Source organism: Pseudomonas sp. S1(2024), from assembly GCF_046557535.1.
The window spans coordinates 1-41,643 of the sequence record NZ_JBKGFP010000059.1 but is presented as its reverse complement, the minus strand read 5'-3'; the positions used below and the strand labels follow the sequence as shown (position 1 = coordinate 41,643).

Annotated in this window: 38 protein-coding genes; 17 read left to right on the top strand and 21 right to left on the bottom strand. The window is 63.3% G+C overall.

The window, feature by feature from the left end; all coding sequences use genetic code 11:
* The 6 genes from ACLCGK_RS15870 to ACLCGK_RS15845 form a co-directional block, all read left to right on the top strand.
* The coding region (locus tag ACLCGK_RS15870; protein ID WP_410952372.1) for a PoNe immunity protein domain-containing protein at window positions 1–427 on the top strand (427 nt) is incomplete at its 5' end.
* Window positions 428–442: 15 nt separating this feature from the next.
* Window positions 443–565 (top strand): hypothetical protein, encoded by a 123-nt coding sequence (locus tag ACLCGK_RS15865; protein WP_350012560.1) that lies wholly within the window; start codon window positions 443–445, stop codon window positions 563–565.
* A 53-nt stretch (window positions 566–618) separates the two neighbouring features.
* Window positions 619–789, top strand: coding sequence for a hypothetical protein (locus ACLCGK_RS15860; protein WP_410952371.1), 171 nt, complete (start codon window positions 619–621; stop codon window positions 787–789).
* A 9-nt stretch (window positions 790–798) separates the two neighbouring features.
* Window positions 799–1,755, top strand: coding sequence for a PoNi-like cognate immunity protein (locus ACLCGK_RS15855; protein ID WP_410952370.1), 957 nt, complete (start codon window positions 799–801; stop codon window positions 1,753–1,755).
* A 15-nt stretch (window positions 1,756–1,770) separates the two neighbouring features.
* Complete coding sequence (locus tag ACLCGK_RS15850; RefSeq protein WP_410952369.1) at window positions 1,771–2,733, top strand: PoNe immunity protein domain-containing protein; 963 nt, start codon at window positions 1,771–1,773, stop codon at window positions 2,731–2,733.
* A 54-nt stretch (window positions 2,734–2,787) separates the two neighbouring features.
* Window positions 2,788–3,045, top strand: a complete 258-nt coding sequence (locus ACLCGK_RS15845) for a PAAR domain-containing protein (protein WP_410952368.1) — start codon at window positions 2,788–2,790, stop codon at window positions 3,043–3,045.
* A gap of 42 nt (window positions 3,046–3,087) precedes the next feature.
* On the opposite strand, the gene ACLCGK_RS15840 is transcribed toward ACLCGK_RS15845, so the two are convergent.
* The gene (locus ACLCGK_RS15840; protein WP_003258397.1) at window positions 3,088–3,255 is read right to left on the bottom strand and encodes a DUF6026 family protein; all 168 of its coding nucleotides are present in this window, start codon (window positions 3,253–3,255) and stop codon (window positions 3,088–3,090) included.
* A 152-nt stretch (window positions 3,256–3,407) separates the two neighbouring features.
* Here ACLCGK_RS15840 and gnd point away from each other — a divergent pair, with 152 nt between their 5' ends.
* The 4 genes from gnd (at window position 3,408) to ACLCGK_RS15820 (ending at window position 8,723) form a co-directional block, all read left to right on the top strand.
* Window positions 3,408–4,442 (top strand): phosphogluconate dehydrogenase (NAD(+)-dependent, decarboxylating), encoded by a 1,035-nt coding sequence (gene gnd, locus ACLCGK_RS15835; protein WP_137109124.1) that lies wholly within the window; start codon window positions 3,408–3,410, stop codon window positions 4,440–4,442.
* On the top strand, window positions 4,439–5,944 hold the full coding sequence (gene zwf / locus ACLCGK_RS15830) for a glucose-6-phosphate dehydrogenase (protein ID WP_410952367.1): 1,506 nt from the start codon (window positions 4,439–4,441) through the stop codon (window positions 5,942–5,944). The genes gnd and zwf overlap by 4 nt, the downstream gene beginning before the upstream one ends.
* Before the next feature lie 62 nt (window positions 5,945–6,006).
* A complete protein-coding gene (locus ACLCGK_RS15825) occupies window positions 6,007–7,803 on the top strand; it encodes a glycoside hydrolase family 15 protein (RefSeq protein ID WP_410952366.1) in 1,797 nt (598 codons plus the stop codon).
* 299 nt (window positions 7,804–8,102) lie between these two features.
* On the top strand, window positions 8,103–8,723 hold the full coding sequence (locus ACLCGK_RS15820) for a TetR/AcrR family transcriptional regulator (protein ID WP_015270992.1): 621 nt from the start codon (window positions 8,103–8,105) through the stop codon (window positions 8,721–8,723).
* Window positions 8,724–8,870: 147 nt separating this feature from the next.
* Here ACLCGK_RS15820 and preA read toward each other — a convergent pair whose 3' ends face one another.
* The 3 genes from preA to hydA all read right to left on the bottom strand — a co-directional run bounded on the left by preA (window position 8,871) and on the right by hydA (window position 13,118).
* Entirely contained in the window at window positions 8,871–10,145 is a 1,275-nt protein-coding gene (gene preA / locus ACLCGK_RS15815; protein ID WP_054573015.1) for an NAD-dependent dihydropyrimidine dehydrogenase subunit PreA, read from the bottom strand.
* Window positions 10,146–11,513: an NAD(P)-dependent oxidoreductase gene (locus ACLCGK_RS15810; RefSeq protein ID WP_410952365.1), complete on the bottom strand. Its 1,368-nt coding sequence runs from the start codon at window positions 11,511–11,513 to the stop codon at window positions 10,146–10,148.
* A 165-nt stretch (window positions 11,514–11,678) separates the two neighbouring features.
* Entirely contained in the window at window positions 11,679–13,118 is a 1,440-nt protein-coding gene (gene hydA / locus ACLCGK_RS15805) for a dihydropyrimidinase (RefSeq protein WP_013973312.1), read from the bottom strand.
* Window positions 13,119–13,457: 339 nt separating this feature from the next.
* Here hydA and ACLCGK_RS15800 point away from each other — a divergent pair, with 339 nt between their 5' ends.
* Window positions 13,458–14,948, top strand: coding sequence for an NCS1 family nucleobase:cation symporter-1 (locus ACLCGK_RS15800; protein WP_410952364.1), 1,491 nt, complete (start codon window positions 13,458–13,460; stop codon window positions 14,946–14,948).
* A gap of 137 nt (window positions 14,949–15,085) precedes the next feature.
* On the top strand, window positions 15,086–16,369 hold the full coding sequence (locus ACLCGK_RS15795; protein WP_410952363.1) for a Zn-dependent hydrolase: 1,284 nt from the start codon (window positions 15,086–15,088) through the stop codon (window positions 16,367–16,369).
* A 141-nt stretch (window positions 16,370–16,510) separates the two neighbouring features.
* On the opposite strand, the gene ACLCGK_RS15790 is transcribed toward ACLCGK_RS15795, so the two are convergent.
* The 5 genes from ACLCGK_RS15790 to nhaB all read right to left on the bottom strand — a co-directional run bounded on the left by ACLCGK_RS15790 (window position 16,511) and on the right by nhaB (window position 21,168).
* Window positions 16,511–17,050, bottom strand: coding sequence for an AAA family ATPase (locus ACLCGK_RS15790; RefSeq protein WP_085720536.1), 540 nt, complete (start codon window positions 17,048–17,050; stop codon window positions 16,511–16,513).
* Window positions 17,051–17,084: 34 nt separating this feature from the next.
* Window positions 17,085–18,044: a ribonuclease Z gene (locus ACLCGK_RS15785; RefSeq protein ID WP_410952362.1), complete on the bottom strand. Its 960-nt coding sequence runs from the start codon at window positions 18,042–18,044 to the stop codon at window positions 17,085–17,087.
* A 178-nt stretch (window positions 18,045–18,222) separates the two neighbouring features.
* On the bottom strand, window positions 18,223–18,768 hold the full coding sequence (locus ACLCGK_RS15780) for a lipocalin family protein (protein WP_013973308.1): 546 nt from the start codon (window positions 18,766–18,768) through the stop codon (window positions 18,223–18,225).
* An 80-nt stretch (window positions 18,769–18,848) separates the two neighbouring features.
* Entirely contained in the window at window positions 18,849–19,463 is a 615-nt protein-coding gene (locus ACLCGK_RS15775) for a dihydrofolate reductase family protein (protein ID WP_410952361.1), read from the bottom strand.
* Between the two features lie 202 nt (window positions 19,464–19,665).
* Window positions 19,666–21,168 (bottom strand): sodium/proton antiporter NhaB, encoded by a 1,503-nt coding sequence (gene nhaB, locus ACLCGK_RS15770; protein ID WP_410952360.1) that lies wholly within the window; start codon window positions 21,166–21,168, stop codon window positions 19,666–19,668.
* Between the two features lie 150 nt (window positions 21,169–21,318).
* Here nhaB and ACLCGK_RS15765 point away from each other — a divergent pair, with 150 nt between their 5' ends.
* Both ACLCGK_RS15765 and nudC read left to right on the top strand, forming a co-directional pair.
* The gene (locus tag ACLCGK_RS15765; protein WP_410952359.1) at window positions 21,319–22,131 is read left to right on the top strand and encodes a crotonase/enoyl-CoA hydratase family protein; all 813 of its coding nucleotides are present in this window, start codon (window positions 21,319–21,321) and stop codon (window positions 22,129–22,131) included.
* A 36-nt stretch (window positions 22,132–22,167) separates the two neighbouring features.
* Window positions 22,168–22,998, top strand: a complete 831-nt coding sequence (nudC, locus tag ACLCGK_RS15760) for an NAD(+) diphosphatase (protein ID WP_410952358.1) — start codon at window positions 22,168–22,170, stop codon at window positions 22,996–22,998.
* Here the strand turns inward: nudC and ACLCGK_RS15755 are convergent.
* The 11 genes from ACLCGK_RS15755 to ACLCGK_RS15705 form a co-directional block, all read right to left on the bottom strand.
* Window positions 22,966–23,745 carry a TSUP family transporter gene (locus ACLCGK_RS15755; protein ID WP_410952357.1) on the bottom strand — a complete coding sequence of 260 codons (780 nt, stop codon included), beginning with the start codon at window positions 23,743–23,745 and terminating at the stop codon, window positions 22,966–22,968. The two genes, nudC and ACLCGK_RS15755, sit on opposite strands and share 33 nt — an antisense overlap.
* 201 nt (window positions 23,746–23,946) lie before the next feature.
* Complete coding sequence (locus ACLCGK_RS15750; RefSeq protein ID WP_410952356.1) at window positions 23,947–24,777, bottom strand: alpha/beta fold hydrolase; 831 nt, start codon at window positions 24,775–24,777, stop codon at window positions 23,947–23,949.
* A gap of 202 nt (window positions 24,778–24,979) precedes the next feature.
* Complete coding sequence (locus tag ACLCGK_RS15745) at window positions 24,980–26,269, bottom strand: NAD(P)/FAD-dependent oxidoreductase (protein WP_410952355.1); 1,290 nt, start codon at window positions 26,267–26,269, stop codon at window positions 24,980–24,982.
* 233 nt (window positions 26,270–26,502) lie between these two features.
* Complete coding sequence (locus tag ACLCGK_RS15740) at window positions 26,503–28,458, bottom strand: DNA topoisomerase III (protein WP_410952354.1); 1,956 nt, start codon at window positions 28,456–28,458, stop codon at window positions 26,503–26,505.
* Window positions 28,459–28,681: 223 nt separating this feature from the next.
* A complete protein-coding gene (locus ACLCGK_RS15735) occupies window positions 28,682–29,110 on the bottom strand; it encodes a GNAT family N-acetyltransferase (RefSeq protein WP_003258855.1) in 429 nt (142 codons plus the stop codon).
* Window positions 29,103–30,269, bottom strand: coding sequence for a cupin domain-containing protein (locus ACLCGK_RS15730; protein ID WP_013973298.1), 1,167 nt, complete (start codon window positions 30,267–30,269; stop codon window positions 29,103–29,105). The genes ACLCGK_RS15735 and ACLCGK_RS15730 overlap by 8 nt, the downstream gene beginning before the upstream one ends.
* Before the next feature lie 81 nt (window positions 30,270–30,350).
* Complete coding sequence (gene purB / locus ACLCGK_RS15725; protein ID WP_013973297.1) at window positions 30,351–31,721, bottom strand: adenylosuccinate lyase; 1,371 nt, start codon at window positions 31,719–31,721, stop codon at window positions 30,351–30,353.
* Between the two features lie 236 nt (window positions 31,722–31,957).
* The gene (hflD, locus tag ACLCGK_RS15720; protein WP_015270973.1) at window positions 31,958–32,584 is read right to left on the bottom strand and encodes a high frequency lysogenization protein HflD; all 627 of its coding nucleotides are present in this window, start codon (window positions 32,582–32,584) and stop codon (window positions 31,958–31,960) included.
* Window positions 32,581–33,705, bottom strand: coding sequence for a tRNA 2-thiouridine(34) synthase MnmA (gene mnmA / locus ACLCGK_RS15715; RefSeq protein WP_410952353.1), 1,125 nt, complete (start codon window positions 33,703–33,705; stop codon window positions 32,581–32,583). The genes hflD and mnmA overlap by 4 nt, the downstream gene beginning before the upstream one ends.
* A gap of 59 nt (window positions 33,706–33,764) precedes the next feature.
* Window positions 33,765–34,205: an NUDIX hydrolase gene (locus tag ACLCGK_RS15710; protein WP_023662388.1), complete on the bottom strand. Its 441-nt coding sequence runs from the start codon at window positions 34,203–34,205 to the stop codon at window positions 33,765–33,767.
* A 209-nt stretch (window positions 34,206–34,414) separates the two neighbouring features.
* Window positions 34,415–36,640 (bottom strand): NADP-dependent isocitrate dehydrogenase, encoded by a 2,226-nt coding sequence (locus ACLCGK_RS15705; protein ID WP_013973293.1) that lies wholly within the window; start codon window positions 36,638–36,640, stop codon window positions 34,415–34,417.
* A 427-nt stretch (window positions 36,641–37,067) separates the two neighbouring features.
* Between ACLCGK_RS15705 and icd the strand changes: the two genes are divergently transcribed.
* On the top strand, window positions 37,068–38,324 hold the full coding sequence (icd, locus tag ACLCGK_RS15700) for an NADP-dependent isocitrate dehydrogenase (RefSeq protein WP_013973292.1): 1,257 nt from the start codon (window positions 37,068–37,070) through the stop codon (window positions 38,322–38,324).
* 74 nt (window positions 38,325–38,398) lie between these two features.
* Here icd and cspD read toward each other — a convergent pair whose 3' ends face one another.
* Window positions 38,399–38,659 carry a cold shock domain-containing protein CspD gene (cspD, locus tag ACLCGK_RS15695; protein WP_013973291.1) on the bottom strand — a complete coding sequence of 87 codons (261 nt, stop codon included), beginning with the start codon at window positions 38,657–38,659 and terminating at the stop codon, window positions 38,399–38,401.
* A gap of 229 nt (window positions 38,660–38,888) precedes the next feature.
* Between cspD and clpS the strand changes: the two genes are divergently transcribed.
* Both clpS and clpA read left to right on the top strand, forming a co-directional pair.
* Window positions 38,889–39,251, top strand: coding sequence for an ATP-dependent Clp protease adapter ClpS (gene clpS / locus ACLCGK_RS15690; RefSeq protein ID WP_013973290.1), 363 nt, complete (start codon window positions 38,889–38,891; stop codon window positions 39,249–39,251).
* Between the two features lie 30 nt (window positions 39,252–39,281).
* Window positions 39,282–41,552 (top strand): ATP-dependent Clp protease ATP-binding subunit ClpA, encoded by a 2,271-nt coding sequence (gene clpA / locus ACLCGK_RS15685; protein ID WP_013973289.1) that lies wholly within the window; start codon window positions 39,282–39,284, stop codon window positions 41,550–41,552.
* The last annotated feature ends 91 nt before the right edge of the window (window positions 41,553–41,643 follow it).

Genomic DNA, 41,643 nt, shown 5'->3' with positions numbered 1-41,643 from the left:
GAAGGATGAGCAGCAACAGGCAGTGCGTAGTTACCTGAAGCAGTGGTATCGCGGCATGCGCAACTGTTATTGGCATGACCGGCACAAGGCACGAAGCGATGCGGGTTTCTTTGGCTATTGGGCCTTTGAGGCAGGATTGGTCACTGTGTTGTGGGGCGTCGACGATACGCCCTATAGAGATCTTCCTTTCTACCCGAAGGATTTGGTAGACGATGCTCGCAAGCGTCAAGTTATCAAAAGCTTCCCTGAACAACTGCAAAGCGCGCCGTATTCGGATGCGCTTGCCAGGTCGGGCGAAATTTGCCCGCGCACGGGGGTCTGGGTATGCGATGAGTGGGCGGTCGGGCCTCAGACATTCATGCAAGGCGTAGAGATGCCGAGCGAAAATGGGCGCTCTCTGGTTTGGCGCTTGGTGAAAGGCTTATAGCGTGCGGGAGGGCCAATGGGCCAGTTCGACAGCATCAAGCGCGACCCGTGGATGGACGAGCAGCGTTACCTAGCCTCGATCTGTGAAAAAGAGCGGGAGTTCGCCAACCCTGAACGGGGGCGCGTTTTCGCCGGGTAGTTTGCCGGTTACAAAGGGGAGTAAGGGGTTTCCGAGTGCCAGGCAGATGAGTGATGCGTGGATTGAGCCGAGACTTGACTTGGAACTTGGGAAAAAAACAGGCGGAAGAAGTTGCATTCGCCGGATATGACCGTTGGTTAATGATCGTAGATGAAGGTGGCGTGGTAACGAAAATAGTCAAGCTCGACGAAAATGCTAAATTTATCTGTGATGTGATCCAATAGGGGTGTGTAATGACTGGATTTGATCGGGTCAAGCGTGAGCCTTTCTTGCAAGAGGCAGCCTATCTCGATAGTGTTTCTTTTTGGAAGGAGAATTATGTAGAGCGCCAGACTGAGTCTTTTCTCGAAATTGAGCGTCCCGAGTATGTAAATGTCAAGATGTTGAGCTGGAGGTGGTGCTTTCAGTCTATGGAGTTGCTCATTGCTCTATATTCGGGAGGGGAACCCATTGAAGCGCTTGAGTTTTACGCGGATCACATGTTTTCCCAATTTCAACGTCACAAGCAAGCTTATCCGGCTTTCAGCTTGAAACTGTGGGAGCCGGATGCCTATCAGTACACACTCTGGCTTCTGTCGTTTGCAGTGCTGTTCAACAAGCCCGGTCGCATCAGGCAAATCGCAGGTTTTTTGAGTCAAGACCCAGATGACGGTGAGGACATCCTGTTGCGGCAACTGTTTTCCCGTGTGGGGGTGACGATCCCCGGGAGTACGTTGATTCATGAGTGCCCCTACCATGAATTGCTCAATGCCGTAACTACTGTGAAGGATGAGCAGCAACAGGCAGTGCGTAGTTACCTGAAGCAGTGGTATCGCGGCATGCGCAACTGTTATTGGCATGACCGGCACAAGGCACGAAGCGATGCGGGTTTCTTTGGCTATTGGGCCTTTGAGGCAGGATTGGTCACTGTGTTGTGGGGCGTCGACGATACGCCCTATAGAGATCTTCCTTTCTACCCGAAGGATTTGGTAGACGATGCTCGCAAGCGTCAAGTTATCAAAAGCTTCCCTGAACAACTGCAAAGCGCGCCGTATTCGGATGCGCTTGCCAGGTCGGGCGAAATTTGCCCGCGCACGGGGGTCTGGGTATGCGATGAGTGGGCGGTCGGGCCTCAGACATTCATGCAAGGCGTAGAGATGCCGAGCGAAAATGGGCGCTCTCTGGTTTGGCGCTTGGTGAAAGGCTTATAGCGTGCGGGAGGGCCAATGGGCCAGTTCGACAGCATCAAGCGCGACCCGTGGATGGTCGAGCAGCATTACCTGGCCTCGACCCGTGAAAAAGAGCAGGAATTCGCCGACCCTGACGCCCAGGCATTGCTGATCGGGCCAGCCGAGCACAGGCATCACTACCGTGGCCTTAGCCGCGACTGGGCACACATGGCACTGGAGCTGGCAGTGCAGCGGTATTCCGGTGGCGAGCCGATGGAGTTGGTGGAGGCCTATGCAGACTATGCGTTCGCCCAGTTCGCCCGGCATTTTTCGGCGTACCCGGCAACCAGCGAGCAGTTGCGCCCGTGGGTGTCGGATGAATACCGGCTTGCCTTGTGGCTGCTGTCGCTGGCGGTGCTGTGCGGTTACCCCGAGCGTGTCGACCAGGTACTGGGCTGGCTGAACCAGGACGACGAGCGCAGCCCCGACCTGCTGCTGCATCGCCTGTTCCAGCGGCTGGGCAAGGCCTACCCAGGCACCTCATTGCTTCACCCCGAACCTTACGGCGCCTTGTCGGAGTGCCTCGACCTGAAAGGCCCCGCGCAGCATGACGCGCTCATGCACTATCTCGGGCAGTGGTACGCCAATGCGCACGGTTGCTACTGGCACGAGCGCCACACCCGGGCACGGAGTGACCACTTGGGTTATTGGGCCTTCGAGGCGGCACTGGTGGCGTTTTTATGGTCTGTGCAGGGTGATGCCCTGGAAAGCGCTCCCCGCTTTTACCCGCAGGCACTCGTCGAAAGGGCGTATTACCGACGCCTGGGCAAGCAGTTCCGCGACCCGGAAACCGCCAGGCGCGAGGATGCCCCAGGCTGGCCTTCCGGCACGCCTTGCCCATGGCCCGGTTACTACGTCTGCGTCGAGCGCATGGTGGGCGAACAAGTGTTCATGCACCAGGTACCTTTCCCTGAGATCGATGGCCAGGTCGTGCACTGGCGGCTGTCGAGAACGTTCTGATTGGCGCTGCCGGCATGCGTGCCTGGCGCCTCACATGATTCGGGAGTGGCAACAATGCCTGCCATCGTTCTGCTGGGTCACACTCACCACTGCCCATTGTGCGGCCCGACCAGCATCAGCAGCGGCTCCAGTCTGTTCTTCGTCAACGGCAGGGCAGCCACCAGGGTTGGCGACAGGCTTGGGTGTGGGGCGGTGATTACCAGCGGCTCGGCACTGATGATGGATGATGGGCAGCCGCTTGCCAGGGTCGGCGATGCCACCAGTCATGGCGGTACCTTGGAAAATGGGGATAATAGCTGGCTGCTCGATTGAGCGATGTGGGAGCAGTTCGGCTCCCACAGGGGAGGGGCAAACTCAGAGGGTAACGGCCTTGCCGTCTGTGCGCGCCTGCGCCAGCAGCAGGTTCAGTTGGGCGACCTGCTGGCGCAGCTGGTCACGTTCATCCTTCAGTTTACGCAGCTCATCACGGCGCACGGAGACATAGAGGGTCTGGGTTGGGGTTGCAGGCATCAAAGTACCCATGGACACACCTCGCGGTTTTGGCTGGTGACAAGTTAAAGCGTAGACGCTTCACGCGGGCGCATTCTGAATTCTTTCGCAGGTCTTGGGAACTTTTTTGTTTATCGTGGTCCCGCCGTTCGTCGCTGAACCCTCGAGCGGTACGCTGGACTAATCTGAAAAGCTGGATTGTGTTGTCATTTATTTCGAAAGGGGAGCATCGGCTCATGCAACTGGGAATCATCGGGCTGGGCCGCATGGGCGGCAATATCGCAAGGCGCCTGATGCGCGCCGGCCACCGTACTGTGGTGCATGACCGCAACCGTGAGGCCATCACCGGTCTGGAGGGCGAGGGCGCCCAGGGTGCGCACGACCTCGGTGCGCTGGTACAGAAGCTGAAAGCGCCGCGCGCGGTGTGGGTCATGTTGCCCGCCGGCGAGCCCACCGAGCAGACCATCGCCCAACTGGCCGAACTGCTGGAGCCGGGCGATGCGATCATCGACGGCGGCAACACCTTCTACAAGGACGACATGCGCCGCGCCGCCGAACTGGCCAAGCGCGGGCTGCATTACCTGGATGTCGGCACCTCGGGCGGTGTGTGGGGCCTGGACCGTGGCTACTGCATGATGATCGGTGGCGAAAAGGAAGTGTTCGAGCGCCTGGAGCCGCTGTTCAAGGCGCTGGCCCCGGGCGTGGGTGACATCCCGCGTACCCATGGCCGCAGCGGCGAGCACCAGCGTGCCGAGCACGGCTACATCCATGCCGGCCCACCCGGTGCCGGGCACTACGTGAAAATGGTGCACAACGGCATCGAATACGGCCTGATGCAGGCATACGCCGAAGGCTTCGACCTGCTGCGCAGCAAGGGCGGCAACGAACTGCCGGAAGACCAGCGTTTCGACCTGAACGTGGCCGAAATCGCCGAAGTGTGGCGGCGTGGCAGCGTGGTTACCTCGTGGCTGCTCGACCTCACTGCCGATGCGCTGGTGGCCGACCCGCAGCTGTCGCAATTCAGTGGCTCGGTGTCCGACAGTGGTGAGGGCCGTTGGACCATCGACGCCGCCGTCGAGCAGGCGGTGCCGGTGCCGGTGCTGTCCAGCGCGTTGTTCGCCCGCTTCCGCTCGCGCCAGCAGCAAGGCACCTATGGTGACAAGATTCTCTCGGCCATGCGCCTGGGCTTCGGTGGCCACGTCGAGAAAAAAGCCGAATGACCAAACAGAGCATTCCGGCTGCTCCGCCATGCACCCTGTTCCTGTTCGGCGCCAATGGCGACCTGGTAAAGCGCCTGCTGATGCCGGCGCTTTACAACCTCAGCCGTGACGGTCTGCTGGACCGCAACCTGCGCATTGTTGGCGTCGACCATAACCCGGCCACTGCCGAGGAATTCGCCGAACGCCTGCACGCGTTCATGGTCGAGCGTGACAAAGGCGGCGAGGGCACGGCCAAGTGCCTGGATGAGAAGCTCTGGGCACGCCTGGCCAAGCGCCTGGATTACCAGACCGGCGATTTCCTCGACCCGGCCACCTACCAGACCCTCGCCAAGCGCATCGACACGACCCGCCATGGCAACGCCATCTTCTACCTGGCGACCTCGCCGCGCTTCTTCCCCGAAGTGGCGCAGCGCCTGGGCCAGGCCGGGCTGCTCGACGAATCGGCCGGTGGCTTTCGCCGGGTCGTGGTGGAAAAGCCCTTTGGCACCGACCTGGCCAGCGCCGAGGCGCTCAACGCCTGCCTGCTGAAGGTGATGGGTGAGCGGCAGATCTACCGCATCGACCATTACCTGGGCAAAGAGACGGTGCAGAACATCCTGGTCAGCCGGTTCTCCAACGGCTTGTTCGAATCGTTCTGGAACAACCACTACATCGACCATGTGCAGATCACCGCCGCGGAAACCGTCGGCGTCGAGACCCGTGGTGCGTTCTATGACAGCACCGGTGCGCTGCGCGACATGGTGCCCAACCACCTGTTCCAGTTGCTGGCGATGGTGGCCATGGAGCCCCCGGCCGCGTTCGCCGCCGATGCCGTGCGCAGCGAAAAGGCCAAGGTGGTCGGCGCCATCCGCCCATGGTCGGCGAAGATGGCCCTGAAAAATTCCGTGCGTGGCCAGTACGGCGCCGGCAAACAGGGGCGCAAGCAGTTGCCTGGCTACCGCCACGAGCCCAACGTCGCGGCGGATAGCCAGACCGAGACCTATGTGGCGCTCAAGGTGATGATCGACAACTGGCGCTGGGCCGGCGTGCCGTTCTACCTGCGTACTGGCAAGCGCATGAGCGTGCGTGATACCGAAATCGCCATCTGCTTCAAGCCTGCGCCCTATGCGCAGTTCCGCGAGTCGGAGCTGGAGCGGCCCAAGCCCAATTACCTGAAGATCCAGATCCAGCCCAACGAAGGCATGTGGTTCGACCTGCAGGCCAAGCGCCCCGGGCCGGAGCTGGTAATGGAGAATGTCGAGCTGGGCTTTGCCTACAAGGACTTCTTCAAGATGACCCCGGCGACCGGCTACGAAACGCTGATCTACGATTGCCTGACCGGTGACCAGACCTTGTTCCAGCGGGCTGACAACATCGAGAACGGCTGGCGCGCGGTGCAGCCGTTCCTCGATGCCTGGGCCCAGGGCGGCGAGGTGCATGAGTACCCGGCCGGTGAAGACGGGCCCGAGGCCGGCAATGAATTGCTGGCGCGGGACAAGCGCGAGTGGCATCGGTTGGGGTGAGTTTTTTGTAGAGCCTGTGCCCGCGAAGAGGCCGTCACAGGCAAACACACAAAGGAGCCCCAATGCCTGCCCACATCGAAGACTATGCCCTGCTGGGCAACTGCCGCAGCGCCGCCCTGGTCAGCCGCGATGGCTCGCTCGACTGGCTGTGCCTGCCACGCTTCGACGCCCCCGCGGTATTCGCCGCCCTGCTGGGCAACGAAGAAAACGGCCGCTGGCGCCTGGCCCCCTGCGACCCGGTCGAACACAGCAGCCGCCAATATGTGGACGACACCTTGGTGCTGGAAACCACCTGGGTGACCGCCACCGGCCGCGCCCGTGTGCTCGACTTCATGCCGCTGGGCGAGGTTAACGCGCTGGTGCGCATCGTCGAGGGCCTCGCTGGCGAAACCAACTTCGAAATGGACCTGGTGATGCGCTTCGACTATGGCCGCAGCGTGCCCTGGGTGGAACGGCTCGACCCGCGGACCCTCAGCGCCGTCGCCGGCCCCGACCGGCTGATCCTGTGCAGCACCGTCCCCCCGCATGCCCGCGACCAGCACACGGTCGCCCGCTTTCGCGTTGGCGCGGGCGAACGCCAGGTGTTCAGCCTGCGCCACCAGCCTTCGCACCTGCCGGTGCAGCCCGGCTGTGATATCGACCAAGCGCTGGCGCAGACCATCGACCAATGGCAGGCCTTCGCCGCCCGCTGCCCACAGGTGGGCCCATATTCCGCCCTGGTGCGCCGTTCGCTGCTGACCCTCAAGGCCATGACCTACGCGCCCACCGGCGGCATCGTTGCCGCCGTCACCACATCGCTGCCCGAGCGCATCGGCCACGAGCGCAACTGGGACTACCGCTTCTGTTGGCTGCGCGACGCGACCATGACCCTGCTGGCCTTCATGAACCTCGGCTACTTCGACGAAGCCCAGGCCTGGCGGGAATGGCTGTTGCGCTCGGTGGCCGGCAACCCCGAGCAGATGCAGATCATGTACGGCCTGGCCGGTGAGCGCGACCTGCAGGAATACACCTTGCCGTGGCTGGCCGGCTACGAGCACTCGCAACCGGTGCGGGTGGGCAATGCAGCGTCAGGGCAGATGCAACTGGACATCTACGGCGAACTCGCCGATGCCATGACCCAGGCAATAAAGGGTGGCTTGCCCCGCCATCCACGTAGCGCCGCCATCTCACGACTGATCCTGCCTTACGTCGAGCGCATCTGGCGCCAGCCGGACGAGGGCATCTGGGAAGTGCGCGGCGGCCGGCAGCAGTTCGTGCACTCCAAGGTCATGGCCTGGGTTGCCTTCGACCGCGCCGCAGGGCTGGCCGACACCACCGAGGAAGGCCGCGAGCGTGGGCAGCACTACCGCCAGGTGGCTGACGAGATTCGTCGTGAAGTATGCGCGCGGGGCCTGGACCCCAGCGGCCGTTTTTTCGTCCAGGCCTATGGCTCGACCGAGATGGACGCCAGTTTGTTGCACATCGCCCTTACCGGCTTCCTGCCGGCGGATGACCCACGCTTTTTGCGCACGCTTGAACAGGTCGAACAGCGCCTGATGAAAAACGGTCTTCTGCTGCGCTATGACAGCGACAGCTGCAGCGATGGCCTGACTCCAGGGGAGGGCACCTTCCTGGTGTGTTCGTTCTGGCTGGCCGACGTATATGTTCTGCTAGGTCGCCAGGCAGAAGCGCAGGCACTGTACGAACGCCTGACCGGCCTGTGCAACGACCTTGGCTTGCTGGCCGAACAGTACGACCCGGCGGGCCAGCGCATGCTTGGCAACTTCCCCCAGGCGTTCAGCCATATCGGCATCATCAACACCGCACTGAACCTGCACCGCGCACAGTGCCCAGTGCGTGATCGGGCGAGCTGTAGCTAAGTCAGATGGCGGTCTCCCCCTGTAGGAGCGGCCTTGTGTCGCGATCGGGCTGCAAAGCAGCCCCGGCAATTCATGCAGTGAGGCTGAAATCCCGGGGGCGCTACGCACCCCTTTCGCGACACAAGGCCGCTCCTACAGGGATTGCGCTGGCTTGGAGTAAGCGGAGTAGACTAGGGCAAACCCCTTTGGCACGGAGCACACATGGGCATTCGCGGTACTGATCGGCAGATCGACAACATCGAGTTCAATTTCATCTACCCAGACGGTTATGAGCTGGCGGTGTGGACGGCCCAAGCCTGATGGCCAATCACAAGATCGAAATCCGCCGGCGCAATATCGAGAAGATCCTGCAGGCGGCGGAAAAGGTGTTCGCCGAGAAGGGCTACGGCGCCACGTCGATGGGTGATATCGCCGAGCAGGCCGAGCTGCCGCGTTCCAACCTGCATTATTACTTCAGCACCAAGGACGATCTGTTCCGCGCAGTGCTGCAGGACCTGCTGGATGTGTGGAAGCAGGACGCGCTGTGCTTCGAGAACTTCGACGACCCGCGCGTGGTGCTGACCAGTTACATCCGGGCGAAGATGGGCCACTCGCGCTCGCGGCCGCTGGGGTCGAAGATCTGGGCCGAAGAGATGCTGCACGGGGCGCCGGTGTTGGGGGTGAACCTGGATGAAAGCCTGGTGCCCTGGGCCAAGCTGAAGGAAGCCAAGATCCGTCGCTGGGTGGAGGAGGGGCGCATCCTGCCCGTGGAGCCCTCGGCGCTTTTGTACATGATCTGGGCCTCGACCCAGCACTATGCCGACTTTGGTTACCAGGTGACGTTGCTCAATGGCGGGGAGGCGTTGTCGGACATGGCCTTTGAAAATGCCGTGCAGACGGTGACCAGCGTGATCTTGCGGGGGATCGGGCTGGAGCCTTGAGGTCGGTGTACGCTGAGCGATTGGTGCCGCTTTGCGGCCCTTCGCGGGCACGCCCGCTCCCACAGGTGTTTCGCTGCCCTCCCAAGCGGCGCGATCCATGTGGGAGCGGGCGTGCCCGCGAAGGGCTGCAAGGCAGCCCCAATTACCTCAACTGGCCTCGCGGTAGGGATTACGCGGGTCCTGCGTCCAGTTCAGGTACGGCTTGCCGGTATCCTGAGCCACCATCTCGATGCAGCTCTCCACCGGGCAGGTGATCTGGCACAGGTTGCAGCCCACGCATTCCTCCTCGATCACGCTGTAGGCATGCGTGCCATCGGCCTTCAGCGTACTGGCAATCGCCTGGTGCGAAGTGTCCTCACAGGCAATGTGGCAGCGCCCGCAGCCTATGCATGCTTGCTGGTCGATGTGCGCCACCGACTTGTAGTTCATGTCCAGGTACTTCCAGTCGGTGGTATGCCCCACCGCCTGGCCGCGGAACGCTTCGATGTTGGGGTGCCCGTGCTGGTCCATCCAGCGCGCCAGGCCGTCCTTCATGTCCTCGACGATGCGGAAGCCGTGCAGCATCGCTGCCGTGCACACCTGTACAGCGCCACTGCCCAGGGCCATGAACTCGGCTGCGTCACGCCAACTGCCGATGCCGCCAATACCACAGATGGGCAAGCCGAGCGTTTGCGGGTCGCGGGCGATTTCCGCCACCATGTTCAGGGCAATCGGCTTGACCGCTGAACCGCAGTAACCACCATGGGTGCTCTGGTCGCCAACGATGGGGTGGGCGACCATACGGTCCAGATCGACGCTGGTGATCGAGTTGATGGTATTGATCAACGACACTGCATCGGCCCCACCACGGTGCGCGGCGCGGGCCGACTGGCGGATATCGGTGATGTTCGGCGTGAGTTTGACGATCACCGGCAGCGAGCAGTACGTCTTGCACCAGCGGGTGACCATTTCCACGTAATCCGGCACCTGGCCGACCGCCGCGCCCATGCCGCGCTCCGGCATGCCGTGCGGGCAGCCGAAATTCAGTTCGATGCCATCGGCCCCGGTGGCTTCCACCAGCGGCAGTATGAACTTCCACGAGTCTTCCACGCAGGGCACCATCAGCGACACGATCAGTGCGCGGTCGGGCCAGTCCTTCTTCACCTGGGTGATTTCGCGCAGGTTGATGTCCAGTGAGCGGTCGGTGATGAGCTCGATGTTGTTGATGCCCTGCACCTGGCGGTTGGGGCCGTAATGCGCCGAGTAGCGCGACGACACGTTGACTGCCGCCGGGTCTTCACCGAGTGTTTTCCACACTACGCCACCCCAGCCGGCCTCGAAGGCGCGGACCACGTTGTAGGCCTTGTCGGTTGGCGGAGCGGAGGCCAGCCAGAAGGGGTTGGGTGCCTTGATGCCGGCAAATTCGATGGACAGGTCGGCCATTTACGCAGCCTCCACGTTGAGCATGAGTTGGGCATGGATGGCTTCGGCGGCCAGCTTGCCGTGTTGCACGGCCTGGACGGTAAGGTCCTGGCCCAGGGCGGTGCAGTCGCCGCCGGCATAGACGCCCGGCAGGCTGGTCTGCATCGTTTCGTCGACGCGGATGCGCTCGCCGTCGCGCGCCAGTTGTGCGGCCACCGGGTCGACGAGGCTGGCGTCGTCGAAGCGTTGGCCGATGGCCTTGAAGATGGCATCGGCAGCCAGTTCGAAGGTTTCGCCGGTGTCGCGCAGGCGGCCGTCTACCAGCTCGGTGCGGGCAAAGCGCATACCGCGCACCTTGCCGCTGTCGTCCAGCAACACGGCATCGGGGCGGGCCCAGGTATGCAGGCGCACCTGGTTGGCCTTGGCGATGTCCTGCTCGTGGCCGGTGGCGCCCATGTCGGCATGGCCACGGCGGTACACCAGGTTGACGTCGCGGGCACCCAAGCGGCTCATCTGCACGGCCATGTCGATCGCGGTGTTGCCGGCGCCGATCACCAGGCAGCGGTCGGCCAGGGGCAACTGGCTCAGGTCGTCGGCCTGGCGCAGTTCGCGGATGTATGCGGTGGCGGCGAGCAGGCCGGGGGCTTCTTCATCAGGCAGGCCGAGCTGGCGCACGGCATTCAGGCCCAGGCCGAGGAACACTGCGTCGAACTGGTCGCGCAGCTCGCCCAGGCCAAAGTTGCTGCCCAGGCGCTGGCCATGGCGGATCTCGATGCCGCCGATGCCGAGCAGGAATTCCACTTCACGCTGGGCATAGTCGTCCACCAGCTTGTAGCGGGCGATGCCGTACTCGTTGAGGCCACCGGCCTTGTCGCTGGCCTCGAACACCACCACATCATGCCCGTGCATGGCCAGGCGGTGGGCACACGACAGCCCGGCAGGGCCGGCACCGACCACGGCGATGCGCTTGCCGGTGGCCGGCGAGCGCTGGAACGGGTGCTCGGTGAAGTGGGCGTTGTCCAGAGCATAGCGCTGCAGCTGGCCGATCAGCACCGGTGCGCATTCCTGCGCGTTGTTGCGCACGCAGGCTTGCTGGCAAAGGATTTCGGTGGGGCAGACGCGGGCGCAACTGCCGCCGAGGATGTTGGCCGAGAGGATGCGCTCGGCGGCGCCTTGCAGGTTTTCGTCGCTGATGCGGTGGATGAACGACGGGATGTCGATGTCACTGGGGCAAGCGTTGACGCAGGGGGCGTCATAGCAATACAGGCAGCGTGCGCTTTCGACGGCGGCCTGGCGGGCGGTGAGGGGTGGGGCCAGGTCGCTGAAGCGCTCGGCCAGCTGGTCGGCGCCGGCCCGTGGGCGCGGCAAGTGGTTCAGGGCGTCGATCACGGTTGTAGCCTCTCTATTTTTTATGGATGCAGGCGACAAGCATTGCGGTGGTTTCTGGGGCCGCTGCGCGCCCCATCGCGACCCAAGGCCGCTCCTACAAGGAACCGCGCACTCCTGTAGGAGCGGCCTTGTGTCGCGATGGGCTGCGCAGCAGCCCCAATGGCTTCAGCGCTGGACGGGCGTCGGCCGCTGCACTTCGGCCCTGCGCCCCAGCACTTCATACACCGACGGATACGCCGGCCGTTCCACATACCGCCCCGCGCCTTTTTCCGCACGCAGGTCGCCATCGGCCCAGAGCACTTTGCCCTGGCTGATGGTATGGCTGGGGATGCCGCGCACGGTACGGCCTTCGAAGATGTTGAAGTCCACCTGCTGGTGGTGGGTCTTGGCCGAGATGGTGCGCGTGCCTTGCGGGTCCCACAGCACCAGGTCGGCGTCGGCACCAACACGAATGGCACCCTTGCGAGGGAAAAGGTTGAAGATTTTCGCGGTGTTGGTGGAGGTCAGCGCAACGAACTCATGCATCGACAGGCGCCCGCTGTTGACCCCTGCATCCCACAGCACTGCCATGCGGTCCTCGATGCCGGCAGTGCCGTTGGGGATGCGGCTGAAATCGTCGCGCCCCATGGCTTTCTGCTCGGCGCAGAAGCAGCAGTGGTCGGTGGCGGTGGTGTGCAGGTTGCCCGATTGCAGCCCACGCCACAGCGCCTCCTGGTGTTCACGCGGACGGAACGGGGGACTCATCACGTAGCCTGCGGCGGTGGCCCAGTCAGGGTCACGGTAGACGCTGTCATCCAGCAGCAGATGGCCGGGCAGGACTTCGCCGTAGACCGGCTGGCCCTTGCCTCTGGCATAGGCGATTTCATCCAGCGCTTCGCGGCTGGAAACGTGCACCAGATACAGTGGTGTGCCCAGCGTCTCGGCAATGCGGATGGCTCGGCTGGCCGCTTCACCCTCGACCTGGGATGGGCGTGACAGCGGGTGGGCTTCCGGCCCGGTCAGGCCCTGGGCCAGCAGTTTTTTTTGCAGGTGGTACACCAGCTCGCCGTTCTCGGCATGCACGGTGGGTACTGCACCCAGTTGCAGGCAGCGCTCGAAGCTGGCCACCAGGGTGTCGTCGGCGGCCATGATCGCATTCTTGTAGGCCATGAAGTGCTTGAAGCTGTTCACCCCATGTTTGGCCACCAGTTCGCCCATCTCTTCGGCTACCTGCTCGCTCCACCAGGTAATGGCGACATGGAAGCCGTAGTCGCTGGCGCTTTTCTGCGCCCAGCCGCGCCAGGTGTGAAAGGCCTCAAGCAACGACTGCTGCGGGTTGGGGATGACGAAGTCGATGATCGAGGTGGTGCCACCGGCCAGGCCCGCGGCGGTGCCGCTGAAGAAATCCTCGCTGGCCACCGTGCCCATGAACGGCAGCTGCATGTGGGTGTGCGGGTCGATGCCGCCGGGCATCAGGTACTGGCCACTGCCGTCGAGGATCTGGCAGTCGGTGGGCGGTTCGAGGTTTTGCCCAATGGCACGGATCAGGCCATCGGCACACAGGACATCAGCGGGGTAACTCTCTTCGTGGGTGACCACGGTGGCGCCACGGATCAACAGGGACATGCCGTTTTCCTCGCAGGCTGACCGGTCTGGGCCGGTTCTTGGAGTTTTCTTGATGTAGGGCGGGCAGGGCGGTTAATCCTGTCAGGCCTGACAAGATTCGAGGCTAGATGCTGATCCGGGATTCGGCAAGAAAATTTTCCCATTAATTTTGTGGTTTTTAACTGATTGAAATTAATGGGTTAATTTAATTATTGGTGCTGGCTGCGTAGCTTTCTGATGCTTTGACTTACTTGACAAGATGAAAATCTGGTCGAGATTTTCAAGCACATGAACCGTGAGTACTCCGGCCATCGCATCAGCCCGATGGGCAGCAACTAGAAGAAAATCTGGAGAGCCCCCATGCAGCAGAGCAGATCGGAAGTGGTCGAGCGCGATGGCCTGTTCGAGCTGTCCGAAGGTAGCGATGTCCTCGACAGCCCGCGCTACAACCACGACATCGCCCCGACCAAGGTGCACCAGCGCACTTGGAACAAATGGCACATCACCGCCCTGTGGGTGGGCATGTCCATCTGCGTGCCCACCTACACCCTCGGTGGCGTGCTGACCGCCTACTTCGGCCTCAGCGTGGGCGAGGCCTTGCTGGCTATTCTGCTGGCCAACCTGATCGTGCTGATCCCGCTCACCCTCAACGCCTTCCCTGGCACCAAGTATGGCATTCCGTTCCCGGTGCTGCTGCGTTCGTCGTTCGGCATACTCGGCTCAAACGTGCCATGCCTGATCCGGGCGGTGGTCGCCTGTGGCTGGTTCGGCATCCAGACCATGTTCGGTGGCCTGGCCATCCATTTGTTCCTCGGCTCGGTGTTCGACGGCTGGAAAGCCCTGGGCGGCACCGGCGAGGTGATCGGCTTCATGATCTTCTGGTGCCTGAACCTGTGGGTGGTGCTGCGCGGCGCCGAGTCGATCAAGTGGCTCGAAACGCTTTCGGCACCGCTGCTGGTGGCGGTCGGCGTCGGCCTACTGTTCTGGGCCTTGCCGCACATGTCGATGACCGAACTGCTGGCCCAGCCGCCCAAGCGCCCGGAAGGGGCGAACATGCTCGGCTACTTCTGCGCCGGGCTTACCGCCATGGTCGGTTTCTGGGCCACGCTATCGCTGAACATCCCCGACTTCAGCCGCTATGCCCGCAGCCAGAAGGACCAGATTCTCGGGCAGATCTTCGGCTTGCCGCTGACCATGTTCCTGTTTGCTGCGCTGGGCGTGGTGCTGACCGCAGCCTCGGCATCGCTGGTTGGCGAGACCGTGTCCGACCCGGTCAGCCTGATCGGCAAGATCCACAGCCCGTTCTGGGTGGCCCTGGCCATGGCGCTGATCGTGATCGCCACGCTGTCGACCAACACCGCGGCGAACATCGTGTCGCCGACCAACGACTTCCAGAACATCGCCCCACGCCTGATCGGGCGCAGCCGCGCGGTGTGGCTGACCGGCTTCATCGGCCTGGCGCTGATGGGCCATGAGCTGCTGAAGAAGCTGGGCTGGATCGTTTCCGACCTGAGCCTGGAGAGCGTGTACTCCAACTGGCTGCTGGGGTATTCGAGCCTGCTGGGGCCGATCGCCGGGATCATGGTGGTGGACTACTTCCTGATCCGCCGGCAGGAGCTGGACCTGGCCGGGCTGTACCGTGACGACGTATACCCGGCATGGAACTGGGCCGGTTTTGCCGCCTTTGCGTTGCCGGTGGCGCTGACCGTCATGGCGATTGGCAACAGCAGTTTCAGCTGGTTCTACGACTACGGTTGGTTCACCGGTTCGCTGCTGGGTGGGGCGCTGTATTACCTCTTGGCCCGTGTGGTCGCGCGCAGCCCGGCGCGGGTGGTCAAGCCTTTGCCGTGAGACCGCGCCGGCTTCTTCGCGGGCTCGCCCGCTCCCACAGGTACTGCACGGTTTTCCAGACCTGTGGTGATCCTGTGGGAGCGGGCATGCCCGCGAAGAGGCCGGCACATACAACAAAAAGCCTGAAGGAGAAACCCGTGACCCCAGTCAAAGAGATCCTGAAGACCACCGCCCACCACATCGACAGCACCCGCCTGTGGCAGTCCCTGATGGACCTGGCCCGCCTCGGTGCTACCGCCAAGGGCGGCGTGTGCCGCCTGGCCTTGACCGACCTCGACCGCCAGGCCCGCGACCTGTTCGTGCAGTGGTGCGAGGCCGCCGGTTGCACGGTCACCATCGACGCCATCGGCAACATCTTCGCCCGTCGCCCTGGGCGTAACCCCAAGCTGCCCCCGGTGATGACCGGCAGCCATATCGACACCCAGCCCACCGGTGGCAAGTTCGACGGTTGCTTCGGGGTGATGGCCGGGCTGGAGGTAATTCGTACCCTCAACGATCTCGGCGTGGAAACCGAAGCACCGCTGGAAGTGGTGGTGTGGACCAACGAGGAAGGCTCGCGCTTTGCGCCGTGCATGATGGGTTCCGGGGTGTTCGCCGGCAAGTTCACGCTGGAGGAAACCCTGGCCAAGCGCGACGCCCAGGGTGTCAGTGTTGGTGAGGCGTTGAACGCCATCGGCTACGCCGGCCCGCGTGCTGTATCAGGCCACCCGGTGGGGGCCTATTTCGAAGCGCATATCGAGCAAGGCCCGATCCTCGAAGATCAGGCCAAGACCATCGGCGTGGTGCTGGGTGCGCTGGGCCAGAAGTGGTTCGACCTGACCTTGCGCGGTGTCGAGGCCCACGCCGGCCCTACGCCCATGCACCTGCGCAAGGACGCCCTGGTCGGCGCGGCGGCAGTGGTTGAGGCAGTCAACCGCACCGCCCTCGGCCACCAGCCCCATGCTTGTGGGACGGTGGGGTGCCTGCAGGCCTACCCGGGCTCGCGCAACGTGATCCCGGGCGAAGTGCGCATGACCCTGGATTTCCGTCATCTGGAGGGTGAGCAGCTGAATGCGATGATTGCCGATGTGCGTGCGGTGATCGAGGCGACCTGTGCCAGGCATGGCCTGAGCCACGAACTGGTACCCACAGCCGATTTCCCGGCGTTGTACTTCGACAATGCCTGTGTCGATGCCGTGCGCAAATCGGCGCAGGCGCTGGGCCTGCCGCACATGGACATCGTCAGCGGCGCGGGGCACGACGCGATCTTCCTGGCCGAACTGGGGCCGGCGGGGATGATATTCGTGCCGTGCGAGAACGGTATCAGCCATAACGAGATCGAGAACGCCACGCCCGAGGACCTGGCTGCGGGCTGCGCAGTGTTGCTGCGCGCGATGCTGGCGGCGTCGGAGGCGATTGCCAGTGGCCGATTGGCGGCCTAGCGCCGTCAGTATCAGGAGTACGCGCTTTTTGTAGGAGCGGCCTTGTGTCGCGATCGGGCTGCGCAGCAGCCCCAGGATCTTGAAGTAGACGCGGGCATCGCCGGGGCCGCTTTGCGGCCCTTTCGCGACACAAGGCCGCTCCTACAGGGGCCGCGCTGCCGGGGCGGGTTGGGTAAGATCTGCCAGACACGCCGCAATCTGCCGTTCACCTCGCAAATGCACCACCGGCACCTGCGGCCCTGTGGCCTGGCGGCTCGCCTCGATCCCCGGCCGATACCCCCGATCGAACGTCCATACGAACTTCAAGAAGGTCAGAAACGCCCGGTCCAGCCGCTCGGTACATCCCGCCGGCAGGTCCGGTCGGGGCTTGTTCAGCACACTGCGCAGGATCACCCGCTTGAGGCAGGTCAGTCTCGGCGTATCCAGCCAGATGACAAGGTCGGCCCGCGGCAGACGCAGGTCGAACGTGCGGCGGGCATAATTGCCCTCGCATACCCAAGCCTCCCCAGCCACCGCATCGCGCACGCGGGTACGGAAGGTCTCGGCATCCGGCTCGACCCAGCCGGTCTCCCAGAACAACGTATCGAGGTGCACCACCGGCACGCCCAAGCGTGCGCCTATCTGCCGGGCCAGGGTCGATTTGCCACTGCCGGCGTTGCCCAGAATCACGATGCGTTGCATGGCCAAGTCCTTTTGGAAAACCGGCCATGCTAAATCATCCGGCCGGTTCGAGACAGCCATCGCGCCCGATGTGATAGCGCTGCAGGTCCTGCGCCAGGGTAAGCTGCCCGCTGTAGTGGGCGAGGGCTTCGTCGCGCACATCGTCGATGCTCGGGCTGCGCTGTGGGTCGTTCTGGTAGCGGGCGCTGAAGTGCGTCAGCACCAGATTGCGCACGCCCGCAGCTTCGGCAAAGCGCGCCACTGCAGCCGCGGTGCTGTGGCCGAAGGTGACCCCCGTGCGCTCGACCACCGCCTGGGTGAACGTGGCCTCGTGCACCAGCACGTCCGCGCCCCTGGCGGCGTCGGCCAACAGCTCGGGGTTGTCGTTGTCGCCGCACACGATCACCCGCCGCGGCGGGCGCGAAGGGCGCAGGTAATCCTTGCCGTGCAGCCGCCGCCCGCCATGCTGCACCGTCAAACCCTTGGCCAGCTCGCCCCACAGCGGGCCGCGGGGGATACCTTCGGCTTCCAGGCGCGGGATGTTCAGTCGCGGTTCGGGGTTGAGCTCGGTGAACACGAAGCCGACGCTCGGCACCCGGTGCGACAGCTGCACGCTAGTCACTTCCAGGGCGTCACTGTGCCATTCCACCAGCTCCTCCACGGCCAGCAGGCGCAGTTCGAACGGCAGGAAGGTATCGCTGGCCACCAGCCCCTGGCGCACCCAGTCGTGCAGGGCGGCGGGCAGGACAAGGTCCAGCGGCTGGGTGCGCCCGCTCATGCCGGCGCTGGCCAGCAGGCCCGGCAGGCCGAAGCAATGGTCGCCGTGCACGTGGGTAATGAAGATGGCGCGCAGGTCGCGGATCGACAGCGGTGTGTGCAGCAGCCGGTGCTGGGTGCCTTCGCCACAGTCGACCAGGTACCAGTGGCTGCCACTGGCCTCGATCACTGCGGTACCGCTCACATTGCGTGCCTTGGTCGGCACGCCGGCGGAGGTGCCCAGGAACAGCAAATCCATGGTCTGGCTCCTTGTTTCAGCCCAGCAGTAACGTCTCCACCAGCGGGCCGATGGGTGTCGGGCGGATGCAAGGTGCTGGTGGCGGCGTGGTACTCAACGGGTTTGTTCCTTCGAGATGATACGGGGCGCACACCTTAGCCGGATTGCTGCATGTCGTCGATGGCCCGCCAGGTCTTGCCTACTCGGCCTGCCGCCAGATGAGCTTGCTGGTGTCATAGCCTTGCTCCCGGGCGATCGTCAGCAGTTGCTCGCGCATCTGGTCCGTGACTGCAGGCGTGCGTGAAAGCAGCCACAGGTATTCGCGGTTCGGGTGGCCGACCAAGGCTACGCGGTAGTCCTGGTCGTGGTACAGCACCCAGTACTCGCCCTTGGTCAGGCCGGGCGCGAGGCGGCTGAACCAGTTGTCGAAGCGCACCCAGAGCTTGTCGGTGCTGCCCGGTTGCTGGGCTTCGGCGATGCCCTTGGCCTGGTTCCACTGGCCGTCCTTTTCCTGGCAGCGGTTGGTCACGTCGAGGCGACCATCCTCTCGCAGGCCATACTGCGCCTCGGACTGCACGCAGTTGCGCTGGAAGAACATCGGCAGCCGGGCGAGTTCGTACCAGGTGCCCTGGTAACGTTGCAGGTCGACCTGCTGGGTACGCGGCGGTGCCGGGTGATCGTTGCCGGCGCAGCCGAGCAGGGCCAAGGTCATGCAGGAAAGCAGCAACGTGGTGCGTAGCGCCATGGTGAACCTCCTTGATACGGACGGGGCTTACTTGGGTTTCGATGCGAGCGAGAGGCAAAAGTTGTACAGGATTATGCCTTTCAGAACGAACCGGTCTGCACTTCACCTGCACGCACGTAACGGGCGATGAGCACGCCCGTGGGCGAAACCTGCGAATGCTGCAGTGTGAAGGCCGCCGCTGCCGCATCGTCGCCGAACAGGCGCTTGCCGTGGCCGAGCAGCAACGGGTGGATCAGCAGTTGCAGTTCATCGACCAGGCCCGCCGCCAGCAGCTGCTGCACCAGATCGCTGCTGCCCTGGGTCAGCAGGTTGGCGCCGTCCTGTTGTTTCAGCGCGTGGACCGCTGCGGTGATGTCTGCGCCCAGTGCATGGCTGTTGTGCCAGTCGAGGGTTGCGGGGGTGTGGGTGGCCACGTGCTTGGGCACGCTGTTGAACAGGTTGGCGATGGAGAAGTCTTCCGAGCTGTCTTTTACCTTTGGCCAGTAGCCGGCGAAGATGTCGTAGGTGCGCCGGCCCAGCAGCAACTCGAAGGGCTGGCTGAACAGGGCTTGCATGGCTTGGCCGAAGACTTCCTCGGCGTAAGGTACGATCCAGCCGCCGTAGGTGAAGCCGCCGCTGGTGTCTTCCTGCGGACCACCGGGGGCCTGCATGACACCGTCGAGGCTGATGAAGGCGGCTACGATGAGTTTGCGCATGGGGACTCTCCTGTTGGCAGCCGGGGTGGCTGGGGGCGTGGGATAGTCGAATGGCAGGCAGCAGAATCGACAGGGCCTTGTGCTTTGTCTGCACTGGCCCTATCGCCGGCAAGCCAGCTCCCACAGGTACACCACAGTCCTTGAGTGCAGCGTAAAACCTGTGGGAGCTGGCTTGCCGGCGATAGGGCCGGTACAAGCTACATCACAGCCAGTAGGTGACCGCCCACCACCCCAGCCCACCCATCACTACGGTATAGGGCAAGGCCATCCACACCATTCGCCCATACGACAGCCGGATCAGCGGCGCGATTGCCGAAGTTAACAGGAACAGGAACGCCGCCTGCCCATTCGGCGTCGCCACGCTCGGCAGGTTGGTGCCGGTGTTGATCGCCACCGCCAGCGTCTCGAAATGCTCGCGGCTCATGTTGCCATTGAGGAACGCCTGCTTCACCTCGGTGATGTAGATGGTGGCAACGAACACGTTGTCGCTGATCGCCGACAGCAGGCCGTTGGCCAGGTACAGCATGCCCGGTTGCTGCTCGGCCGGCAGCGCCAGCACCCAGGCAATCAACGGGCTGAACAGTTGCTGTTGATGAATCACCGCCACCACCGCGAAGAACACCACCAGCAATGCGGTGAACGGCATGGCGTCCTGGAAGGCGCGGCCCAGGCGGTGTTCGTCGGTAATGCCGGTGAATGCCGTGATCAGCACGATCACCATCAGGCCGATCAGGCCGACCTCGGCAACGTGCAGCCCCAGGCAGAAGATCAGGATCAGTGCAGCGAACCCTTGCACCCACAGAGCGATGCGCTGGGCAGTCGTGCGTGCAGCATCGTCCTCGGCGGCATAGGCGGCCAACACCTGGCGCACTGGCTCGGGCATCAGCTTGCCATAGCCGAACAGGCGCAGCTTCTCCAGCAGCACGCAGGTCAGCAGGCCGGCGCCCAGCACCGGCAGCGACACCGGTGCCACCTTCAGGAAGAAATCGGCAAAGTGCCAGCCCATTTCGTGGCCGATCAGCAGGTTCTGTGGTTCGCCCACCAGCGTGCACACGCCGCCCAGGGCGGTGCCCACCGCACCATGCATCAGCAGGCTGCGCAGGAATGCGCGGAACTGGTCGAGGTCTTCACGGTGCAACTGTGCGACCTGCTGGTCGCTGTCCAGAGCACTGTCTTCGCGCGGATTGGCCCCGGAGGCGACGCGGTGGTACACCGCATAGAAACCGACCGCGGCGCTGATGATCACGGCGGTCACGGTCAGTGCATCGAGAAACGCCGAGAGGAATGCCGACATCACGCAGAACAGCAACGCCAGGATCGCCTTCGAACGCACCCCCAGCAGGATGCGCGAGAACAGGAACAGCAGCAGTTCCTTCATGAAGTGGATGCCCGCGACCATGAACATCAGCAGCAGGATCACCGGGAAGTTGTGCTGCAGCTCTTCGTACAGGGCTTGCGGGGTGGTCATCTGCAACAGCAGGGCTTCGACCAGCAGCAGGCCGCCAGGCATGAGCGGGTAGCACTTCAGGGCCATGCCCAGGGTGAAGATGAATTCGAGCACCAGTGCCCAGCCGGCAGCGACCGGGCCGACGGCCATCAGCAGCAGCGGATTGAGTACCAGGAACAGGCAGATGACTGCCTTGTACCAAAGCGGCGACTGGCCCAGAAAGCTGTGGGCGAGGGCGCCGGTCAGGGAGCGCGACATGAATTTGTATCCTTATGATTCGGCGATGGCGCACGGTGCCGGATCAGCGCCTCTTAGGCAAGGCGTATAGTCCCGTTTTTGGCACAAGTGCGGTCATCGGGCTGGGTTAACATCCGTGCCATGAACCCTTTATCCGCAGGAGTGCCGCCCGTGACCGAGTACAGCGCATTCAAGGTCGAACTGACCAACAGCATCGCCCACGTTCAGATCAACCGCCCGGACAAGCGCAATGCGATGAACGCTGCCTTCTGGGAGGAGATCATCGACATCTTCCAGTGGGTCGACGACACCGATGCAGTGCGAGCGGTAGTGATTAGCGGTGCCGGCAAGCATTTTTCCGCCGGCATCGACCTGATGATGCTGGCTTCGCTGGCCGGGCAGATGGGCAAGGACGTGGGCCGTAATGCACGCTTCCTGCGCAGCACCATCCTGCGCCTGCAGGCGTCGTTCAATGCCGTGGACAAATGCCGCAAGCCGGTACTGGCCGCGGTGCAGGGTTACTGCATTGGCGGCGCCATCGATCTGATCTCGGCCTGCGACATGCGCTACTGCAGCAGCGACGCGCAGTTCTCGATCAAGGAAATCGACATGGGCATGGCCGCCGATGTCGGCACACTGCAACGTTTGCCTCGTATCATCGGTGACGGCATGATGCGTGAGCTGGCTTACACGGGGCGCAATGTCGAGGCAGAAGAGGCGCTGCGCATCGGCTTGGTCAACCGGGTTTATGATGATCAGGCCGCGCTTATGGATGGGGTCTTTGCCATCGCTGGCGAGATTGCCGCAAAATCGCCGATCGCCGTGGCCGGCACCAAGGAAATGCTCAGCTACATGCGTGACCATCGCATCGATTATGGCCTGGAGTACATCGCCACCTGGAACGCCGCGATGCTGCAGTCCGAAGACCTGCGCGTGGCGGTGGCGGCGCACATGAGCAAACAGAAACCGACGTTCGCCGACTGATCAGGCCGGGGGACGCGAAGTAAGGGAACCCCCGACATGTCAGCACGCTGGACTACCGCAGTACTCGACCCGCAGATTACCGGGGGGCTGGCCGTGGCCCGCAGCCCGGAAGGGTTCCTGGTGGACGACAACGGCGCGCTGTTCCCTCGCGACTGGCTCAAGCGCCAGGACCTCGACGTACTGTGCGAGCACGGCATCGGCCACTTCGACGGCCAGCCGGTGTTCCTGCTGGAGCTGCGCAGCGCTACCGAGGTGCCCGGCTGCGCCTGGCGCGGCCTGCGTGCATTCATGCTCGAGGGTGATTTCGACACCTACAAAGTGCTGGGCTATGCCGCGCAGATCGGCACCTGGGCCCGCGAGCACCGCTTCTGCGGCAGCTGCGGCCAGGCAATGACGCAGATTCGCTGGGAGCGGGCGATGTACTGCCAGCCTTGCGACCTGCGCAGCTACCCGCGCATTTCGCCGAGCATGATCGTGCTGGTGACCCGTGGCGACGAAATCCTGCTGGCGCGTTCGCCACGTTTTGTAACCGGGGTGTACAGCACGTTGGCGGGCTTCGCCGAACCGGGCGAGTCGGCCGAGGACTGCCTGGTGCGCGAAGTGCGTGAAGAAGTGGCGGTGGAGGTGCAGAACATCCAGTACATCGGCAGCCAGTGCTGGCCGTTCCCCCACTCGATGATGCTGGGCTTTCACGCCGAATACGCTGGCGGCGAGATCGTCATGCAGCCGGACGAGATCGAGGACGCCAAGTGGTTCAGCGTTCACGACCTGCCGCCGCTACCGGCCGGGCGGTCGATTGCCCGCTACCTGATCGATCTGTACGTTGCGCGCCGCCTAGGCTTGGCCGAACCAGTGCTGCCACGCTAGACGCACGGTCAGTGCCAGCACCACGGTGATGAACACTGGGCGGATGAACTTGCTGCCGCCACTGATCGCCGTGCGTGCGCCGAAGAAGGCGCCAACCATCACCGACAGGCCCATGCACAGGCCGACGATGTAATCCACCTGCCCGGAAATGATGAACACCGTCAGCGCTGCGATGTTGCTGACGAAGTTCATGCTGCGCGCCACGCCGCTGGCACGGACCAGGTCGATTGGGTAGAGCAGCAGGGTGCTGACCGTCCAGAACGCCCCGGTGCCCGGGCCGGCCACGCCGTCATAGAAACCCAAGGTAAAGCCTTGCGGCATTTGCCATTTCTTCTTGATGGGTGCATCGGCATCGAGCGGCGCCTTGGGCGTGCCACCGAACAGCAGATAGACGCCACAGGCGAAGACGATTACCGGCAGCATTTTGTTCAGCCATTCGGCCGGCATGTAGTGGGCGATCACTGCACCGAGCAAAGCGCCGGCCAAAGTGGCGAACAATGCCGGGCGCCACTGCGCCGGGTGGAACAGTTTGCGCCTGTAGTAGGTGAAGCTGGCGGTGGCCGAGCCGAAGGTAGAGCTGAGCTTGTTGGTGCCCAGTACCAGGTGCGGCGGCATGCCCGCGGTGAGTAACGCCGGGGTGGTGAGCAGGCCGCCACCGCCGGCGATGGCATCGATGAAACCGGCGACGAAGGCGACCAGGGCCAGGATCAGCAGGGTGAGGGGTTCTACGGTGAGTTCGAAGGGCATGGGGTTTTGGCAGGCAGGGAGGCAGGGGGCGGCAAAGGGCCGCACTAGAAGGGTGACATGGTAATCCTGGGGGGAGGTGTGTTGCCAGTGCCGGCCCTTTCGCGGGCATGCCTGCTCCCAAGGTTACCTGCACATTTCAAGACTTGTGCAGTACCTGTGGGAGCGGGCGCGCCCGCGAAAGGGCCGGTACAGGCCATCACATCAGCTACGGATAAACGCCAGCAAATCCGCATTGATCACATCGGCATGGGTAGTCGGCATGCCGTGCGGGTAGCCCTTGTAGGTCTTCAGTGTGCCGTTGGGCAGCAACTTCGCCGACAGTACCCCGGAATTTTCATACGGTACGATCTGGTCATCGTCGCCGTGCATCACCAGCACCGGCTGGGTGATGCCCTTCAGGTCTTCGGTGAAGTCAGTCTGGGAAAACGCCACGATGCCATCGTAATGGGCCTTGGCGCTGCCAATCATGCCTTGGCGCCACCAGTTGCCGATGATGCCTTCGCTGGCTTCTGCACCGGGGCGGTTGTAGCCGTAGAACGGCCCGGCCGGCACATCGCGGTAGAACTGCGCACGGTTGCTGGCGACCTGGGCCTGGAAACCGTCGAACACCGATTTGGGCAGGCCACCGGGGTTACCGGGAGCCTGTACCATCAATGGCGGTACGGCGGCGATCAGCACGGCCTTGGCCACCTTGTCTTCAGGGTGCCGGGCCATGTAGCGCACCACTTCACCGCCACCGGTCGAGTGGCCGACATGCACGGCGCCCTGGATGCCCAGGTGAGCGACGACCGCCGCCACATCATCGGCGTAGTGGTCCATGTCGTGGCCGTCCCATACCTGGCTGGAGCGGCCATGGCCGCGACGGTCGTGGGCGACCACGCGGTAACCATGGGCGAGGAAGTACAACAGCTGGGCATCCCAGTCGTCGGCGCTGAGCGGCCAGCCGTGGTGGAAGTGGATGACCGGCGCGTCACGCGGGCCCCAGTCCTTGTAGAAGATCTGTACGCCGTCCTTCGTGGTTACATAGCTCATGGTCGGGTCTCCTGTGTGCAGGAAGCGAAGGGAGCTATTGAGAATAGGAGGGATTTGGCTTGGCACTGGAGATTATGGGTGCGGATTTGCACATCCCCTGTGGGAGCGGGCGAGCCCGCGAACACCGGCGAAGCCGGTGCCATCCATCGCGACGCCTGTTTCGCGGGCATGCCCGCTCCCACAGGGGAGTTGTGTCAACTAATCAGACGCGGTCGCGCATCCGGTACCAGGCCTTGGCCGCGGCTTCCAGCGGTGCTGCCAGCAGGTCGCCGCCGGGGAAGCGGCCGTTGTCGATGCCTTGGTACAGCGCCAGCAGGTCGTCGTCGCCAAGAATGGCATCGCTTACCGCCCGCGCCGCCGCCAGTGTAGGTAGCACGCCATGGCCCGAGAACCCCTGCAGCCAGTAGCGCTGGCCCTCGCGACCGACATCCGGGGTGCGCTGGATGCTGCAGTCGATATGGCCGCCCCAGGCATAGTCGATGGCCACCCCGGCCAGCTGCGGGAACACCCGCTCCAGGTAGGGGCGGGTAGCGCTGGCGACATCTTTGGGAATACCGCCCAGGTAGGTGCAGCCGCCGCCGAACAGCAGGCGATGGTCCGGGGTGAGGCGGAAATAGTCGGGCACGAACTGGTTGTCGATCACGCAACTGTTGCGCGGCAGTAGCGACTGGGCGAAGTCGGCATCCAGCGGTGCGGTGGCTACCTGATAGGAGCCAACCGGCAATAGGCGGCGCGACAGGTTGCGGTCGAGGCGGTCGATGTAGGCGTTGCAGGCCAGCACCAGCACTTGGCAGCGTACTTCGCCGCGGTCGGTACGGGCCACATAGCCGTCGCCAGCTTTCTGGTAGTTGAGCACCTGGCTCTGTTCGTAGATCCGCCCGCCAGCCGCCTCGATGGTGCTGGCCAGCCCCTGAGCCAGCTTGAGCGGGTTGAGGTGGGCGCCTTTGGCGTCGTATAGCGCGGCCTGGTAGCGCGGGCTGTCGATCCATTGCGGCAGCTCGTCGCGGCCGATCAGGCGCAGGGCGTCGTAGCCCCATTTGTGTTCGGCCTCGTGCAGGGCTTCTTCCAACATCTTCACCCGGCGCGGCAGCACGGCGGTCCACAGGCTGCCCAGCCGGTAGTCGATGTCGAAGCCATGGCGCTCGGGCAGTTCGCGCATTTCATCGGCGGCCCAGCACATGCTGGCCCACAGGCGTTGGGTGCGTTCGGTGCCCAAGGCCTTTTCCAGCGGCGGCATGTCGCACGACCAGCCGAGCAGTGCCTGGCCGCCGTTGCGGCCGGACGCGGCCCAGGCCACGCGGCTGGCTTCCAGCAGCGTTACACGCTTGCCGGCCTGGGTCAGGCGCAAGGCGGTGTGCAGGCCGCTGAAGCCGGCGCCAATGATCAGGACTTCGGTGTCGTGGCTGCCTTGCAGGGTAGGGTGCAGGGGAATGCTGGCGGGGTAGGTCTGGGCGTAGTAGCTGGCGACGTGCTGGGCGGATTGTTTGAACATGCAGGGGTCTCATGAAATTTGTTTTGATTATTTTCATGAAAATTTAGCATTAAAAATTCATGACGCCAGTATGTTGGTCAGGTTTTGTGGTTTGTCTGAATTCTCTGTATTCCTGGCCTGGCACTATCGCCGGCAAGCCAGCTCCCACAAGTCCTGCACAGGTTTTGAAAGCTGTGTGGTACCTGTGGGAGCTGGCTTGCCGGCGATAGGGCCGTAATGACAGTGCAAAAGCCTCAGGTTGAAGCTTTTCTCTTGGGCTGCCGCGGCTTGCTGGCAGCCTTGCTTCCAGCCGCTTTACTCTTCCCACTCCCTCTACGCTTCTTCTTCCACGGCGGCGCAGCCCCGGCTGCCGGCCCGCTGATGGTCATGCGCATGCCGCTGCACCGTTCGACCAGCTTGCCCATCCATGCCGACTGCCGGGCGACGAACTCTTCCAGCGTCATCTCGCCACTCTGCACCATGTCCAGCGCCTGCTCCCAGATAGCTGTGGTACCAGGGTCGGCAATGGCGCGAGGTACGGCGTCGATCAGGCTGAAGGCCGCAGGGGTGGCGGACAGCGCCTTGCCGTTCTTCACCAGGTAGCCGCGGTCAAGCAGGCCCTGGATGATGCTGGCGCGGGTGGCTTCGGTGCCGATACCGGTGGTTTCCTTCAGCTTCTGCTTCAACCGCGGGTCGTCCACCAGCTTGGCCACGTTCTTCATTGCCTTGATCAGGTCGCCTTCGGTAAACGGCTTGGGCGGCTGGGTCCACAGGTCTTTCAATTGCAGGCCCTGCACCATGCAGTCCTGGCCTTCGCGCAGCGCCGGCAGCACCTGGGCCGGTGGTGCCTCGCGGCCCTTGGCCGGAGTCAGCGCCTCGGGCAGCGCACGGCGCCAGCCTGGTTCGACGATCTGCTTGCCTACGGCACGCAGGGCATGGCCGGCGCAGTCGAAGTCGGCCTGGGTGCGGTCGTACTCGTGGTTGGGCAGGAACTGCGCCAGGTAGCGGGCGCGGATCAGGGTGTACACCGCCTTGTGCTTGGCCGGCAGGCGCGACGGGTCGCTGGTGGCGGCGGTGGGGATGATGCCGTGGTGGGCGCTGACCTTGGCGTCGTTCCACGCCCGTGAGCGGCGTTGCGGCTCCAGGTAGGGCTGCAGCGGCGCCAGGCTGGCATCGGAACGTTGCAGGGCGGCGAGTATGGCTGGCGCTTCGGCGTGCTGGCTTTGCGGCAGGTAGCCGCAGTCGCTGCGCGGGTAGGTGATCAGCTTGTGGGTTTCGTACAGGGCCTGGGCGATGTCGAGGGTTTCCTGGGCGCCGAGGCCGAACTTTTTCGAGCACAGCTCCTGCAGGGTGCCAAGGTCGAAGGGCAGGGGTGCTGCTTCACGCACGCGTTCGGTGGTCACCTTCACGGCCCGGGCAGTACCCGCATTGCCGATGTCGGCGGCAGCCTGCTGCGCCAGGGCCTGGTTCAGGCAGCGGCCCTGGTCGTCGCATGCGTCATCGGGGGCGCGCCACTGGGCGTTGAAGCCAAAGCCTGCGTGTTCGAGCTGCACGTCGATGGCCCAGAACGGTACCGGCACAAAGTCGGCGATGCTGCGGTCGCGGTCGACCACCAGGCGCAGGGTGGGCGTTTGCACCCGGCCCACCGGCAGCACGCCCTGATAGCCCGACTGGCGGCCCAGCAGGGTGAACAGCCGGCTCATGTTCATGCCGATCAGCCAGTCTGCGCGCGAACGGCCCAGCGCCGAGTGGTACAGGTTGAAGGTTTCGTGGCCCGGCAGCAGCCGCGCCAGGGCCTTGCGAATGGACGCGTCGTCCAGTGCCGACAGCCACAGGCGCTGCACCGGGCCGCGGTAGCGGCAATGCTCGACCAGTTCGCGGGCGATCATTTCGCCTTCGCGGTCGGCGTCGGTGGCGATCACCAGTTCGCGCGCTTCGCCGAGCAGGCGCTTGACCGCCTTGAACTGGCTGGCGGTCTTGGGCTTGACCAGCATCTTCCACTTTTCCGGGATGATCGGCAGGTCGGCCAGGTTCCAGCGCTTGTAGCGTTCGTCGTAGCTGTCGGGCGGGGCGGTTTCCAGCAGGTGGCCGATGCACCAGGTCACGCAGACGTCGGTGCCTTGCCAGCAGCCATCGCCCTTGCGGTTGGCGCCGAGCACTTTGGCGATGTCTTTTGCCTGGGAGGGTTTTTCGCAGAGGAACAGGCGCATGGCCGGGGACGCTTCATCGGGGGTGATGGGCGATAGGATGCGCAAGCAAGGGCGCGGAGGCAAGTTTTATCTGGATGGATGTACAGGTTTTTGTCAGGGAAGATGTATTTTGCTGTGCCGGCCTCTTCGCGGGCTTGCCCGCTCCCACAGGTACTGCACAGCATTCAATATCTGTGGGGTCCTTGTGGGAGCGGGCAAACCCGCGAAGAGGCCGGTACAGGGATCAGGCGCGCGAGTCGCGCACCATGTCCACGTGCGGGATGCCGGCTTCGAGGAACTCTTCGCTGACTACGCGAAAGCCTAGCCGCTCGTAGAACGGCGTGGCGTGCACCTGGGCGCTGAGCATCTGCTGCTTCAGGTCGCGGTTCTGTGCTTCGACAATCACCGCGTTCATCAGCGCGTCACCCACCTTCAGCCCGCGCCAGTCCTTCAGCACCGAGACCCGGCCAATGGTGCCGTCAGGCAGCAGGCGCGCGGTGCCGATCGGGTAGTCGCCTTCCAGGGCCAGGAAGTGCGCGGCGGTCGGGTCGTCCGAGTCCCACTCCAGCTCCGGCGGCACGTGCTGTTCGGCAATGAACACCGCTTCGCGGATGCGGCGGATGTCGGCGTTGTCCTTGTGCCAGTCGGCGAGGCGCACACGAATCTTATTCATTGGCGAATCCCAGGCTTCCTTGTTTGACCAGCTGCTGTACCAGCATAAGGCCATCTTCATCCTGCAGCCATTCGCCCAGGTTGTCGATGTGCAGGGCGTCAGCCGCGCAAACCAGCTTCAGCAGCTCGCGCAGTTTGCCCGGTAGCGGGCAGCTGCGGCCGCTGGCGAACAGAAGCAGGTCTTCTTCGAACTCCGACCAGGCCAGACGCGCGCTCGGGTTGCGGATCAGGATGGCGCCTTGTTCCAGGGCATCGATCAGTTCTTCCTCGGACAGCTCTTCACCGACGATCTGCTCGGGGTAGCGCGGCTCGGTCATGAACTGGCCGAACCAGGTCAGCAGCAGGTCCTTGTCGCCCATGTGCTTGTCGAGCAGCGCCTTGAGGCGGTCGAGGGCATCGTGCTGGATCTGGTGCGGGTCGCTGACCGGCTGGGCATCGGCGTCGCTGTAGCGTTCTTCGTCGGGCAGGAACTGGCCGAGGAAATCGGTGAAGTGGGTCAGCACTTCGGCGGCGCTTGGCGCGCGGAAGCCTACCGAGTAGGTCAGGCAGTCGTCCACGGCCACGCCGTAGTGGGCCAGGCGTGGTGGCAGGTAAAGCATGTCGCCCGGCTCCAGGGTCCACTCATCGCTCTGCTCGAAGTCGGCGAGGATGCGCAGGTCGGCGTGCTCCAGCAGCGAGCTGTCGCTGCTGCACATCTGGCCGATTTTCCAGTTGCGCTGGCCGTGGCCCTGCAGCAGGAAAACGTCGTAGTTGTCAAAGTGCGGGCCGACGCTGCCACCAGGGGCGGCGAAGCTGATCATCACGTCATCGATGCGCCAGCTGGGCAGGAAGCGGAAGTTTTCCAGCAGTTCGGCTACTTCCGGGACGAACTGGTCCACGGCCTGCACCAGCAGGGTCCAGTCCTTTTCCGGCAGCTCGGCGAAGGTGTCTTCGGTGAACGGGCCGCGGCGCAGCTCCCACGGGTGCGCGCCGTGCTCGAGCACGATACGCGACTCTACTTCCTCTTCCAGGGCCAGGCCGGCCAGCTCGTCGGGGTCGATCGGGCTGATGAAGTCCGGGAATGCCTGGCGCACCAGCAGCGGCTTCTTCTGCCAGTAGTCGCGCATGAATTCGCGGGCCGAGATGCCGCCGAGCAGCTGCAGTGGAGTATCAGGATTCATGTTCAACCTATTGAAAAAATGTAATTTTCGTCCGGGAATAAAAACGCCCGGCCAGGCCGGGCGTTGAACGCGACGGTCAGCTTAGATGCGTTTGGCCTGTGCTGCCGCGTTGCCGATGTAGGTAGCAGGGGTCAGCTGCTTGAGCTCGGCCTTGGCTTCGGCTGGCATGTCCAGTCCGTCGATGAAGGTCAGCAGCGCTTCCGGGGTGATGCCCTTGCCACGGGTCAGCTCCTTGAGCTTCTCGTAGGGGTTTTCGATGTTGAAGCGGCGCATCACGGTCTGGATCGGCTCGGCCAGCACTTCCCAGCAGGCGTCCAGATCGGCGGCAATGCGAGCTTCGTTGACTTCCAGCTTGCCGATGCCTTTCAGGCTGGCTTCGTAGGCGATGACGCTGTGGGCAAAGCCCACGCCCAGGTTGCGCAGCACGGTGGAGTCGGTCAGGTCACGCTGCCAGCGCGAGATCGGCAGCTTGCTGGCCAGATGCTGGAACAGCGCGTTGGCGATACCCAGGTTGCCTTCGGAGTTTTCGAAGTCGATCGGGTTGACCTTGTGCGGCATGGTCGACGAGCCGATTTCACCGGCAACGGTCTTCTGCTTGAAGTAGCCCAGCGAGATGTAGCCCCACACATCGCGATCAAAGTCGATCAGGATGGTGTTGAAGCGGGCGATGGCGTCGAACAGCTCGGCGATGTAGTCGTGCGGCTCGATCTGGGTGGTGTACGGGTTGAACTGCAGGCCCAGCTCGTCTTCGATGAAGGCGCGGGCGTTCTGCTCCCAGTCGATCTGCGAGTAGGCCGACAGGTGGGCGTTGTAGTTGCCAACGGCACCGTTGATCTTGCCCAGCAGCGGTACGGCGGCAACCTGGGCGATCTGGCGCTCCAGGCGGTACACGACGTTGGCCAGTTCCTTGCCCAGGGTGGTCGGCGAAGCCGGCTGGCCGTGGGTGCGCGACAGCATCGGCACGTCGGCGTGGGCGTGGGCCAGGGCGCGGATGGCGTCGGCGATCTGGCGCATCAGCGGCAGCAGCACTTCGTCACGGCCGGCGCGCAGCATCAGGGCGTGGGACAGGTTGTTGATGTCCTCGCTGGTGCAGGCGAAGTGGATGAACTCGCTGACCTTGGCCAGCTCAGGCAGCTTGGCGGCCTGCTCCTTGAGGAGGTATTCGATCGCCTTGACGTCGTGGTTGGTGGTGCGCTCGATTTCCTTGACGCGTTCGGCGTGCTCGAGCTTGAAGTCGGTGGCCAGGCTGTCCAGCAGGGCGTTGGCTTCGGCGGAGAACGCCGGCACTTCGCCGATCTGCGGGTGGGCGGCCAGGCGCTGCAGCCAGCGCACTTCGACCAGGGCGCGGAAACGGATCAGGCCGAATTCGCTGAAAATGGGGCGCAAGGCCTGGGTTTTGCCGGCATAACGGCCGTCTACAGGGGAAACCGCAGTGAGCGAAGAAAGCTGCATGGGGTGTTCTCGGACAGTCAGGCTTTTGGAAGGGCGCATATCATACATGAATTTCGCGCCCGAGTCGGGTGGCTGACCAAAGGTCGGGCCATAAATCAGCTGTGCATTGTGCATTGCCTGTTCTGGCCCTATCGCCGGCAAGCCAGCTCCCACAGGTACTGCACCGGTCTTGAGCACAGTGCATATCCTGTGGGAGCTGGCTGGCCGGCGATGAGGCCGGAACTGTCAAACCCCTGTCAGGAGGGGCTGCGCATCATGTCGTACAGTTCGTTCAACAGCTTGCGCCGGCTGAATACCAGCTGCCAGCGGTGCCCGCCCAGCTGGCGCCACAGGCGTGCGGCGCGGATGCCGGCCAGCAACAGGGCGCGGATCTTCGAGGCATTGCTGGCCTGCTGCAGGAAGCGCATGTCGCCATGCACCTGGATGCGCTGGCGCAAGGTGCTCAGGGTGTCCTGGTACAAGGCTCCGCTGGAAGCGATGACGTTTTCATGAACCAGGCCAAAATGCTCGGCCTGGGACTGGATTTGCGGCAGGCGGTTGCCGATGGTGTCGAGCAGGTCGCCGCGCTTGTTCAGCTGGCGCTCCAGGCCCAGCATCGACAGGGCGTAGCGCAGCGGCTCGCGCTGCAGGCTGCTGGGGTCGCGCTCCAGCGCGCCGACCAGCGCGCGATAGCCGTCGCGCAGGTTCAGGTCGTCACCGCCGAACACCTCCAGGGTGTCCTTGGGGTCGCGGACCAGCAGGCTGCCGAGCATGCAGCCGATGTTGGCCTCGCTGGCCTGGCCGGTGCGGGCGATGCGGTCGACCAGTACAGCGGCCTGGAACACACCGCCCAACGCAATCAGCTGCTCCTGCAGGTTGCTCATGCGCGCGGGCTCCATGGCTCGGCGGCTTCGATCACGCCGCCGCCCAGGCACACTTCGCCGTCGTAGAACACCACCGACTGGCCCGGGGTAACGGCGCGTTGCGGTTCGTCGAACACTGCGCGGTAACCGCTTTCGGTCAGTTCCAGGGTGCACTGCTGGTCGCTCTGGCGGTAGCGCACCTTGGCGGTGAGCTGGCGCGGGCTGCCGAGGTCGACCGGGTTGACCCAGAAAATTTCCGAAGCGAGCAGGGCGCGGGAGAACAACCACGGGTGTTCATTGCCCTGGCCGACCACCAGCACGTTGCGGGTCAGGTCCTTGTGCAGCACGTACCACGGCTCGTCACCGGCGTCCTTCAGGCCGCCAATACCCAGACCCTGGCGTTGGCCGATGGTGTGGTACATCAGGCCGTGGTGACGGCCGATCACTTGACCTTCTGTGGTCTCGATGTTGCCCGGCTGGGCCGGCAGGTATTGCTTGAGGAAGTCGCTGAAGCGACGCTCGCCGATGAAGCAGATGCCGGTGGAATCCTTCTTCTTGGCGGTGGCCAGGCCGTGCTTTTCGGCAATGGCACGTACTTCGGGCTTTTCCAGCTCGCCAACCGGGAACAGGGTGCGGGCGATTTCCTTGCCGCCGACGGCGTGCAGGAAGTAGCTCTGGTCCTTGTTCGGGTCCAGGCCCTTGAGCAGTTCGGTGAGCTCGCCGGTGTCGCGGCGGCGCACGTAGTGGCCGGTGGCGATCAGGTCGGCACCCAGCGACAGGGCGTAGTCGAGGAACGCCTTGAACTTGATTTCGCGGTTGCAGAGGATGTCCGGGTTGGGCGTGCGGCCGGCCTTGTACTCTTCGAGGAAGTGCTCGAACACGTTGTCCCAGTATTCGGCGGCGAAGTTGGCGGTGTGCAGCTTGATGCCGATGCGGTCGCACACGGCCTGGGCGTCGGCCAGGTCTTCACGGGCGGTGCAGTATTCGGTGCCGTCGTCTTCTTCCCAGTTCTTCATGAACAGCCCTTCCACCTGGTAGCCCTGCTCCATGAGCAGAAGGGCGGAGACGGAAGAGTCCACGCCGCCGGACATGCCGACGATAACGCGGGTCTTGGCGGGGTCTTTGAGTGCTGGGCTGGTCATGGTTACCGGTGTGTATCAAGGGGGAAAAACGCCGATTCTATCAAACCTGCGGCGGCGCGTCAGTCGCGCAGCAGGTCGAGGCTGTGCAAGGGGCCTTTGAGGTAATCGTCGAGGCAGCGTGGCACCAGTTCGCTGCGCCAGCGGGCGGGGTCGGCCAGCAGTTCGTCGCGGGTCAGCCACACGGCGCGGACGATGTCGCTGTCCAATGCCAGGTCGGCGTGATGGCGCACGGGGCGGGCGGCGAAGCAGACGCGCTGGTAGGTCACGCCGTTGCTTGGGGCGGTGTACAGGTAGATGCCGACCACGCCGGTGAGCTCGACTTCCCAGGCGGTTTCTTCGAGGGTTTCGCGCAGGGCGGCCTGGGGCAGGGTCTCGTTGGGTTCGAGGTGGCCGGCGGGCTGGTTGAAGACGTGCTGGTTGGCTTTGAACTCTTCGACGAAAAGGAACTTGCCTTCGTGTTCGACGATGGTGGCGACGGTGATGTGGGGTTGCCAGGTCATTTGTATGTCGTACTTCCCTGCAGCTTGGTGGGCCCGTTTTTCGGCCAATCGCCGGCAAGCCAGCTCCCACAGGTGCAGTGCAAGCTTGAGGCATTCACAATACCTGTGGGAGCTGGCTTGCCGGCGATGGGTTGCAGAGCAACCCCATTTCCCAGAAAGCACAAACCCCGGTGCGTGGCCGGGGTTTGTGCTGTTACTTCAAGCGAACCTTACAGGGCGGCAATGGCGCTGTTCAGGGTCTGGCTTGGGCGCATCACCTTGGCGGTTAGCTCGGCATCCGGAGCGTAGTAGCCACCGATGTCGGCCGGCTTGCCCTGGACGGCGTTGAGCTCGGCGACGATGGTCTCCTCGTTCTCGGTCAGGGTCTTGGCCAGTGGTGCGAAGCGTGCCTGCAGGGCAGCGTCGTCGTTCTGCGCAGCCAGGGCCTGGGCCCAGTACAGGGTCAGGTAGAAGTGGCTGCCGCGGTTGTCGATACCGCCAACTTTGCGCGAAGGCGACTTGTTGGTGTCGAGGAACTTGCCGGTGGCCTGGTCCAGGGTATTGGCCAGCACTTTGGCGCGCGGGTTGTCGTAGGTGTTGCCCAGGTGCTCCAGGGAAGCGGCCAGGGCCAGGAATTCACCCAGCGAGTCCCAACGCAGGAAGTTCTCTTCCACCAGCTGCTGCACGTGCTTCGGTGCCGAACCGCCGGCGCCGGTTTCGAACAGGCCACCGCCGTTCATCAGTGGCACGATCGACAGCATCTTGGCGCTGGTGCCCAGTTCCATGATCGGGAACAGGTCGGTCAGGTAGTCACGCAGCACGTTGCCGGTCACCGAGATGGTGTCCTTGCCTTCGCGGATGCGGGCCAGGGAGAACTTGATGGCGTCGACCGGTGCCAGGATGCGGATGTCCAGGCCGGTGGTGTCGTGATCCTTCAGGTACTTCTGCACCTTCTCGATCATCACGCCGTCGTGGGCGCGGGCCGGGTCCAGCCAGAACACTGCAGGGGTGTTGCTCAGGCGGGCACGGTTGACGGCCAGCTTGACCCAGTCCTGGATCGGCGCGTCCTTGACCTGGCACATGCGGAAGATGTCGCCGGCTTCGACGTTCTGCTCGAGAACGACCTGGCCTTTGCTGTCGACCACGCGCACGACACCGTCGGCCTTGATCTGGAAGGTCTTGTCGTGGGAGCCGTATTCTTCGGCCTTCTGTGCCATCAGGCCGACGTTCGGTACGCTGCCCATGGTGGTCGGGTCGAAGGCGCCGTTGGCCTTGCAGTCTTCGATGGTGGCCTGGTAGATGCCGGCGTAGCAGCGGTCCGGGATGATCGCCTTGGCATCCTGCAGTTCGCCGGCGGCGTTCCACATCTTGCCCGAGTCACGGATCATGGCTGGCATCGAGGCGTCGACGATGACGTCGCTCGGCACGTGCAGGTTGGTGATGCCTTTGTCGGAGTTGACCATGGCCAGGGCCGGACGCTGGGCGTACAGGGCCTGGATGTCGGCTTCGATCTCGGCCTGCTTCTCGGCTGGCAGATCCTTGATGCGGGCGTACAGGTCGCCGATGCCGTTGTTGGCGTTGAAGCCTACTTCAGCCAGGGCGGCGGCGTGCTTGGCCAGCACGTCGTTGTAGAACTCTTCGACGATGACGCCGAACATGATCGGGTCGGAGACCTTCATCATGGTGGCTTTCAGGTGTACCGACAGCAGCACGCCGGAAGCCTTGGCATCGGCGATCTGCTCGGCGATGAAGGCTTTCAGGGCCTTGCGGCTCATGGTGGCGCAGTCGATGACTTCGGCAGCTTTTACCGCAGTCTTTTCTTTCAGTACGGTGGTGTTGCCGTCTTTGCCGACCAGCTCGATGCGCAGGCTGTCGTCAGCTTCGATCAGTGCGGCTTTCTCGCTGCCGTAGAAGTCGCCCTGGGTCATGTGGGCAACGTGCGACTTGGAGTCGGCAGCCCAGGCGCCCATCTTGTGCGGGTGCTTGCGGGCGTAGTTCTTGACCGACAGCGGCGCGCGGCGGTCGGAGTTGCCTTCGCGCAGGACCGGGTTCACGGCGGAACCTTTGATGCGGTCGTAGCGGGCGCGGGATTCTTTCTCTTCCGCGGTGGCCGGCTCGTCGGCGTAGTCAGGGATGTTGAAGCCCTTGCCTTGCAGTTCCTTGATCGCGGCTTTCAGCTGCGGTACCGAGGCGCTGATGTTCGGCAGCTTGATGATGTTGGCTTCCGGGGTGGTAGCCAGCTGGCCCAGTTCCGCCAGGTGATCGCCTACTTGCTTCTCTGCGCCCAGTTGCTCCGGGAAGGCGGCGAGGATGCGGCCAGCCAGGGAGATGTCGCGGGTTTCGACGGCGATGTCAGCCGAAGCGGTGAAGGCTTCGATGATTGGCAGCAGCGAGTAAGTGGCGAGGGCGGGGGCTTCGTCGGTGAAGGTATAGATGATCTTGGAACGGGTGGGCATGCGGGTTAACTCTCTGTGTGCTGAGCGTGCTCGAGTCTCGTGGTGCGCAGGGTAGGCGCATCGCCCTGGCAGCGCCATGAGCGGAAAGTCGAGAGGCTGCGAGCGGTGATGGTGGATGCATCAGTCGAGCGTCAAGTGCTGAGCTGCGGTAACAACCCAGGCTTTATGGCCAGGCTTTGTGTCCATTCATGGCCAAGGGCGGTCCGCATTTTTCCAAGGGATCGCCCCGATGACCCTTCGGTCGCGGCGGAGTATACCAAACCATTCGGGCTAATCAGCAAGGCCAAGTGATATCGGCCCATTTATAAGACCAAAGACTAAGCGGCAATGTGGCGGGTTGTCGCATGCCTTGCAGGTCGGCAGATGTGGTTTAGGCTCAGTGGATCGCATGATGTCCAATCACACCCGACAGCGGAGTAGTGCAAGCATGGGATACCAGAAAATCAAGGTTCCGACCGACGGCACCAAGATCACCGTCAATGCCGACCATTCGCTCAACGTTCCTGACAACCCGATCATTCCTTATATCGAGGGCGACGGGATTGGCGTCGATGTCTCGCCGGTAATGATCAAGGTGGTCGACGCCGCCGTGCAGAAGGCCTACGGCGGCAAACGCAAGATCGCCTGGATGGAAGTGTACGCCGGCGAGAAAGCCACCCAGGTGTACGACCAGGACACCTGGCTCCCCCAGGAAACCCTCGATGCCGTACGTGATTACGTGGTGTCGATCAAAGGGCCGCTGACCACCCCGGTGGGCGGTGGCATCCGGTCGCTCAACGTGGCCTTGCGCCAGCAACTGGACCTGTACGTGTGCCTGCGCCCGGTGCTGTGGTTCCAGGGCGTGCCCAGCCCGGTGAAAAAACCCGGCGATGTGGACATGGTGATCTTCCGCGAGAACTCCGAGGATATCTATGCCGGCATCGAGTGGAAGGCCGGTTCGCCCGAGGCGAACAAGGTGATCAAGTTCCTCAAGGAGGAAATGGGCGTTACCAAGATCCGCTTCGACCAGGACTGTGGCATTGGCGTCAAGCCGGTGTCTCGCGAGGGCACCAAGCGCTTGGTGCGCAAGGCCCTGCAGTACGTGGTGGATAACGACCGCGAGTCGCTGACCCTGGTGCACAAGGGCAACATCATGAAGTTCACCGAGGGTGCCTTCAAGGACTGGGGTTATGAAGTGGCGCGCGACGAGTTCGGGGCCGAGTTGCTCGATGGTGGCCCGTGGATGAAGTTCAAGAACCCCAAGAGTGGGCGCGAGGTCATCGTCAAGGACGCCATCGCCGACGCCATGCTGCAGCAGATCCTGCTGCGCCCGGCCGAGTACGACGTGATCGCCACCCTCAACCTCAACGGTGACTACCTGTCCGATGCCCTGGCGGCGGAAGTGGGTGGTATCGGCATTGCGCCGGGTGCCAACCTGTCCGACACCGTGGCCATGTTCGAGGCCACCCACGGCACCGCGCCCAAGTATGCCGGGCAGGACAAGGTCAACCCGGGTTCGGTGATCCTGTCGGCGGAGATGATGCTGCGGCACATGGGTTGGACCGAGGCGGCAGACCTGATCATCAAGGGTACCAACGGCGCGATTGCCGCCAAGACCGTGACCTATGACTTCGAGCGCCTGATGGACGGCGCCACACTGGTGAGCAGTTCAGGCTTTGGCGATGAAATGATCAAGCATATGTAGGGCAATGGAAAACCGGCCGCTTCCATTAAAGAAGCGGCCGGCTTTGTTCGTATACCGGCAGGCGGCTCAGCAGATCAGGCGTCGGCAGTGCTGCCGGCTGGCCGTGCGCTGGTCGGCGCAGGCGCGGCAGTGGAAGCGCTGCAGATCTTGACTGCGTGCAGGCCTTTGGGGCCTTGGATAATCTCGAAACTCACGGCCTGGCCGGCCTTGAGCGTCTTGTATCCGTCCATCTGGATGGCTGAGTAATGAGCGAACAAGTCTTCATCCTTGCCCTCTTCATTGATGAATCCGTAGCCCTTGGCATTGTTGAACCACTTGACTTTACCGCTTGCCATCCCTATGTCCCTCTGCAAAGGACTCCATCACTGGAGTATCATCCACTCATCCGCATACGAACCATGCGAAAAATCTGGTTGACTGCGCGGATCTTTATCGACCACGGTGGGTTCTTATTGGTTGTAACACCGTTTTGCCGATAGTCAAGGTCGCCCGGCGCCTGCGCTGGCCGTGCCCTTCGCAGTCAACCCACAACCTTAACCTGTCGCTCATGATGAAATTCTTTCCATGCATGCACCTAGTGAGATTCGACTAACATTCAATCAGGATCGCCCGCAATCGAATGAGGACGACGGCTCAGGTCTTGCAGTTCAGGAAGCCAAGCCGATCCTGCAGGCGCCACCTATGTACAAGGTGGTTTTGTTCAACGATGACTACACGCCGATGGATTTCGTCGTCGAAGTGCTCGAGACGTTCTTCAATCTGAACCGCGAGCTGGCGACCAAGATCATGCTGACCGTCCATACCGAAGGGCGGGCAGTGTGCGGATTGTTTACCCGTGACATCGCCGAAACAAAGGCTATGCAGGTCAACCAATACGCCAGGGAAAGCCAGCATCCGCTACTCTGTGAAATCGAGAAGGACGGTTAATCGCCGACCACTTGGGTATGAGGTGAAGCTATGTTAAACCGCGAGCTCGAAGTCACCCTCAATCTTGCCTTCAAGGAGGCTCGTTCGAAGCGTCATGAGTTCATGACCGTCGAACATCTGCTGCTGGCACTCCTTGACAATGAGGCTGCCGCGACCGTTCTGCGCGCCTGTGGCGCCAATCTCGACAAACTCAAGCACGACCTGCAAGAGTTCATCGATTCCACCACACCCCTGATTCCGGTCAACGACGAAGATCGTGAAACCCAGCCGACCCTGGGCTTCCAGCGTGTACTGCAGCGTGCCGTGTTCCACGTGCAAAGCTCCGGCAAGCGTGAAGTCACTGGCGCCAACGTGCTGGTTGCGATCTTCAGCGAACAGGAAAGCCAGGCCGTGTTCCTGCTCAAGCAGCAGAGCGTGGCCCGCATCGACGTGGTCAACTACATCGCCCATGGCATCTCCAAGGTGCCGGGCCATGGTTCGCATTCCGAAAGCGACCAGGAAATGCAGGACGAAGAGGGCGGCGATACCGCCTCTTCGAGCAACCCGCTGGATGCCTATGCCAGCAACCTGAACGAGCTGGCCCGTGCCGGCCGTATCGACCCGCTGGTAGGCCGCGAGCAGGAAGTGGAGCGCGTGGCGCAAATCCTTGCCCGTCGGCGCAAGAACAACCCGCTGCTGGTGGGTGAGGCAGGCGTGGGCAAGACCGCCATCGCCGAAGGCCTGGCCAAGCGCATCGTCGATGGCCAGGTGCCCGACCTGCTGGCGCAGAGCGTGGTGTATTCCCTCGATCTCGGCGCACTGCTGGCTGGTACCAAATACCGTGGCGATTTCGAGAAGCGTTTCAAGGCGCTGCTCGGCGAGCTGCGCAAACGCCCACAGGCGATCCTGTTCATCGATGAAATCCACACCATCATTGGTGCTGGCGCGGCGTCGGGCGGGGTGATGGATGCGTCCAACTTGCTCAAGCCACTGCTGTCGTCGGGTGAAATCCGTTGCATCGGTTCGACCACCTTCCAGGAGTTCCGTGGCATCTTCGAGAAGGACCGTGCCCTGGCACGGCGCTTCCAGAAGGTTGATGTCAGCGAGCCGTCGGTCGAAGACACCGTGGGCATCCTGCGTGGCCTGAAAGGGCGCTTCGAAAGCCACCACAACATCGAGTACAGCGACGAAGCCTTGCGCGCCGCCGCTGAACTGGCCTCGCGCTACATCAATGACCGGCACATGCCGGACAAGGCCATCGACGTGATCGACGAAGCCGGTGCCTACCAGCGCCTGCAGCCGGAGGCCAACCGCGTCAAGCGCATCGACGTGCCGCAGGTCGAAGACATCGTCGCCAAGATTGCGCGCATTCCGCCGAAGCACGTCACCAGTTCCGACAAGGAACTGCTGCGCAACCTCGAGCGTGACCTGAAGTTGACCGTATTTGGTCAGGACCAGGCGATCGATTCGCTGGCCACCGCTATCAAGCTGTCCCGCGCCGGCCTCAAGTCGCCGGACAAGCCTGTCGGTTCGTTCCTGTTCGCCGGCCCGACCGGCGTCGGCAAGACCGAAGCAGCACGGCAGCTGGCCAAGGCGCTGGGGGTTGAGCTGGTGCGCTTCGACATGTCCGAGTATATGGAGCGCCACACCGTGTCGCGCCTGATCGGTGCGCCTCCTGGCTATGTTGGCTTCGATCAGGGTGGTTTGCTGACCGAGGCGATCACCAAGCAACCGCACTGCGTATTGCTGCTCGACGAAATCGAGAAGGCCCACCCGGAAGTCTTCAACCTGCTGCTGCAGGTGATGGACCACGGCACCCTGACCGACAACAACGGGCGCAAGGCCGACTTCCGCAACGTGATCCTGATCATGACCACCAACGCTGGCGCTGAAACCGCCGCGCGGGCCTCGATCGGCTTTACCCATCAGGACCATGCGTCCGATGCCATGGAAGTCATCCGCAAGAGCTTCACGCCGGAGTTCCGCAACCGCCTGGACACCATCATCCAGTTCGGCCGCCTGAGCCACGAGACGATCAAGAGCATCGTCGACAAGTTCCTTATCGAACTGCAGGCGCAGCTGGAAGACAAGCGTGTGCTGCTGGAGGTCAGCGATGATGCGCGCGGTTGGCTGGCGGCCTCGGGCTATGACGTGCAGATGGGTGCGCGGCCGATGGCGCGGCTGATCCAGGACAAGATCAAGCGGCCGCTGGCCGAGGAGATCCTGTTTGGCGAACTGGCCGAGCATGGTGGCGTGGTGCACGTCGACCTGCGCGATGGCGAGCTGGTGTTCGACTTCGAGACCACGGCTGAGGTTGCGTGACAGATGGGGCCGCTATGCGGCCCTTCGCGGGCACGCCCGCTCCCACAGGGGGATAGAGCTATTACCTGTGGGAGCGGGCGTGCCCGCGAAG

Bases quoted from the DNA above. Each gene is read 5' to 3' on its own strand.
- ACLCGK_RS15865 (WP_350012560.1), top strand. From the start codon at position 443: ATGGGCCAGTTCGACAGCATCAAGCGCGACCCGTGGATGGACGAGCAG.
- ACLCGK_RS15860 (WP_410952371.1), top strand. From the start codon at position 619: ATGCGTGGATTGAGCCGAGACTTGACTTGGAACTTGGGAAAAAAACAG.
- ACLCGK_RS15855 (WP_410952370.1), top strand. From the start codon at position 799: ATGACTGGATTTGATCGGGTCAAGCGTGAGCCTTTCTTGCAAGAGGCA.
- ACLCGK_RS15850 (WP_410952369.1), top strand. From the start codon at position 1,771: ATGGGCCAGTTCGACAGCATCAAGCGCGACCCGTGGATGGTCGAGCAG.
- ACLCGK_RS15845 (WP_410952368.1), top strand. From the start codon at position 2,788: ATGCCTGCCATCGTTCTGCTGGGTCACACTCACCACTGCCCATTGTGC.
- ACLCGK_RS15840 (WP_003258397.1), bottom strand. From the start codon at position 3,255: ATGGGTACTTTGATGCCTGCAACCCCAACCCAGACCCTCTATGTCTCC.
- zwf (WP_410952367.1), top strand. From the start codon at position 4,439: ATGACCAAACAGAGCATTCCGGCTGCTCCGCCATGCACCCTGTTCCTG.
- ACLCGK_RS15825 (WP_410952366.1), top strand. From the start codon at position 6,007: ATGCCTGCCCACATCGAAGACTATGCCCTGCTGGGCAACTGCCGCAGC.
- ACLCGK_RS15820 (WP_015270992.1), top strand. From the start codon at position 8,103: ATGGCCAATCACAAGATCGAAATCCGCCGGCGCAATATCGAGAAGATC.
- preA (WP_054573015.1), bottom strand. From the start codon at position 10,145: ATGGCCGACCTGTCCATCGAATTTGCCGGCATCAAGGCACCCAACCCC.
- hydA (WP_013973312.1), bottom strand. From the start codon at position 13,118: ATGTCCCTGTTGATCCGTGGCGCCACCGTGGTCACCCACGAAGAGAGT.
- ACLCGK_RS15800 (WP_410952364.1), top strand. From the start codon at position 13,458: ATGCAGCAGAGCAGATCGGAAGTGGTCGAGCGCGATGGCCTGTTCGAG.
- ACLCGK_RS15790 (WP_085720536.1), bottom strand. From the start codon at position 17,050: ATGCAACGCATCGTGATTCTGGGCAACGCCGGCAGTGGCAAATCGACC.
- ACLCGK_RS15785 (WP_410952362.1), bottom strand. From the start codon at position 18,044: ATGGATTTGCTGTTCCTGGGCACCTCCGCCGGCGTGCCGACCAAGGCA.
- ACLCGK_RS15780 (WP_013973308.1), bottom strand. From the start codon at position 18,768: ATGGCGCTACGCACCACGTTGCTGCTTTCCTGCATGACCTTGGCCCTG.
- ACLCGK_RS15775 (WP_410952361.1), bottom strand. From the start codon at position 19,463: ATGCGCAAACTCATCGTAGCCGCCTTCATCAGCCTCGACGGTGTCATG.
- nhaB (WP_410952360.1), bottom strand. From the start codon at position 21,168: ATGTCGCGCTCCCTGACCGGCGCCCTCGCCCACAGCTTTCTGGGCCAG.
- nudC (WP_410952358.1), top strand. From the start codon at position 22,168: ATGTCAGCACGCTGGACTACCGCAGTACTCGACCCGCAGATTACCGGG.
- ACLCGK_RS15755 (WP_410952357.1), bottom strand. From the start codon at position 23,745: ATGCCCTTCGAACTCACCGTAGAACCCCTCACCCTGCTGATCCTGGCC.
- ACLCGK_RS15750 (WP_410952356.1), bottom strand. From the start codon at position 24,777: ATGAGCTATGTAACCACGAAGGACGGCGTACAGATCTTCTACAAGGAC.
- ACLCGK_RS15745 (WP_410952355.1), bottom strand. From the start codon at position 26,269: ATGTTCAAACAATCCGCCCAGCACGTCGCCAGCTACTACGCCCAGACC.
- ACLCGK_RS15740 (WP_410952354.1), bottom strand. From the start codon at position 28,458: ATGCGCCTGTTCCTCTGCGAAAAACCCTCCCAGGCAAAAGACATCGCC.
- ACLCGK_RS15735 (WP_003258855.1), bottom strand. From the start codon at position 29,110: ATGAATAAGATTCGTGTGCGCCTCGCCGACTGGCACAAGGACAACGCC.
- ACLCGK_RS15730 (WP_013973298.1), bottom strand. From the start codon at position 30,269: ATGAATCCTGATACTCCACTGCAGCTGCTCGGCGGCATCTCGGCCCGC.
- purB (WP_013973297.1), bottom strand. From the start codon at position 31,721: ATGCAGCTTTCTTCGCTCACTGCGGTTTCCCCTGTAGACGGCCGTTAT.
- hflD (WP_015270973.1), bottom strand. From the start codon at position 32,584: ATGAGCAACCTGCAGGAGCAGCTGATTGCGTTGGGCGGTGTGTTCCAG.
- mnmA (WP_410952353.1), bottom strand. From the start codon at position 33,705: ATGACCAGCCCAGCACTCAAAGACCCCGCCAAGACCCGCGTTATCGTC.
- ACLCGK_RS15710 (WP_023662388.1), bottom strand. From the start codon at position 34,205: ATGACCTGGCAACCCCACATCACCGTCGCCACCATCGTCGAACACGAA.
- ACLCGK_RS15705 (WP_013973293.1), bottom strand. From the start codon at position 36,640: ATGCCCACCCGTTCCAAGATCATCTATACCTTCACCGACGAAGCCCCC.
- icd (WP_013973292.1), top strand. From the start codon at position 37,068: ATGGGATACCAGAAAATCAAGGTTCCGACCGACGGCACCAAGATCACC.
- cspD (WP_013973291.1), bottom strand. From the start codon at position 38,659: ATGGCAAGCGGTAAAGTCAAGTGGTTCAACAATGCCAAGGGCTACGGA.
- clpS (WP_013973290.1), top strand. From the start codon at position 38,889: ATGCATGCACCTAGTGAGATTCGACTAACATTCAATCAGGATCGCCCG.
- clpA (WP_013973289.1), top strand. From the start codon at position 39,282: ATGTTAAACCGCGAGCTCGAAGTCACCCTCAATCTTGCCTTCAAGGAG.